Source organism: Micromonospora sp. NPDC023888 (assembly GCF_040639415.1).
Classification (GTDB): Bacteria; Actinomycetota; Actinomycetes; order Mycobacteriales; family Micromonosporaceae; genus Micromonospora.
In genome coordinates this window covers 1-56,687 of the sequence record NZ_JBEZZW010000011.1, presented here as the reverse complement: position 1 = coordinate 56,687, position 56,687 = coordinate 1, and the positions used below count along the sequence as shown (strand labels likewise).

The window sequence follows — 56,687 nt, the reverse complement described above, 5'->3', positions numbered from 1 at the left end:
GACCACCGGCAGGGCGGTCAGGCCGAGCAACACCGCGACCAGCGCGGCGACCCCGCCCACGCCCATCCCCAGCGCGGGAAAGAGCAGCACCACGGTGGGCAGCAGGATGACCACACCGACGGCCGCGGCGGCGGTCACCGCCACCACCGGCCACGGCCCGGTCTGCCGGGTCCGCAGCGCGACCAGCCCGCCGAGGGCGCCGGCCAGCGCCGGCAGTGTGGTGAGGTACGCCCCACCGGGCACTGCCACGGCGAGCAGCACCCCGAGCAGGGCCAGCCAGGCCAACCCGCCCACGGCGAGCGCGGCCGGACCGATCCGGCGGCGCAGCAGCGCGTACCAGGCGAACACGACGGCGGCGGCCAGCGCCACGACTGCCAACCGGTACCAGATCGGGCGGTACGGGTCGAGCAGCTCCGCGTACCCCGGTCGGATCGTGGTGATGGCCAGCCAGAGCAGTTGCGCGGCGGCCGGCGCGACAACGATCGGCACCAGGGCCAGCCCGAAGCCGGCGGCCAGCCGGCCGGTGCTGGCCCGGCCGCGCCGACGGACCAGCCAGCCCAGCGCGGCCACCGCCGCGACCGCGAGCAGCGCCAGCGGCAGGGTGAGCGTGCCCGGGTAGCGGACCAGGCCGCCGGGGACCGGGAAGTACGTCGTGTCGTGCCCGGAGCGCAGGTCGGTCAGGTCGGTGCGGCCGAACTCCCGGGCCAGGCCCAGCGCGTTGTCCCCGTGCTGCTGGAGGCTGCCCCGGTCCATGGCCGCCGGCGTGTCCAGCGGTGTGTGGTAGATCGCGCCGCCGTCGATGTACGCCGAGTTCAACCCGACGAACTTCTGGTCCAGGAACGCGGTGAAGTCGGTGTCGTTGGGCAGCGCCCGGTAGATCTCCACAGCGAACGAGGTGCCCACCGGGTGCGGCGCAGCCCGGCCGAAGACGTCCACCAGCTTCGCGTTGTTCCGGGACGTCTCGAACATGATCACCGGGCCGGTGGAGCCCCGCGCCTCCAGGTTGAGCACCACCCCGCCGTCCGCGGCCAGCGGGTGGCTGGCGGCGAACGCGGACGCGCCGCAGAGGCACGCCTCCTCCGCGTCGGTCAACACGAAGACGATGTCGTTGCGGGGCCGTGGGCCGGTGGTGAGCGCGCGGGCCACCTCCAGGATGGCCGAGGTGCCGGCCGCGTCATCGTTGCCACCCGGACCGGTCTGCACCGAGTCGTAGTGGGCGACCAGGAAGACCCGGCCGGTCGAGTCGGTGCCGGGCAGTCGGGCCACCACGTTGCGGACCCGGGCCACTGTCGCCCCGCCCGCCGCGCCGCTGAGCTGCCCGGCCTCCGGGGCCACAGTGTCCTGCACCTCGGTCTCCAGGCCCAGCCCGCGCAACTGCTGCTCGACGTGCGCGCGGACCTGGTCGTTGGCCGGGCTGCCGGCGACGTGCGACCGGGCGGCGATCACCTGGACGTCCTCGTACGCCCGGCCGGCGCTGAACTCGCCCACCGGCGCGTCCGCCGGCTTCGGCGACGGCGTGCGCAGGTCGAGCAGGCTGCCGGCGCCGACGGCGGCAAGGGCAACCAGCGCCGCCGCGGCGGCCACGAGCCGCCGGTGCGGCCGGGTCAGCGCACGATCCGCAGGGGGTACGCCCGGAGTCGGACGGGCCGGCGTGCCCGTCGTGGCCGGGGTGGGGGGTGCGCCCACGGAAACTCCTCGGGGGGTGGTGGGGCCTGGGGTGGCACCATCCTGCACCGGGGACGTCCCGGATGGCATGGCCGGTACGGCCCCGCACCGATCACCCGCGTGGTTTGTCCCTCGGCGGGCAGTGATGCGGCCCATCCGAGCCCGTGCCGTGGGCATCGTGTTGTGTGCGACCGTTGTCTAATACAGGATCAGCAGGGCACTCGGAAGGAGCCCGACATCACCAGCGAACTCCCGCGTCTCGCGGCGGTGACCCGGCCGCACCGGGGGTCCGGCTCGGCCGGGTCCCCAGTCGTGCCGTACCCGCACGGTGGCCTGGCGCGGCACGCCAACCTGCCGCCGGGTGAACGGTTGCGGGTTCTGCTGGTGGAGGACGACGAGGGCGACGCCTTCCTGGTCGGTGAGCTGCTCGCCGAGACCAACTCGATGATCGACCTGCTGGTCGCCACCAGCCTGCGGGAGGCGCGGCAGCGGATCAACGACGTCGACTGCGTCCTGCTCGACCTGGGCCTGCCCGACGCGCAGGGCCTGGACGGGCTGCGTCAGGTGCTGGAGATGTCCAGCGGCGCCGCGGTCTGCGTGCTCACCGGCCGCTCGGACGAGCACCTGGGTGTCGTGGCGGTCGCCGAGGGCGCCCAGGACTACCTGGTCAAGGGTCAGGTCGACGGGGTGCTGCTGACCCGGGCGCTGCGCTACGCGGTGGAGCGCAAGCGCGCCGACGAGAACGCCCGCCGGCTGCGCGAGGTCGAGCTGCGGCAGGCCGAGTCCGCCCGCCTCGAACGTGGTCTGCTGCCCCAACCCCTGATGACGACCGACCAGGTGGCGGTGCACACCTTCTACCGCCCCGGTCGGCACGCCGCGCTGATCGGCGGGGACTTCTTCGACGTGGTGCAGACCCGTCCGGACCGTCTCGACCTGATCGTCGGCGACGTCTGCGGGCACGGGGTGGACGAGGCCGCGCTCGGCGTCGAGCTGCGGGTGGCCTGGCGGGCCCTGGTGCTCGCCGGCGTGCCTGACGACGAGGTGCTGCCCGCTCTGGAGCAGGTGCTGATGAGTGAGCGCCGCCTTCAGGAGATCTTCGCGACGGTGGCCACCGCCAGGCTGGACCTGGACGCCAACCGGGCCACCGTCCGACTCGCCGGGCACCCGCCGCCGCTGCTGCTCGCCGGCGGTCGGGTCGCCCCGGTGCCCGCGCCCGGCGGCCGACTGCTGGGCGTACGACCCCGCCGGCCGATCGCCTACGACCTGGAGTTCGACACCGATGACTGGTCCCTGCTGATGTACACCGACGGCCTCATCGAGGGGCGGGTGGGAGAGGGCAACGATCGCCTCGACGTGCCGGGGTTGAGCGGGCTGCTCGACGAGCCGGAAAACCGTTCGGTGTCGCTGCCCGAGCTGCCGGCCTGGCTGGTCGGCCGGGCCGAACGCCTCAACGGTGGTCCGCTCTCCGACGACGTGGCCATGCTGCTGGTGACCCGGGGTGGTGGCCGGTGAAGCCGGTGGTCGGCGGCTGGAGTCTGCGCCGCCGGGTCATCACGCTGCTCACCGTCGTGGGGGTGCTGCTGATCGCCCTGGCCGGCGCGGAGGCGGCGATGGCCGCCCGCAACCGCACCCAGATCGACGCCGTCCTGAACGAGACCGGGCCACTGCGGGTGCAGTCCCAGGAGCTGCTCAACGCGCTGCTCGACCAGGAGACGGCGATCCGCGGGTACGCGGTGAGCGGTGACCCGGACGACCTGAACCCCTACCGGGAGGGGCTGGCCCAGGAGAAGAGCGTCACCGTCTCGATGCGGGCACTGCTCGACGACTATCCGCAGATCAGCCAGGAGCTGCGGATCGTCGAGGAGCGCATCACGGCGTGGCGGCAGTCGGTGGCCGAGCCGGTGATCACCACCACCGAGCAGAGCGGCACCAGCGCGGGCCAGGCACTTGTCACCGAACAGGCCCGGCAGCAGTTCGACGGGGTACGCACCGCTGTGAACGACCTCCAGGGGGAGGTCCTGGCCGCCCGGGAGCAGACCGCCGACAACGTACGCACCAGCAGCAACGTGCTTGTCGTGCTGCTGATCGTCGCCGCCCTGGTGGTGGTCGTGGCCGGCGCGGTGCTGCTGCTCTCGCTGGACCGGATGGTGGTCCGGCCGCTGACCGGCCTGGCCACCCAGGTCCGCGAGGTCGCCGAAGGTGACTACCAGCACCGCATCGCCACCACCGGCCCGCCGGAGTTCATCCAGCTCGGTGACGACGTGGACGCGATGCGCCAGAAGATCGCCGCCGACCTGGCCGAGGTGCGGGCTGCCCGCGAGCGGATCGAGTGGGTCAACAGCCAGCTCCAGAAGCAGGCCGAGGAGTTGACCCGCTCCAACCGTGACCTGGAGCAGTTCGCGTACGTGGCGTCGCACGACCTGCAGGAGCCGCTGCGCAAGGTGGCGAGTTTCTGCCAGTTGCTCCAGCGCCGCTACGCCGGGCAGCTCGACGAGCGGGCCGATCAGTACATCGCCTTCGCGGTGGACGGCGCACAGCGCATGCAGCGCCTGATCAACGATTTGCTCGCGTTCTCCCGGATCGGCCGGCTCACCACCGGCTTCGTCGAGGTCGACCTGAACAAGGTGATGGGTGACGTGGCCGGCCAGACCGAGGCCGCGCGGCAGTACGCCGACGCCGAGCTGACCTGGACCGATCTGCCGGTGATCTCCGGTGAGGAACCGCTGCTCACCAACCTGCTGGCCAACCTGGTCAGCAACTCGATCAAGTTCCGCCGGGCGGACGTGCCGCCCAAGGTGCACGTCTCGGCCCGGTTGGTGGACGGCGAGTGGGAGATCACCTGCCAGGACAACGGCATCGGGATCGAGCCGGAGTTCGCCGACAAGATCTTCGTGATCTTCCAACGGTTGCACTCGAAGGACGCGTACCCGGGCACCGGCATCGGGTTGGCCATCGTCAAGAAGATCGTCGAATATCACGGCGGTCGGGTCTGGGTGGACACCGACGTGCCGGAGGGCACGGCGATCCGGTTCACCCTGCCGGCGCTTCCAGCGGACCTGGAGGCGGCTGCCGCCGCCGACTCGTCGGAGCAACCGGAGGCCCTGTCGGCGGGCGACGCCACGCCCTCGAACGAGACTCCGGCAGCGCCGGCCGAGCAGTCCGGCGGCCCGGACCAGCCGGACCGGGCCGACGAGTCGCCGGAAAGCGGTAGAACGGGTGACATGAGGGAGACGGTGGGATGACCGCGCCGGCGGATGGCAAGAGCCCGATCGAGGTTCTGCTTGTCGAGGACGATCCGGGTGACGTGCTGATGACCCAGGAGGCGTTCGAGGAGCACAAGCTGCGCAACCGGCTGACCGTCGTCTCCGACGGCGCCGAGGCGCTCGCCTACCTGCGCCGGGAGGGCCAGTACGCGGACGCGGTGGCGCCCGACCTGATCCTGCTCGACCTCAACCTGCCGAGGCGCGACGGCCGGGAGGTGCTGGAAGAGATCAAGAACGACCCGGAACTACGTCGGATCCCGGTGGTGGTGCTCACCACCTCGCAGGCCGACGAGGACATCCTGCGCAGCTACCAGTTGCACGCCAACGCCTACGTGACCAAGCCGGTGGACTTCGAGCGCTTCATCTCGGTGGTCCGCCAGATCGACGAGTTCTTCGTCAGCGTGGTCAAGCTGCCGCCGCGTGGCTGACACCCTGCTCGACGACGTTGGCGACCTGCTGCGGGAGGCCGCCGACCAGGTCGTGCTGCCGTTGTTCCGCAAGCTCGACGACGCCGACGTGTCGGAGAAGGCGCCCGGTGAGGTGGTCACCGTCGCCGACCGCCGGGCCGAGGAGCTGCTCTCGGCGGGGTTGCGCCGGCTGCGGCCCGGTTCGAAGGTGGTCGGTGAGGAGGGTGTCGCCGACGACCCGGAGTTGCTGCGGCACCTGCGCGACGCCGGTGACGTCTGGCTTGTCGACCCGGTCGACGGCACCGCCAACTTCGCTGCCGGTCGCCGGCCGTTCGCCCTGATGGTGTCGTTGCTGACCGACGGGCAACCGGTCGCCGGCTGGATCCTCGACCCGCTGGCCGATACCCTCGCCGCGGGCTGGGTGGACGAGGGCACCCTGCTCAACGGCCGGCCGGTGGCCGGCACCATCTCGGTGCCGCCGCGCGGCGAGCTGCGCGGCGCGGCGATGACCCGGTTCCTGCCACCGGAGACCCGCGACCGGGTCCGCGCCGGTGGTCGGCAGCTCGGTGAGCTGCTGCCCGGTCAGCACTGCGCCGGCCGGGAGTATCTGGACATCCTCACCGGCGAGCAGCAGTTCGTCCTCTTCTGGCGCACCCTGCCCTGGGATCACGCCCCAGGCACCGTGCTGGTCCGCGCGGCCGGTGGTGTCGCCCGCCGGTTCGACGGCGTCGACTACCACCCCGCCGACGACGGCCGCGGTCTGCTCGTCGCCGTGAACGAGCAGGTCTGGACCGAGGTGCGCGACGCCCTTCTCGCCCCCTGATCCGCGCACTGCGCGACGGTGCCGGAACACTGCGTCGACATCGGGGCGTCCCGGGCGTCAGGGGGCTGGTCACCGGCCCACAGTCCGGTATCGTGACCGGCGTTCTCCGCCAGCAGGCCGCCGACCGGCGCCGGCGGGGACGCCGCCCCGCAGTTGTTCACCGGGGGCCGGCGGTCGACGGAAGGACGCTTTCGTGCCCAGGACCAGGCTCGACCCGCGGCTCGGTCGCCGCACCCTGCTCACTCTGCTCGCCGCCGTCGCGCTGGTGCTCGGCGGTGCCGCCGTCTCCGCGTACGCCGAGCCCGGTGAGGGTGGCAGCAAGAAGCTGCAGGACGCGTTGGAGCTGACCGCCAAGGGGCACATCGAGGCCAAGGCCAAGCTGGACAACTCCAAGCGCCGCCAGACGGCTTTGACAGGCGAGTTGACGGCGATCGAGGGTCGCATGGGTGGGCTGACGGCCCAGGTGGGCGAGGTCGCCGCACAGTCCTACCGGATCGGCCGGCTCGGCCCGGCGTCGATGCTGCTCAACACCGCCACCCCGCAGGCGTTCCTGGAACGGGCCAGCGACCTCGACCTGATGGCCCAGCGGGACAGCAAGCGGCTGCGTGATCTCGTCGAAGCCCGGCAGCAGGCGCAACAGGCCAAGGTCGCCATCGACGCCGAGGTCCGCGAGCAGCAGAAGCAGCTCGCCGTGATGGCGAAGAAGAAGAAGGAGGCCGAGGCGGCGCTCGCCGAGGTCAGCTCGGGCAGCAGCAACGGTTTCAGCGGGGGCAGTTCCGCCTCGGCGAAGCCCGCCCCGCGTAACTCCGACGGGTCCTGGCCGTCGGAGTCCTGCTCCGTGAAGGACCCGACCACCTCCGGCTGCATCACCCCGCGCACCCTCAACGCGCTGAAGCAGACCCAGGCGGCCGGCTACAAGCGGCACGTCTCCTGTAAGCGCGAGGGTGGCGGCGGCGAACACCCGAAGGGTCGGGCCTGCGACTTCGCCGCCGCGACGAACGGCTTCGAGGATCGCAACGCGACAGGCGGCGACAAGGCGTACGGCGACAGCCTGGCCGCCTGGCATGTGCGCAACGCCGACCGACTGGGTGTGCTCTACGTGATCTGGTACCGGCAGATCTGGCATCCCGGCACCGGGTGGCGGTCGTACAGCGGCAGCGGCAGTCCTGCCGCATCCCACACGAACCATGTTCATCTCTCGATGTACTGACCCGAAGCACCGGCTTCGCTGCGTACCATCGCGACGATGAGTTCCCCACCGTCCGACGTAGCGGCCCCGCCGGCCTCCCCGGCCCCGCCCGTGCCGGTCACCGGCCGGGCGTTGCCCAACGGCCTGGCCGCCTTCCTGGTCTTCTTCTCCAGCGGCGCCGTGCTGGTGCTGGAGACCGTCGCGCTGCGCCTGGTCGGCCCCTACGTCGGGGTGACCCTCCAGGTGACCAGCTCGGTCATCGGCATCGCGCTGGCCGCCATCGCCTACGGGGCGTGGACCGGCGGCTGGCTGGCCGACCGGCGCAACCCGCGTGCCCTGCTGGCACCGGCGTTGGTGCTGGCCGGCATCGCCACCGCGATCACCCTGCCCATCGTCCGGTACGCAGGTGAGGTGCTGCGCGGTGGCGCGGCGAGCGCGATCCTGCTGCTGGTGGCACTTGCCGTGTTCGTCCCGGCCGCGCTGCTTGCCGCGGTCACCCCGTTGGTCGTGAAGCTCCAGTTGGCCGACCTGCGCCGTACCGGCCAGGTGGTCGGTCGACTCTCCGGGATCGGCACCCTGGGCGGCATCACCGCCACCCTGCTCACCGGCTTCGTGCTGGTCGCCGCGCTGCGCAGCACTGTCATCCTGCTCACCCTCGCGGTGGCACTCGGGCTGGTCGGCATCGGCCTGGGCTGGTATCTGCGCCGGCAGGAGCCCACCGAACTGCCCGGTCCGGCCCGGACCCGGGCCGCGCTGGCCGTGCTCGGCCTGGTCGGGGCCGGCCTCAGCACCGTGGCACCGAACCCGTGCGACATCGAAACGGCGTACCACTGCGCCCGGGTCACCACCGACCCGTCCCGGCCCACCGGCCGGACGCTGCTGCTCAACTCGGCCCAGCACTCGTATGTGGACCTCGCCGACCCGAAACACCTGGAGTACGCGTACACGAAGTGGATCGGCGCGGTCGCCGACGTCGCCGCGCCGGCCGGTCAACGGCTGGACGCGCTGCACCTGGGCGGCGGCGGATTCACAGTGCCGCGCTACCTGACCGCCACCCGGCCGGGCACCGACAACGTGGTGTTCGAGATCGACGGCGGGCTTGTCGAGTTGGGCGAGCAGGAGCTTGGCGTACGGACCGGGCCGGAGCTGCGGGCGGTGGTGGGCGACGCCCGGATGCTTGTCGGCGGCGAGCCGACGGACAGCCGCGACCTGGTGGTCGGTGACGCGTTCGGTCACCTGGTGGTGCCCTGGCACCTGTCCACCCGGGAGATGGCGGCCGAGATCCGCCGGGTGACCCGCCCCGGCGGGGTGTACGTGCAGAACGTCATCGACTACCCGCCGCTGCGGTTCATCCGCGCCGAACTGGCCACGGTGGCCGCCGAGTTCCGGCACGTCGCGTTGATCGCGCCGCCGGAGGCGCTCGCCGAGGAGCAGGGTTCCAACTTCCTCATCGTCGGCTCCGACGCGCCACTGCCGCTGGACGCCGTCCGCACCCGGCTGAGCGAAGTTGATCCCAAGGTCAGCCTGCTGTCCGGCGCAGCGCTCACCGATTTCGTCGGCGCGGCCCTGGTGTTGACCGACGACTACGCCCCGGTGGACCAACTGCTGGCGACCGCCTGAACGGGTGACAACTCTGACCGATTCCGATACTCCAGGTGTAGGCCGGTTGATCCTGGGCAACAACGGTCACCATGGGTGGTGGGGATCGAAACGGCGCGCAGCTCCTCGATGAGCGGTACCGACTGATCGAGCAGCTCGGCGCGGGCGGCATGTCTGTGGTGTGGCGCGGCTACGACGAGGTGCTCGGCCGTCAGGTCGCGGTGAAGGTGCTGGCCTCCCGGCTGGCCAGCGACCGGGCGTTCCGCCACCGGATCCGGATCGAGGCGCAGGCCGCGGCCCGCCTCTGCCACCCCAACATCACCAACGTGTACGACTACGGCGAGTCCGAGCAGGTCGGTCTGACCGTGCCGTACGTGGTGATGGAGCTGGTCGACGGCACCTCGCTCGCCGGTCGGCTGGGCCGACAGAGCCAGTTGCCCTGGCGGGAGGCGGTCACGATCGGCGCGGAGGTCAGCTCGGCGCTGACCACCGCGCACGCCCGCGGCGTGGTGCACCGCGACGTCACCCCGGGCAACGTCATGCTCACGTCGACCGGGGTCAAGGTCGTCGACTTCGGCATCTCCGCGCTGGTGGGGGAGAGCGAGAAGGGGCCGGACGGCGCGCTGCTCGGCACTCCCGCGTACCTCGCCCCGGAACGGCTGGACAACGGCCAGGTGTCCCCGGCCACCGACGTGTACGCCGTCGGGCTGCTGCTCTACCGGATGCTCACCGGCCGGCTGCCGTGGCGCGCCACCACGACCACCCAGATGTTGCGCGCGCACATGTACAACGACCCGGAGCCGATGCCCGCCGTCGAGGGGCTGCCCGACGAGGTGACCGACCTGGTGGGACGCTGCCTGGCGAAGCGGCCCGCCGACCGACCGGCCACCGCCGAGGTGGCCCGGATCCTCGCCGACGCGGCAGGCATGCTCGCGGCGGTGCCCGTCTCCCCGGCCGGTGGACCCCTGGACCCGGCCCTGCTGGGCAGTGTGGGTACCACGATCCTGCCCTGGTCGGCGGCGACCGACGCGTTGCCGCTGTCGCGTACCCGGGACCGGGACCGGCGAGCCCGGCAGCGGGTGACCCGGCGTCGACGGGTGGAGGCCGGGGTGGCCGCCGTCGGGCTGATCGCGGTCACCGGGGCGATGTGGGGGTTCACCTCACGCAGCCCCGCCAGCGGCGAGGGCCGGCCGACGACCGAGGCCCGGATGGGTCTGCCGGCGAAGGTGCCGTGCGAGGTGGCGTACGCGCTGCGCGCGGACTCCGGCACCGACTTCGCCGCGGACCTGACCCTCACCAACACCGGTGACCAGGAGTTGCGGGACTGGGCGATGAGCTTCAGCTTCCCCGGTCAGCAGACGGTGACGAAGTCCGAACCCGCGCCGGTGTACCAGCAGGGGAGCACCGTGGTGATCCGGCCGGCTGACCAGCGCAACACGCTGGCACCAGGTGCCGCCGAGAAGCTCACCCTCAGCGGGACGTACAACGGGGCGAACCCGCTGCCCGTGGAGTTCCGGCTCGGCGACGTGGCCTGTGGCGTGCGCGTCTCCGGGGTCGCCGGCAGTACGCCGTCCACGGCGCCGGCGACCACGGCGGTGACCCCGCCCAAGGCCCCGCCGAAGAAGGCGACGGCACCCAGCGGCTCCGGCGGTGGCGCGCCGAAGGTGAAGCCCCCGAAGGGGCCTGCGAAGCCTGTCCACGGCAAGGGGCCGGGTGGTCCGGGAAAAGGGTGAAAGCCCCGCAGGGGCACCACGGCGGGCCGAATAAGTGACGGTCAGCGTCGTCCCGCGAACCGTTGCACCTGGTCGATGCCACCCTCCACCACCAGCAGCCCACCCTGGGCCAGCGCGGTGTCGTCCGAGGCGTACCGGAAACGCTCACCGGGCACCTTCGCGCCGATCACCCGGACCCCGGACCGCTCCTCCGGACGCAGGTCGAGCAGGGTGCGCCCGACGAGCGACTCCGGCACCCGGACGGTGGCGATCGCGAAGTCGTCGTCGAACTCGATGAAGTCGAGCAGCCGGCTGACGATCAGGTGCGCCACCCGGTCGCCGGTCTCCGCCTCCGGGAAGATCACGTGATGTGCGCCCACCGACGACAGGATCTTGGCGTGTTTCTGCGAGGTGGCACGTGCCCAGATCTGCGGCACACCCAGCTCGACCAACGCCAGCACGGTGAGGACGCTCGCCTCCACCGACGCCCCGATGGCCACCACCGCCCGGTCGAAGCCGGTGACGCCGAGCTGCCGCAGCGCACCCTCCTCGGTCGCGTCGGCCTGGACCACCCGGTCGAGCTCGTCCGAGAAGCGTTGCACCTGATCCGGGTTGCGGTCGACGGCCAGCACCTCGCGGTCCATCCGGGTGAGCGACGCCGCGAGATGGCAGCCGAAACGACCCAACCCGATCACCACGATGCCGCCGCCGTCCGATCGTCTCGCCGACACCTCGACCTCCTCAACTAGCCGACAATTGGTTGTTCCTGGGGGTAGCGGTAGAGCTTGCGCCGGGTGTTCAGGGCGATCGCCGACCCGAGGGTGAGCGGCCCGACCCGGCCGATGAACATCAGCACGGTCAGCACCAGTTGACCGCTGGCCGGCAGTTCGCTGGCGAGACCGACGGTCAGCCCGGTGGTGCTGAACGCGGAGGTGACCTCGAACAGGGCCGCGACGAACCGCACGCCCTCGGTGAGCAGCAGCAGGAGCATGGTCCCGGCCGTGACCAGCGCGACGCTGAGCAGGGCCACCGTCACCGCCTGCCGCTGGCTCGCCGTGGCCACCCGGCGGTGCCCGACCGTCACGTCGGGCTCGCCGCGCAACTCCGCCCAGATGGTGAACGCGAGCAGGAAGAACGTGGACACCTTGATGCCCCCGGCCGTGCTGGCGCTGCCGCCGCCGATGAACATCAGCACGATCAGCAGCGGGTAGCTCTCCTCCTGAAGTTCGGCGATGTTCAGCACGTTGAAACCGCCGGTGCGGCTCAACGCGATCTGTGTGAACGACGCGAGCACCTTGCCTGCGGCGTCGTACGAGCCGATGGTGCTGGCGTTTGTCCACTCGGCGGCGAGCAGGCCGACGAAGCCGAGCAGCAGCAGGGCGACGCTGCCCCAGATGGTCAGTTTGGTGGCCACACCCCATCCCGCCGGCCTGCGCCATTCCCGGACGGCCTCGAACAGGGCGGGAAACCCGAGGCCGCCGACGATGGCCCCGAACGCCAGCGGCAGCGACACCCACGGATCGTGGTCGAAGGCCAGCAGGCCGTCGGTGTAGAGCGCGAAGCCTCCGTTGTTGAACGCCTGGACGGCGTGGAACACACCCGACCAGAGGGCCCGCCCGGGTGGGTAGTCGTACGCCCACCAGAGCCGGCCGGCGACCAGGGCGGTCATCACGGCCTCGCAGGCGAAGACGGTGATCGCGATCCGGCGCAGCAGCCGGCCCACGTCACCGATGCCGAACTCCGCCGTCTCGGCCTGCACCAGCAGCCGATTGCGCAGGCCGAGTTGGCGCGAGACCACCAGGATGACAAGCGCCGCGGCGGTGAGGATGCCGAGCCCTCCGAGCTGGGTCAGCAGGGTGATCACCAGCAGTCCCCAACCGGACCAGTAGTTGGGGGTGTCGGTGATCGCCATGCCGGTGACCGACACCGCCGAGGTGGCCGTGAAGAGCGCCGTGACCAGCGGCGGGCGCTGGTGATCGGTGGTCGCCCACCGTGCCATGAGCAGCCCGGCACCGAGCAGGATCGGCACCAGGAAGGCGAACGGCACCAGCCGCACGGGGTTGCGGAAGAACCGGCGCACCAGACAATCTTCCTTTTCCGCCCATCACCAGGCGGGGGAACGCCCATTCCGGAGGTTCACCTCCCGGCCAGCCATCGACCAACTGCCGGTCAACCCGGGGCGGTCTGCTGAAGCGGCTTTCCCCCGACGACAGGAGACGGCGATGCGACGCACCCTTCCGACCCTCGGCCTGGCCGGCGTGCTGCTCGCCGCCGCCGTGGCCGTGCCCACCATGGCCGAAGCCGGCCCGACGACCGACGGGGACCGCTCCCGGGCGCACGACCAGCCCATCGTGATCGCTCACCGGGGCGCCAGCGGCTACCGGCCGGAGCACACGTTGGAGGCGTACCGGTTGGCGATCCGGATGGGCGCCGACTACATCGAGCCGGACCTCGTCGCGACCTCCGACGGGGTGCTTGTCGCCCGGCACGAGAACGAGATCTCCGGCACCACCGACGTGTCCGCGCACCCGGAGTTCGCGGCCCGCAAGGCGACGAAGACAATCGACGGCGTCGCGGTGACCGGTTGGTTCACCGAGGACTTCACCCTGGCCGAGTTGAAGACGCTGCGGGCCAAGGAGCGACTGCCGCAGGTCCGGGTGGCGAACGCCGCCTTCGACGGCCGCTTCGAGGTGCCCACCCTCCAGGAGGTCATCGACCTGGCCCGAGCCGAGGGACGGGCACGGGGCCGCACCATCGGCATCTACCCGGAGACCAAGCACCCGACCTACTTCGCGTCGATCGGCCTGCCGCTGGAGGAACCGCTGCTGCGGGTGCTGCGGCAGAACAAGCTGGACCGGAAGAACTCACCGGTCTTCATCCAGTCGTTCGAGACGGCCAACCTGCGCCGGCTGAGCAGGCTGACCGACGTCAAGCTGGTCCAACTGCTCGACGCCACCGGCCGCCCCTACGACTTCACCGTCGCCGGCGACACCCGCAGCTACCAGGACCTGACCACGCCGACCGGGCTGAAGTGGATCGCCGGGTACGCCGACGGCATCGGGGCGAACAAGAACCTCATCGTGCCCCGGGACGCCGCCGGCGCCCTGCTCACCCCCACAAACGTGGTACGCGACGCGCACCGCGAGCGGCTGCTGGTGCACTCCTGGACGTTCCGCGCGGAGAACCAGTTCCTCCCCGTGGACTTCCGGATCGGCGCCGACCCGAACGCGCGCGGCGACATCACCGCCGAGTACGAACTCTTCCTCGGCCTGGGCCTGGACGGCGTCTTCAGCGACCACCCGGACACCGCCGTCGCCGCCCGCGCCGGCCTCTGATCCGGCCTCGCCGGCGCCTGTCCCTACCGAATCTCGGCCCGGAGCTGATCCGCTCCGAGCCGACCGCCGGGCCGATCACGCCCGGCCCACCCGCTGGCCCGTCGTCCGCCACCCGGACGGCGGGCCAGCGACACGTCCGGTCGACCAGGCGCCCGCCGAGGTGCCGCCCACTTGCCGGCACGGGCGCGGGCATCACCTCGCGGACGCTATGGAGCTGATGCCGTAAACGAATCGCCCCGCCTACGCCCGCCTACGCCCGCTGAGCACGATCTTGAACGGATCGGCGCACTCCGGCGGCAACTTCACCGATGTTGCTGTCTCGCCGCCGCTTGAGGCAGCAACATCGGGGAAGTTGCGCAGATCTTGACCGCTGGGAGTCCCGGGACGCGCTCCGGTGGAGGGCTACCGGCCGGGCTGCTCGGCGACGTAGGTGCCGCGGCCGGGCTGACCGGTGATCAGCTCACGGTCGTGGAGCAGTGAGAGCGCCCGCGAGGCGGTGTTCATGTGCACGGCGTAGCTCTCGGCGAGTTCCCGAGTGGACGGCAGCTTGTCGCCCGGCTTCAGCTCACCGCTCTTGATCTTCGCGGCGATCTCGTTGGCGATGCGACGATATGGGGCTTCTGCGGTGGGCATGGTGAGGACTCCGGTCGGTTCGGCGTCTTCGATCATGCCGGCCTACACCAGTTACTGCAACAGGCTGTGGTGCCACTGCTTCGCATCGTCGACCTACACAAGTATTTGGTGTAGGTTGCTGATGTCCGGCTCCGGTTGGTTCGGCAAACCTCGGGGTGTGGGCGTGAGATGGGTTCCGCGTTCGTACCGCCGACGAGGGCTGCGGGCGTGGAGCCGGGCGGTCCGGTGGCGTCCCCTACCCGCACACCGGACCGCCCACCAGGCCAACGAAAAACCGACGAGCAGGCCGACGAGACGAGGGTGGTGGTCGTGGGCATGGAGCGGGAACGGTTCGTGGTGCATCTGCCGGTGGTCGCGGAGGACCTTCCGGGCGCGCTGCGGTTCGCTCGGGCTGTCACCCGGGCTCTGGGTTTCCTCGCCGACGTGGACCGGGCCGAGACGACGGTGTCCGAGGAGGACGCGCAGGGCGTACGACATCGGGTTTTCTGTGACGGCCTGCTCGGCGGCCGTCGGCGGTGCCCGCGCCCGGCGGCCCACGACGGACCCTGCGGTTGACCGAGCGGCGCGGGTGGCGCGGGGCGACACACCGGTCGGGTGGTCCGTGGGGGTTTGGGCCATCGGGCGCGGAGGGCTCCCGGGTGGTGGTGCGGCCCGCTGTAACCCCCGGCCACCTCATTCCCGTTACTTGTGTGTTTCCGCCACATAGCTCGTGGGTGACGTCACTTCTAGCGTGAGCCGACAACACAGCATCCTGTCCTCACCCTGGAGTCGCGATGACGGTCCGGCACACGCGGCGGGCGTTCCTCTCCGCCGCCACGATGATGGCTGCGGCACTGGCCGCCACGGCCTGTGGTAGCCCGCAGGACACCGCCACCGGCGGCGGCGACAACGCCGCGCCGGTCAAGGTCGGTCTGGTGTACTCCCAGTCGGGAGCCCTGGCCAGCTACGGAAAGCAGTACGTCGAGGGGTTCAAGGCGGGGCTGGACTTCGCCACCAAGGGCACCGGCAAGGTCGGTGACCGCAAGATCGAGCTGACCGAGGTCGACGACGCGGGTGACCCGGCCAAGGCGGTCTCCGCCGCGAAGGACCTGATCGGCAAGGGCACGAAGATCATCGCCGGTTCCACCGCCTCCGGGGTGGCGCTTCAGGTCGCGCCGATCGCGGCGCAGAACAAGGTCCTGTTCATCTCCGGACCGGCCGCCACCGACGCGGTGACCGGCGCGAACAAGTACACGTTCCGGTCTGGTCGGCAGTCCTACCAGGACGTGGTGACCGCCAAGTCGTTCATCGGCGACCCGGCCGGCAAGAAGGTCGTGGTCTTCGCCCAGGACGGTGCGTTCGGCGACGCCAACGAGGCGGCCGTGAAGGCCGTCATCGGCGGCGCGGGTGCCACCGTGAGCAGCGTCCGGGCCCCGGCCAGCGCCACCGAGTTCACCCCGTTCGCCAGCCAGATTAAGGCAGCCAAGCCGGACCTGCTCTTCGTGGCCTGGGCCGGCACCACCGCCCCGGCGATGTGGCAGAGCCTCGACCAGCAGGGCGTGCTCTCGTCCACCACTGTCGTCACCGGCCTGGACATCCGCTCGTCCTGGCCCACCTTCGGCGCGGCCGGCTCGAAGATCTCCTTCCTGTCGCACTACTTCGACGGTGCCAGCGACACCGAGGCCAGCAAGGCGCTGAAGGCCAAGGTCAGCACCATCGACCTGTTCCACCCGGACGGCTTCGCCGCCGCCCAGATGGTGGTCCGTGCGGTGCAGGAGGGTGGCGACGACGTCGACAAGATGGTCACCGCCCTGGAGGGCTGGAGCTTCGACGGGGTCAAGGGCAAGATGACCATCCGGGCCGCCGACCACGCGCTGCTCCAGCCGATGTTCCAGGCCAAGCTGACCGGCAGCGGCACCGCGTTCACGGCCACCGCGCAGAAGAGCCTCACCGGTGACGAGACCGCGCCACCGGCCGTGGCCATGAAGGGCTGAGCCATGCTCGCCACCCGCGGTCTGACCTGGCGGATCGGTGAGGTCGCCATCGTCGACAGCGTCTACCTCGACCTCGCGCCCGGGGAGTTCCTGGGCGTGATCGGGCCGAACGGTGCCGGCAAGACCTCACTGTTCAACCTGATCACCGGCCTGCGCCGGGCCACGGAGGGCCGGATCGTCCTGGACGGGCAGGACATCGGTGGGCTCGCGCCGCACCGGCGGGCCCGCCTCGGGTTGGGCCGTACCTTCCAGGCGTCGTCGGTCTTCGGCTCGCTCAGCGTGCGGGAGAACGTCCGGCTCGCCGTGCAGGCGCACCGCGGGGGCTCGATGGCACTGTGGCGGCGGGCGGCGGCCGACCGGGAGGTCGCCGCCGCCGCAGACACGGCGCTCGACCGGGTCGGCCTCGCCCACCGGGGTACGGCACTCGCCGGCACCCTGGCCCACGGCGAGAAGCGCAAGTTGGAGATCGCCCTGCTGCTCGCCGGTGAACCGCGGGTGATGCTGCTTGACGAACCGATGGCCGGGGTCAGCGCCGAGGACATCCCCGAGCTGGTGGCCGTCATCAAGTCGCTCACCGGTGACAGCGGCCGGGCGGTGCTGATGGTCGAGCACCACATGGACGTCATCCTGGAACTGGCCGACCGGATCGCCGTCATGCACCACGGCGCGCTGCTGGCCTGCGACACCCCGGAGACGGTGATGGCCAACCCCACGGTGCAAGAGGCCTACCTGGGGGAGTCGCTCTGATGGAACCGATCCTCACGGTGGAGGACCTGTCGGTCCGGATCTCCGGGCTGCACATCCTCCAGGGAGTGTCCTTCGCGGTCGCCCCGACCGGCGTGACAGTCCTGCTCGGCCGCAACGGTGTCGGCAAGACCACCACACTGCGCGCGATCGTCGGCCTCACCCCGCCCGCCGGCGAGGTGCGCGGCACCATCCGGATGGGCGCGCAGAGCCTGCTGGCCCAGCCCACGCACCGGCTGGTCCGCGGTGGGCTCGGCTACGTGCCCGAGGACCGCTGCGTCTTCGCCGGCCTCACCGTCGCCGAGAACCTGCGGCTCGCCGAACGGCGCGGCACCAGCCCGGCGTACGACAAGGTTTTCGCGCTCTTCCCGGAGCTGGACCGGCGCGGACGGCAACGGGCCGGCTCGCTCTCCGGCGGGCAGCAGCAGATGCTCGCCATCGGGCGGGTGCTGCTCAACGACAACCGGCTGCTGCTGATCGACGAGCCGACCAAGGGGTTGGCACCGAAGGTGGTGACCGAGGTGGCCGAGGTGCTGGAACGGGTCGCGGAGTCGGTGCCGGTGCTGCTCGTCGAGCAGAACCTGGCAGTGGTACGCCGGCTGGCCCGCGACGCGGTGGTGCTGGCCGCCGGCAGGGTGGCCTGGACCGGCGACGCCGGTGAGCTGCTGCTGGAGACGGCGCTTACCAAGTCGTTGCTTGGTGTCGGCTCGGCGGAGGTGAACCACTGATGGGCACCGTGATCCTGTTGACGTTGACCGGGCTCGGCCTGGCGGCGCTGTACTTCCTGGTCGCGTCCGGCCTGTCCCTGGTCTTCGGCCTGGCCGACGTGCTCAACTTCGCGCACGGGCTGTTCCTCGGCGTCGGCGCGTACGGCACCTGGTGGGCGGCGGGCAACCTGCCGGGCGCGGGCTCCGACGGGTTCGGCTTCGTGCTCGCGGTCGCCTTCGGGGTGGCCGCCGGCACGCTTGTCGCCGTCCTGGTCGAGCTGGTGCTGATCCGCCCGCTCTACTCCCGCACCATCGAGCAGGTGCTCGTCACCGTCGGCCTGTCCCTGGCCGGGGTGGCGTTGTTGCAGGCCACCTGGGGTGCCGACGCCCGGCCGTTTCCGCGTCCGGACTGGACCCGGCAGGTGACCGGCATCCTGGGCGCGCAGGTGCCAAACGGCGGCCTGCTGCTGATCATCGCGGCGGTGCTGGTGCTCGGCGCGATCCTGGCGTTCCTGCGCTGGACCCGCTACGGCCTGGTGATCCGGGCCGGGGTGGAGAACCGGGAGATGGTGACCGCGCTCGGCATCGACGTGCGCAAGGCGTTCACGCTCGTCTTCGCCATCGGTGGGGCGGCCGCCGCGCTCGCCGGGGCGCTCGGCGGGGTCTACTTCGGCACCGTCTCGCCCGGCCAGGGCAGCTCACTGCTGATCTTCGCGTTCATCGTGGTGGTGATCGGCGGGATGGGCTCGGTGGTCGGCTCCGCGTACGCGGCGGTCGTGGTCGGGCTGGTGCAGCAGTTCGTCAACTACTACGGCACGTCCGGGCTCGGCGACATCTGCGTGGTCGGGCTGCTGGCCGTGGTGCTGCTGCTGCGCCCGCAGGGCATCGCCGGAAAGGTGGCAACGGCATGACGCTCATCGAGGCAGCACCGGCACCGGCACCCACCTCACCGCGACCGGGGCGGGGGCACCGGGTGCGCCCGTTCCTGCCGCTGGTAGCGGTGGTCGTGCTGGCGATCCTGCCGTACTCGACGATCTCCCTGCCGGGGATCTTCGAGGGGCCGCTCAACTCGCCCGGCACCCTGCAACTGCTCGCCATCTGCCTGATCTTCGGCGGGCTGGCCGCCGGGTACGACCTGCTCTTCGGCCGGACCGGCATGCTCTCCTTCGGGCACGCGCTGTACTTCGCCGCCGGCGTGTACGGCACCGACATCCTCGTCACCCGGGCCGGGCTGCCGCTGTGGCAGGCGGCGCTGCTGACCGTCACCGGCGGCACGATCCTCGCCGCGCTGCTCGGCGCGGTGGCGCTGCGGACCGTGGGCATCGCGTTCGCCATGGTCACCCTCGCGTTCGCCCAGGTCGGGGCGATCCTGGTGGCCCGGGACTTCGGCGGGCTCACCGGCGGCGAGGAGGGCCTCCCGCTGGACGTGTCCGGGCTGCCCGCCGGCCTGGTGGGGGTGACCAACACCGTCAACCTGTACTGGCTGGCGCTCGCGTACCTGACGCTCGTGGTCTTCGTGGTGCACCGGGTGAGCGGGTCACCTACCGGTCGGGTGCTCGCCGGGCTCCGCGACGACGAGCGGCGGATCGGCGTGCTCGGGCTGGACCCGTACCGCTACAAGCTTGTGGCGTTCACCCTGGCCGGCGGGCTCGCGTCGGCGGGTGGGGTGGTCTACGTCCTGATCGTCGGCGGCGCGTCGCCGCACATCACGTCCTCCGAGCTGACCCTGTCGCTGCTGGTCATGGTGGTGCTCGGTGGGCCGGGCACCCGGTGGGGGCCGGTGCTCGGCGGTGTCCTCTACATGTACCTGGACCACCGGCTCACGGCGTTCGGCACGAGCGACGCGGTGGACAACCTGCCGGCCGTGCTGAGCCACCCGCTGAGCCAGCCCCTGTTCGTCCTGGGCACGGTCTTCATCCTGGCCGTCTACTTCTTCCCCGGCGGCCTGACCAGCCTCGCCCCTCGCCTGGCCCACCTGACCCGCTCCCTCCGCCCCCCACGCTGACCGCACCGCACCGCACCGCACCGCACCGCACCGCACCGCACCGCACCGACCCGCCCTCACCCCGTCGATCATGAGGTTGTCTGCCACGACACGCCGTGGCAGATGGCGTTAACCTCATGATCGACGGGGTTTCTGCGGGCGGCCGGACGTGGCAGGGTGGCGGCCCCCCGTGCGGCCGCCACCTCTCCTGTCGCCGGTGTCTCGGCCTTGGACTTGTGATCGACTCGGTTTTCATGACGTCGCGGTGTCCGGGACGGTTTGTTGCACCGATTTTCAGGAATCCGAGTCGATCACGGCCGGAGCGCGTCGGTCAGCCGTTCAGGATCTCGTACGCCATCTTCGGCGCGCTCGTCGCGGCGGCGCCGGTCGGCACGCTGATCTTCGGCGTGGTGCCGTAGTCGGCGTAGTTGACGACGTAGTCGTACGCCTTCGCCTTGCCGGCCGCCGGGATCTTCAGCGTCAGCGAGGTCAGGTGCTTGTCCGCCCCGACGACCGCGGTGAACGGCACCGCCTTGCCAGCCTCGCCAAGCGCCGCCGCCTCACCGTCCTCCAGTGCCTCTGCCGCGTTACCGGCGCTGACGTCGATGACCCCGGCGTACCGCCCGGGGCTCTGCTCCCGCACCGAGGTGGCCGCCTGGATGAGCGGACCCGCGTTGCCCTGGTCCGCACCGTCGTAGGTGGGGATGCCGGCGCTGTCGGAAAGCTTGGTGCGGTCCAGCTTCATCCACTTGTCCGGGAACTTCGGCAGACCCGCCTGGCCCGTCAACTTCGCCTTCATCCACAGCTCGTCGCCGATGATCAGCATCGACATCTTGACGGTGATGCCGTCCGAGCCGGGCGCGATGGTGGTGTTCAGTTCGACGCCCTTCGCGTCCGGGTCGACCCGCCCGCTGAGCGTGCTTGACGAGTCCTTGCCAGCGAACCGGAACGTCCCCTCGGTGCCGTCCGGAACGGCGTCGAGGAGCACCTGCTTCGGGTCGGCCGTCGGGCTGGCGCTCGGGCTGCTCTGTGGTGCCGAGGCCGGTTCGCTCGTGGGCCCGCACGCCCCGAGCAGGGTGGTCGTGGCCAGCATGGCGGCGATCACGCCGGCCGTGCGTCGGGTGGTGCTCGCGCTGCCCGTTGCCTGTGTCATCACATTTCTCTTTCTCGCTTCGTGGCTTGTGCCGATGACCATGTTGTCGGCGGGCACGGCGGTTCGGCTGCCGATATGCTGCCGTCCGGCTGCCGGGCACTGCCGTCTGGCGCTGCCGCAGGTGTCAGGAGCGGGAATTCGCATGTCAGCAACGCTGCGTTTCGAGATCCTCGGGCCTCAGCGGGCCTGGTACGGCGACCGCGAGATCGACCTCGGTCCCGGCAAACAGCGCGCTGTGCTGACCGTGCTGCTGCTCTCCGCGGGCCGTCCGGTGTCCACCGGGCAGATCGTCGAGGCGGTCTGGCCGGACGATCCACCCGCGAACGGCCCCAACGTGGTGCAGAAGTACGTCGCCGGGCTGCGCCGGGTGCTGGAGCCGGACCGGTCGCCGCGTACGCCGGGGCAGGTGTTGAGCCTCACCGATGCCGGATATCTGCTCCGCGTCGATCCGGACGCGCTCGACGCGGTCCGTTTCCAGCGGGGAATCCATCGCGCCCGGCAGCGACGGGCCGAGGGCCGTACCGGTGAGGCGCTGACCGAGTTGGCCGCCGCCCTGGCGCTCTGGCAGGGAGAACCGTTCACCGGCTTCACCGGGCCGTTCCTGGAGGCGGCCCGGCAACGGTTGGTCGAGCTGCGGGCCGTGGCGTTGGAGACCCGGGCCGATCTGATGCTGGACCTCGGCCGGCACCGGGAGACGGTCGGGGAGCTGGTGGAGCTGGTGGCCGAGTTCCCGGTCCGGGAACGGCTGCGGCACCAGCTCATGGTGGCGCTCCATCGCAGTGGGCGGCAGGCCGAGGCGCTCGCGGCCTACCGGGAGTTCGGCGACCTGCTCCGGGAGGAGTACGGCATCGAGCCGGGCGAGGCGCTCCAGGAACTGCACAGGCGCATCCTCTGCTCCGACCCGACGCTCGCGGTGGCGAAGCCGTCGATAGAGCCGGAACCGGCGCACCCCACGCCGGCTCCCAGCCCCCGCGTACCGCCCGGCCCACCAGCGCCGCTCAGCGCACCAGCGCCGCCCGGCCCACAAGCGCCGACCGGACCGCCGCCACCGCCGACCGGCCCGCCACCGCCGACCGGCCCGCCACCGCCGCCTGCGCCGAGCGGCCCGCCCGGCGTGGCGGTCACCCCGCCGCCCGTCCCGTTTCCGGCCTGGGTGCCCCCGGACGGGCGTCCGTCCCGGGAGACCCGGGCGCACCCGATGCCGCGCTGGCTGAGTGTCAGCGCGACAGTCGTCGGCACGCTGACCGCCGTGTTCTCCTTCGGTCTGCTCACCTGGCTGGTGGTGCTGCTCTACGCCAGTTGGCGACGAAGCTGGCGCAACGGGCTCATCGCCGTGGGCTATCTGTCGCTGTCCGTCACGTTCATCGCGGTACTCGGTCGCGGCGACACGGAGGAGGTGAGCGACGCCGAAGGTGTGCTGATCGTGGCCTGGCTGCTCGGCTGGATGCTCGGCGTCCTGCACACGATCCTGCTCAACGGCGCGATCTGGTCGGCACTCACCAACCGGATCTCCGGGTCGTCCGGGCCGATGGTCGACGACCGACGGGTTCGCCGTGAACAGGCCCGCTACCTGCTGTATCACTACCCGGCAGCGCGGCAGGAGCTGCACATCGGCCGGCCCGACCTGCCGCGCACCTTCGACGACGGTGGCCTGGTCGACGTCAACGCGGTCCAGGAGCGGACGATCGCCGAGCTGCCCGGGATCACCGCCGGGCAGGCGCGGCAGGTGGCGATGGACCGGTGGCTGCGTGGCCCGTTCGGCTCGATGGAGGACCTGGCCGCCCGGTGCCTCCTCCCGCCGGTGCTCACGGATTCCCTGCGCGAGCTGCTCATCTTCCTCCCCCCGCCGGCCGTGCCTGCCGCACCCACTGCCGCACCCGGCCGGGTCGAGTGAGGGGACCCGCACAGGGCGCGACGGGGAGGAACGTCTCCCGTTGCTGGTAGAAATGCCGGATGGGCGAAGAGCGGGCGGCGGTACGGGAGCGGGCCGAGGCGGTGCTGCGTCGGCTGGCCGGCGACCACGCCCGGCTGCGCGAGGATCAGTGGCGGGCCATCGAAGCCCTGGTCGTCGACCGGCGGCGGGCGCTCTGTGTGCAGCGCACCGGTTGGGGCAAGTCGGCCGTCTACTTCGTGGCCACCGCCCTGCTGCGGGAGGGCGGCGAGCACGGCCCGACGGTCATCGTGTCTCCGCTGCTGGCGTTGATGCGCAACCAGGTCGAGGCGGCCGCCCGGGCCGGCATCCGGGCTCGCACGATCAACTCGGCGAACCTCGACGAGTGGGACGAGATCACCACCGAGATCCAGACCGGTGCGGTGGACGTGCTGCTGATCAGCCCGGAGCGGCTCAACAACCCGGACTTCCGCGACGGTGTGCTGCCGAAGCTGGCCGCGACCACCGGGCTGCTGGTGGTCGACGAGGCGCACTGCGTCTCCGACTGGGGGCACGACTTCCGGCCCGACTACCGGCGGTTGCGCACCTTCCTCGCCGAGCTGCCCGAGCGCACGCCGGTGCTGGCCACCACCGCCACCGCCAACACCCGGGTCACCCAGGACGTGGCGGAGCAGTTGGGTGACGCCCTCGTCCTGCGCGGCACCCTGGACCGCGAGTCGCTGCGCCTCGGCGTGCTCGACCTGCCCAGCCCGGCGCACCGGCTGGCCTGGCTCGCCGATCACCTCGACCAGCTCCCCGGCTCGGGCATCGTCTACACGCTCACCGTGGCGGCGGCGGGGGAGACGGCCGAGTTCCTGCGCTCCCGCGGCTACCCGGTCGCCTCGTACACGGGGCAGGTCGAGGACGCCGACCGGCGGGCCGCCGAGCAGGACCTGCTCGACAACAAGATCAAGGCGCTCGTCGCCACCAGCGCGCTCGGCATGGGCTTCGACAAGCCCGACCTGGGCTTCGTCGTCCACCTCGGCGCACCTCCCTCGCCCATCGCGTACTACCAGCAGGTCGGCCGCGCCGGCCGCGCCGTGGAGCACGCCGAGGTGCTGCTGCTGCCCGGCGTCGAGGACGCCGCGATCTGGCGCTACTTCGCCTCGCTGGCGTTCCCACCGGAGCAGCAGGTGCGCGCCGTGCTGGCCGCCCTGCACACCGACCGTCCGCTCAGCACCCAGGCCCTCGAACCCCTCGTCGACCTGCGCCGGGCCCGGTTGGAGCTGATGCTCAAGGTGCTCGACGTGGACGGCGCGGTCCGCCGGGTGCGCGGTGGTTGGCTCGCCACCGGCGAGCCCTGGGTCTACGACGAGGCCCGGTTGCGGCGCGTCGCCGAGGCACGCACCGTCGAGCAACAGGCCATGCGGGAGTACGCGACAACGCCCGACTGCCGGATGCGGTACCTACGGGAACGCCTCGACGACACCGGGGCGGCCGACTGTGGGCGGTGCGACAGGTGCGCCGACCCGATCTTCGCCGCGGACGTGTCGACGGCCGCGCTCGCCGCCGCGCAGACGTTCCTGGGCCGACCCGGCACGGAGATCGCCCCCAAGAAGCTCTGGCCGACCGGTCTGGACGCGGTGGGCGTACCCCTCAAGGGCCGGATCGCCCCCGCGGAGCAGGCGCTGGCGGGCCGGGCCGTGGGGCGCCTCTCCGACCTGGGCTGGGGTGGCCGGCTTCGTGATCTCGTCGGCCCGGAGGCGCCGGACGCGCCGCTGCCCGACGACGTCGCGAGCGCGGTGGTGGAGGTGTTGAAGGCGTGGGCGCACGGCGACGACCCGTGGCCGCGCCGGCCGGTGGGGGTGGTCGCGGTGGGTTCCCGGCGACGGCCCCGGCTGGTCGGCTCGTTGGCCGAGCGGATCGCCGCCGTGGGCCGGCTGCCGCTGCTCGGCGAGGTCACCCCGGCCGGTCCGGGCGGCCCGGCCGGACCACGCGGCAACAGCGCCCAACGGGTACGCGCGCTGCACGACACGTTCACCGTGCCGGCCGACCTGGCCGCCGCCGTGGCCGGCCTGGACGGCCCGGTGCTGCTCGTCGACGACCTGGTCGACTCGGGCTGGACGATGACCCTCGTGGCTCGGGCACTGCGCCGGGCGGGCGCACCCGACGTGCTCCCGCTCGCCCTCGCCGTGGCCGGTTGACCCGCTGGACCGGTTCGCGCACGTCCGGGGGCGGGAAAGTTCCCGGGCCGTGGCGAATGCGACAGTCGCCACGCCGTCCGGGCGTCCGGCTGGGGTGGTCCGCCACGGCGGTACGGTGGGCGGCATGACCGACCAGCACCCCGCCGCCGTGCCGGTGGTGTCTGACCAGGTCCCCGACGCGGTGGTGGCGCGGTCCGACGAGGTCCCGGACGCGGTGGTGGCGCGGTCCGACGAGGTCCCCGACGCGGCGGTGGCGCCCGGTCCGGTCTCCGCCGCGCCGGACTGCAGCACCCTCCGGCTGGCGCTGGTGGTCGGCGGGCTGGTGTTGGCGGTGCTGCTCGGCTTCGGCCTCGGCCGGGTCAACGCCACCGGGACCACCACCGGCAGCCCGTCCCTGGCGGCCGAGCACACCGACCCCCCGGGCGTCGGGCCGCACAACCACGGCGCCGCCACGAGCACCGATCAGGGCGCGACCACCGAGCCGGGCGGGCTGGCGGTCAGCTCCGCCGGGTTCACCCTGGCTCCCCTTGGCACCGAGTTCGCGGCCGGTCGCCCCGGTCAGCTCCGCTTCCAGGTGCGCGACGCGCAGCACCGGCCGGTGACCCGCTTCGCGGTCGTACACGACAAGCCGATGCACCTCATCGTCGTCCGCCGCGACCTGACCGGCTACCAGCACCTGCACCCGACGATGACGGCGGACGGCACCTGGTCGGTGCCGTTGACCCTCGCCCAGCCCGGCGTCTGGCGCGCGTACGCCGACTTCACGGTGGTCGCCGACAACGGCGCGCAGACCGCGGTGACCCTCGGCGCGGACCTGGTCGTGCCCGGCGACTACCAGCCTCGGTCGCTGCCCGCCGCGGCCACCTCGACGACTGTGGACGGGTTCACCGTCGGCTACCAGGGCACTCCGCAGGCCGGGGCGACCGTGCCGTTGACCTTCCGGGTCGACACGGCCGGCGGTGCCGCCCCGCTGGAGCGCTACCTCGGCGCGTACGGGCACCTGGTGGCGTTGCGCGAGGGCGACCTCGGTTACCTGCACGTGCACCCGGAGCCGGAGTTGGTGGACGGCCAGGTCAGGTTCTGGTTGACCACCCCCGGCCCGGGCCGTTACCGCCTCTACCTCGACTTCCAGGTGGGAGCCGACGTCCACACCGCCGAATTCACAGTCACCGTCGGCTAGGACGAGGCCCCGTGGGCTAGCCGGCGCGGCGGATGGGGCGGCGGGCCAGGTAGCGGAGCAGGTCGCGGATGTGGTGCTTCTCCTCGGCGGGGACCGTCGGGTCGGCCAGCCGGTCGAGGATGGCCCGGACGTCAGCCTCGACGGGACCGTCGTCGTGGCGTCGGCGAGGTGTGGGGCCGGCGTCGGGGAGGCCGAGCGCGCGGAACGCGGCGGCGACCGGCAGATCAAGTGCGGCGCAGAAGCCGCGCACCTTGGCCAGTTCGGGATAGTCCTGCCAGTCACCGGCCAGCCAGCGGAACACGGTGGAGCGGCCCACACCTGTGTGCGCGGCAAGATCGGTCACGGTCCAGCCACGTTCGTCGCGAGCGTCGTCGATGGCGCGCCGGACGAAGCGGGCGAAGGCCATCTGCGGTGTTGCGTCGGCTGATCCCATCCCTGCGTGTCTTTCCCCCTGCCGGTGCATCGGGACAATGCGCCTTCCGAGGGTAGTACGCCGAGGGCCCTAAACAATTGACTGAGCGCACAAACTGTCCCGTGGGCGAGACTTTCCTCTGGAAGCGTGTGTGCAGAACGAAAATTGCACCGAGCGATCATCATCGTTCTTCTACTAGGCTCGGTGCCCGTCCCGGCATGGCGTCTGAACGCCGGCCGTGTCCGACCGGACCACCGCCGAGGAGCACCATGGCCGATTCGAGCCGCCCCCAGCCGTACCAGCCCGGTGCGGTAAGCCTCTTCTTCGTCGCCAAGGCTGGCGTCTTCGCCGCCGGGTTCTGGATCTGGTTGCTGGTCCTGGTGCTCCGCACCGACTCCGCGACCGGCCAACACGTGCTGGCGGCCACCGGCGCGATCACCACCACGCTCGTCGGCGTGGTGCTGGGCGCCCGGATGGCGTTGCAGCACAACGCCGCCGTCCGGCACGCCGAGATGAAGAAGCTGCTCGTCGACATCTCCTGGAACGCCTTCGCGGCCGCCGGCAACGCCGAGAGCGCGGGCAAGGTGGTGCCGTTCCCCACCGCCCCGGCCGACGGCGGATGGGCCGGCCAGCGCAGTGGTGCCGAGCGGGTGACGGTCCTCGACCGTGGTGCCGGCGAACGCAACAGTGGCCGGGATCGCGGCGGCAACGGTGAACGGCGTCGTTAGTCGTCGCCCCGGTGCCGACTAGTTCGCCGGCTGCCGGTCGGTCGGCTTGCCGTCGGCGGCCAGCAGGGTCTCCAGCCGGGGCGTGACCTGCCACTGGTCCACCAGCTCGCGGTACTCCTCGCGCTGCGCCCCGGTCGCCTCCGCGCCGGTGCGGCGGGCGCGGATCAGCAGGTTGCGGGGGGTGTGCTGGGAGTCCACGAACTCCACCACCTCGGCCCGGTAGCCGTGCACCCGCAGCAACCCGGCCCGCAGCGCGTCGGTGAGCACGTCGGCGAAGCGCTCGCGCAGGATGCCCTGCCGGGTCAGCAGCTCGTACGGGGCCGGGGCGGGATGGGCGCGGAGCTGCCTGGCCAGGTCGTGGTGGCAGCATGGCGCGGCCAGCACCCAGCGGGCCTCCCAGCGCACCGCACGGGCCAGCGCCTCGTCGGTGGCGGTGTCGCAGGCGTGCAGCGCCAGCACCAGGTCGGGGGCGGGGTCGACGGCGGCGTCGGCGATCGTTCCGGCCACGAAGCTGATCCGGTCGGCCCAGCCCAGCCGCTGCGCCAGCTCGGTGTTGCGCCGCCGCTGGTCCTCCCGGACGTCCACGCCGACCAACTGGACGTCGAGCCCACGGCTCGTCAGGTAGCGGTACGCGGCGAACGTCAGGTAGGCGTTGCCGCAGCCCAGGTCGACCACGCGGAGCGGGCCGGTCAGCTCGTCGGGCAGGGTCGCGGCCAGCGCGCGCAGGAACGCGTCCACCTGGCGGCGTTTCGCCGCCGAGCCGCCGATCTCGGCAAAGATCGGGTCACCGGGGTCGAGCAGATACTCCTTCGCCCGGTCATTCCCGGCGGGTGTCGCCGCCGGACGGGCGGTCACGGCCCGGTGCACCTGCGCCTCACCGGACTTGGTCACCCGTAGTTGCAGCGTCGCGGCGGTCGTCTCGACGTGCCAGTTGCCGAACGGTTCGGCCAGCAGTTCGTCGACAGCCGCAGCGGCTTCGGGACCGGAGGCGATGTTGCGGGTGTACGGGCGGGCGCCGTCGGACGTGGTGATCTGCATTCGGGGGCCGGCCTTGAGCGTCACCGGTCGCAGTTCGGCCCGCTCGACCGTGGGGCGGCGTCCGCGGCGGCGTCCGGCGGCAACCGCCCGGGTCAGCGCGGGGTCGAGCAGCAACGCTCGGACCTCGGTCAGGGCGGCTTCCAGTGATTCCGGCATCGTTCCATCTTCGGCAGGTGGGGTGGGAGAAGGGAACATCCCCCGTACCGCGCGAGGCGGTGCGGGGGATGTCAGGTGACGCTTGTGGTCAGTCGGCTGTCGCTTCGGCAGGCGTACCCGCATCGGAACCGCCACCACGGCGGCGGCGACGGCGGCGCGGCTTCGACGGTTCGCCGTCGGACGCGGCGGCCGGCTCGGTGGGGCCGGCGTCAGCGGAGATCACCGCGGTCGGCTCGCCCACGACCGCCTCACCGGCCCGGCGGCGACGCCGGCGGCGGGGGGTACGGGTGCCTTCCTCGGCCGCGTCGGCGGCGGGCGCCTCGGCGACGGCCGGCGTGCCGGAGTCGGACCGGTCCCGGCGACCGTCACCCCGCCCACGGCGCTCGCCTCGACCCTCGCTGCGGCTCTCCCCGCGTCGGCCGCCCCGGCCGCCGCTGTCGCCCCGACGGGAGCGGGTCGTGCCACCCAGATCCTCTTCGATCTCGGCGGACAGCCCGGCCCGGGTGCGCTCGGCGGTGGGCAGCGTGCCGCTGACCTCGGTGGAGATGTGCAGGTCGGTGTAGAGGTGCGGCGACGTGTGGTACGTCTCCGGCGGCTCCGGCATCTCCAGACCCAGGGTCTTGTCGATGATCCGCCAGCGCGGCATGTCGTCCCAGTCGACGAAGGTCACCGCGACGCCCGTCGCGCCGGCCCGGCCGGTACGACCGATCCGGTGGGTGTAGGTGTCCTGGTCTTCCGGACAGTCGTAGTTGATGACGTGGGTGACGCCCGTGACGTCCAGCCCTCGGGCCGCCACGTCGGTGGCGACCAGAATGTCGATCTTGCCGGCCCGGAAGGCCCGCAGCGCCCGCTCGCGGGCACCCTGGCCGAGGTCACCGTGCACCGCGGCGACCGCGAACCCGCGGAAGTCGAGGTCCTCGGCGACGCGGTCGGCGGCCCGCTTGGTACGCGTGAAGATCATGGTCAGCCCGCGCCCCTCCGCCTGGAGGATGCGCGCCACCACCTCGACCTTGTTCATCGAGTGGGTGCGGTAGACCAACTGCTGGGTCTGCGGCGACGGACCGGTCTCGGCGGTGTGCCCGGCGTGGATCGTCATCGGCTGGCGCAGGAAACGCCGCGACAGGGTGACGATCGGGTCCGGCATGGTGGCCGAGAAGAGCATCGTCTGGCGGTCTTCCGGGAGCATCGCCAGGATCTTCTCGACGTCGTCGAGGAAGCCCAGGTCGAGCATCCGGTCGGCCTCGTCGAGGACGAGCGCGTGCACCCGGTCCAGTCGGAGGTGCTTCTGCTTCTGCAGGTCCATCAGGCGGCCGGGGGTGCCGACCAGGATCTCCACGCCCTTGCGGAGCGCGTCGATCTGCGGCTCGTACGCCACGCCGCCGTAGATCGGCAGCACCCGGACGCCACGCGTCCGGCCGGCGGCGGCCAGGTCCTTGGCGACCTGGATGCCCAGCTCGCGGGTGGGGACCACGACAAGCGCCTGGGGGACGCCGTCGCTGCCCTCGCCGGGCGCGAAGACCCGGTCCAGCAGCGGAACGCCGAAGCCGAGGGTCTTGCCGGTGCCGGTGGGCGCCTGACCGATCAGGTCGACGCCGCGCAGCGCGATCGGGATCGCGTACTCCTGGATGGCGAACGCGCGGGTGATGCCCGCCGCGGCCAGGGCCTCGACGGTTTCGGCGCGGGCGCCGAGTGCGGCGAACGTGGGGGCCTCCGGTCGAACCGGGGCGGTGGGGGCCAGTTCCTGGCCGTCCATCAAATCTTGAGTCATCTCGCTCATGTGGATGTGGGGGTGCCCTCTCGTGGGTGCGCCCGTCATGTCCTCAGGGCGCGATCGGTATGACGCGGGCCACACGGTCGGCGGCAGACTGCCGAGCCGGACCGGGCCGCACGCGCGCCGCGGGCTGAGCTTCGATCAGATCGGCGCCCACGGCAACTGCTCCATGCTACCTGAACAGGCATGGCCTCGTCCCGATTCCCGGTCGGCCAGGCGACACGCGGGGGCGACGAATGTGACCTGCGTCACACCTGCGGTGGTGGGGGCGTACCCCGCGTGAGTCAGCGACGGGCCGGCCAGGGGCCGCGCCGGGCTGGGGTCGGGACGAGGTGCGACGTCATCCGAGAGATGCGCGCAAGGGCCCGAACCGCGCGGGCCGCGCCAGGCGATGTGCCGGCTGTCCGCAGGCGCAGCGCCGCGCGGGCGCCGGCCGGAACCCTCAGGCACCCGGTGCCGGCCCGCGGCAGGTGGCCCAACGCCTACCTGCCGCGATGGCCGGACCGCTCAGCGGACGGTGAAGCCGACCGCCCGGGGCGACGCCTCGGCGATCTCGACGTAGGCGACCTTCTCGACCGGAACGATGACCCGCCGGCCCTTCTCGTCGGTCAGGGAGAGCGTGCCGCCGTTACCGGCGAAGGCGTCGGTCACGATCTGCTCGATCTCGGCCGGCGACTGCGCGCTGTCCACTACAAGCTCGCGCGGCGCGTACTGCACGCCGATCTTGACCTCCACTGTGCCTCCTCAACTGGGGCGAAAGAACCGCCCTGGGAAGGCTATCCGATCACGGGGTCAGCGGTCAGGCTGACTCACCTTGCAGCGGGAAGCTCGCGATGCCCCGCCAGGACAGCGCGGCCACCAGTGCCTCGGCCTCGGCCTTCGGCACCTGACGGCCACCGGCAAGCCAGAACTGCGCGGCCGTCTCCGCCGCCCCGACCAGCCCCGAGGCGAGCAACTCGGCATGGGCCCGGCTCACCCCGGTGTCCGAGATGATGGTGTCGGTGATCGCCGCGATGCAGCCCTGCTCGACCCGCTCCACCCGTTGCCGCACCGCCGGGTCGTTACGCAGATCCGACTCGAAGACGAGCCGGAACGCCTCGCTCTCGTGGTCGACGAAGTCGAAGTACGCCCGCACCGACGCGCCGACGCGCTCCTTGTTGTCGCTGGTGCCGCGCATCGCATCCTGCACCTGAGCGACGATGGCGTCACAGTGCGTGTCCAACAACGCCAGGTAGAGATCCATCTTTCCGGGAAAGTGTTGGTAGAGCACCGGCTTGGAGACCCCCGCCCGCTCGGCGATGTCGTCCATCGCGGCGGCGTGGTAGCCCTGCGCCACGAACACCTCCTGCGCCGCAGCGAGAAGCTGCTTACGGCGCGCGGAGCGGGGCAGACGGGTGGGCCGGCCAGCGGTCTGTGCGCCGTTCCCCGCAGCGGTCATGGGATCCTCCGAGTTCTCCGTACGAGCCGGCATTTTCCCCCCAGACCGGGCGAAGCCCGTGACCCCCGTCGTGGAAATGGCCCGCCGCTGTAACTTATCGCCACTCTCGGCACACGGTAGCCTCAGCGGGGGCGACCAAGGAGCGCGCGGTGAGTGAAACAGGGCAACCCGGAGCCGCCACCCCGGGAGAACACGGTGACGGAGCGGGTCAGCACGACGACCCGGGCCGTTCCGTCAGCGGGTGGGCGCCCCCGGCGGGTGGGTGGCCCCGAGCCGCCGATCGCGAGGATGCCCGGGACGAGGCGCCGCGCTGGCAACCCGACCCCGCGGCTGGCTGGCGCACCTCGTCAAGCCGACACGGCGACCTGCCGGCGCCCCTGGCCGGGCTGCCGGGTGACCTCGATCCGCCGACCCGTGCCAACGGCCACCACACAAATGGCGTGCACCACCCGGACGACGCCAACGGCGTCCGCCATCCCGGTCTCGAACCACCAGTGGGCCGCCCCACGCCGGTGAGCGCACCGCCGGGGCTGCCCGCCGAGGGTCGCCCCGAGGCGACAGGCGACCGACTGGTGGTGCCCGCCCAACGCCCGGTCCCTCCGCTGGAGCAGGGCGCGGGCGAGCCCGACAAGGGCCCCGCCACCCGCTCCACCGTCGATCCGGCCGCCGCGCACCGCGCTCGCTGGGCCGAGCCCGGCCTGCCCACCTCCGCGCCGCCGGCCGTCCAGGTGCCACCCGTCGGCACCGCCGCGTCGGGTTTCGAGGTCCCGCCCGGCTTCCGTGCGCCCACCAGCGAGCGGCTGGCCGCCGACGAACCGGCCGCGCCACGTGACTGGCGGGACCCGCTCGCGCCCGAGCAGCCCGCAGCACCGGGCCGCCCACCGGGGCCGACCGGACCGGCCGACGCGGCCGAGCCGGGTCGCGCCGCGGACGCCCCCCGACCAGGCGAGGCGCACCGTGCCGGTGAGTCGCCGGCCATCGAACCGGACTGGTCGGGGCCGAACTGGAACCGCCCCAGCTCCGGCGGCGGGTGGGCTCCACCCTGGTCCCGTCCGGACGACGAGCCGGCTGCTCCCCAGGCCCGGGACGAGCCCGCGCCCGGTTGGGTCGCCGAGCCCCACCAGCCGTACGAGCCGGTGCGCGCCGAGTCGCCCCGCCCGTACGAGCCGGTGCGTGCCGATCCGCCCCGCGGGTACGACGCCACCCGCGGTGAGTCCGGGTCCGAAGCCGCGCCGGTGCGCCCCACCGAGCAGGTCAGCGCGCCGCCGTCCGATCGCCCGTCCTGGGCCGGCGGTCCCACGCCGACAAGCGGCCCACCGGCCGATCGCCCCTCGTGGGCCGGGTCCGGCGCACCCCGGACCGACCGCCCGTCCTGGGCTGGCGGGTCCGACCCCGGGCCCACCAGCCCGGCGCCGGCGCGGCCGTCCTGGGCCGCAGAGGCCGATCCGACGCCGACAAGTGCACCGCCGGTACGACCGTCCTGGGCTGGAGGGTCCGAGACGGCGACAAGCGTCCCGCCGGTACGGCCGTCCTGGGCCGGCGGGTCCGAGGCGGCGACCCCGGCGCGGCCGTCCTGGGCGGGCGGGTCCGCTCCCGAGCCCACCAGCCCCACGCCGGCGCGGCCGTCCTGGGCCGGCGCCTCCGACCCGACACCGACAAGCGCCCCGCCGACGCGGCCCTCCTGGGTCTCCGGAGCCGCGCCGACCGACGCGCCACCTCCGGCACCAGCCGGGTCACCTCCCGCACTTGCCGACGCGCCCCCGGCCCCGGCAGGCCCGCCCCTGGTGGCGGAGCGACCCTCGTGGGCCGGCGGTTCGCCGTCGGCGAGCAGCTCCCCGGCCGAGCGGCCGGACTGGTCCGAGGGCCGGATCCCCGCCGCCCCCGCCGAGCGCCCGTCCTGGCCGGCCAGCCAGTCGACAGGCGCGGCCGGCGGCGGCGATGCGGGCGAGGCGTCCGGCCTGCCCCGGCCCGAGATCAGGCCGACCGCACCATTCCGGCTCCGGCCGGCGACACCCGAACCGCCCGGGCCCGTCGAGTCACCCCGGACGACAGCCCCGTCGGCCGCCGACACCACGTCGTCCTCCACCGGAGCGGTTCCGCCCCCCGCCACGAGCGGGCCCGGCCGCCGTGACCGGTCCGCAGCCGCTTCCACCTCGCAATACGCGGCTCGCCGATCCGCCCCCGACCCGACGTCGTCGACCGAGCCGGCCGACGACGGCCGGCAACCAGACCCGAGGGCGGCGGTGCTGCCGCAGCGCGTCCCCGCGGAACCGGACGTGCCCGTCGTGCCGGAGCCGCCAGCCGTGGAGCCACCCGCCGAAACCCCGGAGCTCGCCCGCATCGCCACCCACCTTCGCCGTGACGACGAACCAGCCCCACTGCGGGAGCGCCCCGAGGGGTTCGACGTCAACGCCATCCTGGACGCCGTTCGGGAGGTCGCCGGTGTCCGCGACGCGGCACTGCGCCGTACCCCGGCGGGGGCGCACAGCCTGCGCCTGGACCTGGCCGACGGCGCCGACCCGGCCGAGGTGAGCCGACAGGTGGCCCGGCTGCTGCAGGAACGGATGGGGCTGGCCGCCGCCCCGCAGAACGTGCCCGGCCTGCCCAGCACGCCACCTCCGCCGGTTCGCCGACGCCTGGCCGAACCCCGAGCTGCCGAGCGGCGTACTGCGGAGCCGCCCGGCACGGCCCCGCGCGACGGCGGTCCGGATTCCCGTACCGCTGAGGTCCGGGCAGCCGAGCCGACCGCGCTGGGACGTCCGTCGGGCGCGCCGGTGGAGGCCACACCTGCGGGTTCGGAGCAGTGGACCGGCACGGACACCTCGCGCCGTCGTCGGCCGAACGCGCCGCACCGGGGTCGCGCCACTGTCGAGGAGCCGGGATCGGTCTCGGCCGCGCCGGCCGGTGCCGCGACCGGCAGCCCGGCCACGCTCGGCACGTCGTACTCGGGTGGTCAGGTGACCACCACGGAGTCGGCGCCGTCCCGACCGCTGGACACCGGGGGAGTGCCGGGGCCGCGCGTGGTGATCGACCACGTGCAGGTGAGCACGTTCGGCCTGGACGCGAACGTGGAGGTCCGGCTGCTGGCCGAGGGTGACAGCGCCTCCGGGTACGCCACCGGGCCGGCGGTGGACGGCTACGTGCTGCGGCTCTGCGCGGTGGCGGCGGCCGCCGCGGTGGACGAGTTGCTGCGGGGCACCGACAACGCCGAGCGGGGGCGCTGTTTCGTCGAGCACGCGGCGGTGGTGCCGTTCGGTAACTGCGAGGTGGCGACCGTGGTGGTGCTGCTCGTCTGCGCGGGCTGGGTCGAGCAGCTCGCCGGCTCGGCCCTGGTCGCCGGTGATCCGCGGCAGGCGGTGGTCCGGGCGACGCTGGCGGCGGTGAACCGTCGGCTGGAGGCGCTGCTGTCCTGAGTGGAACGGGGCAGACTGGAACAATGAAGCGCGCCACTCTCTGGCCCGACCACCTGCTCCCCGATCACCGGGTTCCGCCGCCCTGGCCGGGCCGGGAGGTCCGCCTCGACGGCCGGGTCACGTACGTGCGGGACACCCCGGCCACCGCCGCCGGTGCGGAACCGGCGCTGTACGTGCACGGGTTGGGCGGGTCGTCACAGAACTGGACCGACCTGGCCGGGCTGCTCGCCGACCGGCTGGACGGTCAGGCCATCGACCTGCCGGGCTTCGGTCGCAGTGAGCCGGGTCCCCGCTACACCATCCCGGCCTTCGCGGAGCTGGTCGTCCGCTGGATCGAGCACTCCGGTCGGGGTCCGGTGCACCTGTTCGGCAACTCGCTGGGCGGCGCGGTCGCGGTGCAGGTCGCCGGGCTCCGACCGGACCTGGTCCGTACCCTCACCCTGATCTCCCCGGCCCTGCCGTTTCTCGACTTCCGCCGCTCGTTGCAGGGGCGGATGCTGCCGGTGCTCGCCATCCCGCGCGGTGAGCGGCTGGTCGCCCGGCACCTCACCCAGCTCGCTCCCGAGGTGATGGCCCAGCAGGTGCTGGAGGCGTGCGTCGCCGACCTGAGCCGGATCTGCGACCAGCGTCGGGCCGAGGCGCTCGAGGAGATCCGGGTGCGGTACGAGGCGGAGCACTACGCCGCCGCGTACGTCCGGACGTTCCGTGGGCTGGTCTCCAGCTTCCTGCGGGCGTACCTGCCGGGGTCGGGTTCGCTGTGGCGGCTCGCCGGGGCGGTACGCGCACCGACGCTGGTGGTGGGTGGCCGTCAGGATCGCCTGGTCGACGTGCGGGTCGCTCCGCAGACCGCCCGGGCGATCCGGGACAGCCGATTGATGATGCTCGACGGCGTCGGTCATGTGGCGCAGTTGGAGGTGCCCCGCCTGGTTGCCCGGGCGGTGGTCGGCTTGCTCGCCGAAACGGAGGAGCCCGCACGGCGGTCTGATCTGGCAGGCTGACCTGGATGCCCAGCTCAGCCCACCTCCCTGGTCGCCGTCGGCGACGCCTGGCGCTGTTCGCCCAACTGGTGGCGGTGGTGTTGGCGGTCGGCGCGGCGGTGACCGTGATCGCCGAAGGGCCGGGTGGGCATCCCGGCGCCGAGCGGTTGGCCGCCGACGAGGTCGTCACGGTGCCGCCGCTGGTGGCCGCGCCGCTGCCGCCGTCTGTCGACCCGTCGCCCTCCGCCGCTGTCGCGTCCAGCCCGTCCCCGGTGCTGCGGGCGCCCGGCGCGGTTCCGAGCGCCGGCACCGGGCGGTTCGGCTACGACGCCCGTTCCGGCCCGGTGCTGGGTCGTGCTGGTGAGTTGCGGCGGTACCGGGTCGCGGTGGAGTCGGGTAGCAACGAGGCCGCCGCGGACTTCGCGCAGGCGGTCGAGGTGGCGCTTGCCGGGCCGGGTAGCTGGGTCGACAGCGGCAGGCTACGGCTGCGGCAGGTGCCGGGGGACGCTCCTCGCGATTTCACCGTCTACCTGGCTACCGCCCGTACGGCGGGTCGGATGTGTGCCGACGGTGGGGTGGACATCCGGATCGGGGGTCGGCCGTACACCTCCTGCCGCTCGCCCGGCAAGGTGATCATCAATCTGGACCGGTGGCGGCTGTCCGTGCCGCACTTCGTCTCGGCTCGCGTGCCGCTTGACGTCTACCGGACGTACGTGGTCAACCACGAGGTGGGTCACCAGCTCGGGCACCGGCACGAGCGCTGCCCGGGTGCGGGCCGACCAGCGCCGGTGATGATGCAGCAGACGCTCTTCCTCAACGGGTGCCGGGTCAACCCGTGGCCGTACCTGGAGGGGCGCCGCTACGCCGGCCCGGCCCTCTGAGCGGCAGACGCCCCGCCCACCATCAGGCGTCATACCTCAATAGCGGCAAAAACGGAGAAATGCCCGAATAATCTGGCAGGCTCGACGTCATGACGCCGTCGTCCCCTTACGGCCCGCCCTCGCCGCCCGACCGGTTCGGCCGGCCGGCGTACGAAGGCGCGCGTCCCATGCTCGCCCGGATGCACCGGCGACGTCGCCGTACCCTGCTGCTCGGCGCGCTCGTGCTCGTGCTCGCCGCCGGCATCGGCGTGACGCTCAACCGGGGCGGCGAGCCGCCAGTCGGCGCTCCCGCCCCCACCCAGGGCGAGATGGGCCACGGAGGTGGGGCACCCGCGCACCCGGTACCCACCAGCTACCCCTCGGTCGGAGCCGGACGCTTCACGGCGGCCGACGGCGAGACGCCCGTGCACGGCACGGACGGGCCGCTGCGCCGTTACCGGGTAGTGGTCGAACGCGGCACCGGCCAGGACGCCGCCGCGTTCGCCGCCAAGGTGGACGAGGTGCTGACCGACGAGCGCAGTTGGATCGCCTCCGACGAGTTGCGGGTGCAACGGGTGGCCGACGCCGGAGCGGCGGACTTCACCATCTACCTGGCGACCCCTGTCACGTCCGAGCGGATGTGCGCCGAGGGTGGATTGACCACCGAGCGCTACACCTCCTGCCGCATGCCCGGCCAGGTCGTCATCAACCTGGCGCGCTGGATGGAGGCGGTGCCCGACTACGGTGCCCCGCTGGACACCTACCGCACCTACGTGATCAACCACGAGGTGGGCCACGAGTTCGGCGAGGAGCACGAGGCGTGCCCCGGCCCGGGGGAGCCCGCCCCGGTGATGCAGCAGCAGACGTACGGCCTGCAGGGCTGCGTCGCGAACGCCTGGCCCTACCTCGACGGCCGTCGCTACGCCGGGGACATCGTTCCCTGATCGGCCGTGTCGTCGGTTATTCCCGCTCCCGCATCGCGGACCAGTGTCGTCCCTCATGGCCGAGCGGGGCTCCCGCGAGCGACAATGGCGCGGTTCACACCGCCGATCCCGGGGAGTCCACCGTGTCGTTGCCCCCGCTCGTCGAGCCCGCCGCCGAGCTGACAGTTGACGAGATCCGCCGCTACTCACGCCATCTGATCATCCCGGATGTCGGAGTGACCGGGCAGAAGCGGCTGAAGAACGCCCGGGTGCTCTGTGTTGGCGCTGGTGGCCTCGGGTCGCCCGCCCTCATGTACCTTGCCGCGGCCGGGGTCGGCACGCTCGGCATCATCGACTTCGACACCGTCGACGAGTCCAACCTCCAGCGCCAGATCATCCACGGCGTCTCCGACATCGGCCGGTCCAAGGCCGAGTCCGCCGCCGCGTCGATCCGCGAGATCAACCCCCTGGTCCAGGTGGAGATCCACAACACCGCGCTGGACCGCGAGAACGTCCGGGAGATCTTCGCCCAGTACGACCTGATCGTCGACGGCACCGACAACTTCGCCACCCGCTACATGGTCAACGACGCGGCGGTGCTGCTCGGCAAGCCGTACGTCTGGGGCTCGATCTACCGCTTCGACGGCCAGGCCTCGGTGTTCTGGGCCGAGCACGGCCCCTGCTACCGCTGCCTCTACCCGGAGCCGCCGCCGCCCGGCATGGTCCCCTCCTGCGCCGAGGGCGGCGTGCTCGGTGTGCTCTGCGCGTCGATCGGGTCCATCCAGGTGAACGAGGCGATCAAGCTGCTGACCGGCATCGGTGAGCCGCTTGTCGGCCGCCTGATGGTCTACGACGCCCTGGAAATGGAATACCGCAAGATCAAGGTCCGGAAGGACCCGAACTGCGCGCTCTGCGGCGACAACCCGACGGTCACCGACCTGCTCGAAGACTACGAGGACTTCTGCGGCGCGGTCTCCGAGGAGGCCCAGGAGGCGACTGTCGACTCGACAATCACCGCCCTGGAGCTCAAGGAGTGGCAGGACGCCGGCAAGGACATCTTCCTGGTCGACGTCCGGGAGCCCGCCGAGTACGAGATCGTCCGCATCCCGGGCGCCACCCTGATCCCCAAGGGCGACATCATCTCCGGCGAGGCGCTGGCGAAGCTCCCGCAGGACAGGCAGATCGTGCTGCACTGCAAGTCCGGCGTCCGCTCGGCGGAGGCGCTCGCCGCGCTCAAGGCGGCCGGTTTCCGCGACGCCGTGCACGTGCAGGGCGGCGTGCTCTCCTGGATCAAGCAGATCGACCCGTCGCTGCCCGCGTACTGACCGACCGTCCCCGGGGTGACGCCCAGCCGCCGCCCCGGGGGTGACCCGGCCCGCCGGCAATCGACGCAGGTGACGCCGAGCAGCCCGCCGGCCGGAGCGAGGCAGCCACCGCGGGCTGGCCGATTCTCCGAGGCGGCATGGCGTCTGCGCAGGTAGCGTCTCCGTCGTGGTCGACTTGGAAGCCGCGATCGGGTTCGTCGTGGCGCATGGGGATGCGGTGGAGCGCGCCCGTCTCTCCTGGCTCCGCAACGGCACAGCGGTTCCCGTCGGGCTGCTGGAGATCGCCGAGGTCGGCCAGTCGCCCGACGGTGGTTGGCCGGCCACCTGGGGCGGCGGGACCGCCTCGATCGACGCCACCTGCTTCCGGCTCGCCGAGCTGGACGACCTGGGCGCGCTCAGCCGTCCGGCCGCCCGCCGCGCACTTGACTGGTTGGCGTCCCGGCAACAGGCCGACGGCGGTTGGGACGAGGACGCCTCGTTGGCCGACTCAGCTCCGGAGTGGGCCCGGCCCGGCGATCCGGAGGCTCAGTTCCTGCTGTCGGCAAACGCCGGTTTCTGGCTCACCGTCGCCGGTCGGGACGCCCGCGCCTCGGGCCCGCTCGACCATCGGGTCGGTGGGGCGTACGCCGGGGTGGTGCAGGCGGCGGCCCACTCGCTCGTCACGCGGCTGCGGCCGGACGGCACCTGGCCGTCGTTCCTCGCCGCCGGGTGGTTGAGCGCGGCGGTGCTGCACCGGCAGGAGATGTTCCAGGAGTCCGCGCGGATCCAGGTCGTGCTCGCCGAACGGATGCCGAAGATGTCCCCGGGTGACGTGGCCTGGCTGGCGGCCACGCTGCGCCGTGCCGGCATCGACCCACAAGACTGGATCATGGTGCGGGCGTTGCGCCGGCTGACCGAGACCCAGCGCAGCGACGGCGGTTGGGAAAGCGACGACGGCCACCAGTTCGACGTGCACACCACGCTGTCCGCGATCCGCGCCGCCCGACCCGCGCCGCCCGGCTGAGCGGGCCAGCCGGCGCGGCCACGCCGACCTAGCGCAGGTGCCCGTCCCCGGTGACGACGTACTTGGTGCTGGTCAGCTCGGGCAGGCCCATCGGACCACGCGCGTGCAGCTTCTGCGTGGAGATGCCGATCTCCGCGCCGAACCCGAACTCGCCACCGTCGGTGAAACGGGTCGACGCGTTCACCATCACCGCGGCCGAGTCCACCCGCGCGACGAACTCCCGGGCCGCGCTCGCCGAGTCGGTGAGGATCGCCTCGGTGTGCCCGGTGCCGTAGCGCCGGATGTGCCCGACGGCCGCGTCCAGCGAGTCGACCACCGCGACCGAGATGTCGGCGGACAGGTATTCGGTGGCGAAGTCCTCCTCGGTGGCCGGGACCACGGCGGCGGAGTACGCGGCCACCTCGGGGGAGCCGTGCACTGTCACCCCGGCTTCGGCGAAAGCGGCAAGCATCGGCGGCAGGAACGCGTCGGCGACGCCTGCGTGCACCAGCAGCGACTCGGCGGTGTTGCAGGTGGACAGGCGCTGCGTCTTGGCGTTCAACGTCACCGCGACGGCCCGCGACACGTCGGCGGCGGCGTCCACGTAGACGTGGCAGTTACCCACCCCGGTCTCGATCACCGGCACCGTCGACTCCTCGACCACGGCGCGGATCAGGGAAGCGCCACCACGGGGGATGAGCACGTCGACAAGCCCTCGGGCCCGCATCAGCTCCTTGACCGAGTCGCGGGAGCTGGCGTCGAGCAACTGCACCGCGTCGGCGGGCAGCCCGGCGCCGGCGACCGCGTCGCGCAGCACCGCGACCAGCGCCGCGTTGGAGTGCGCGGCCGAGGACGACCCGCGCAGCAGGGCCGCGTTGCCGGACTTCAGGCAGATCCCGGCGGCGTCCACTGTCACGTTCGGGCGCGCCTCGTAGATGATGCCGACCACCCCGAACGGCACCCGGATCTGGCGCAGCTCCAGCCCGTTGGGCAGGGTGGAACCGCGCACCACCTCGCCGACCGGGTCGGGCAGCGCGGCCAGCTCGCGCAGCGCGTCGGCGATGCCGGCCACCCGGCCCGCGTCGAGGGCCAGCCGGTCCAGCACGGCCGCGCTCAGCCCAGCCTCCCGGCCGGCCGCCAGGTCCGTCTCGTTCGCGGCCAGGATCTCCGGGGTACGCGCCACCAGCGCGTCGGCCATCGCCGCCAGCGCGGCGTCCTTGACCAGACGCGTGGTCACGGCCAACTCCGCGGCGGCGTCCCGCGCCCGACGGGCCTGCTCGACGACACTCATGCCAGCACTCCTCACAGCAGGACGAGATCGTCGCGGTGGACGACCTCCCGTTCGTACGCCGGGCCCAGCGCCGCGGCGAGTTCGGACGTGGAACGGCCGAGCAGCCCCGGCAGCTCCACCGCGTCGTAGTTGACCAACCCACGGGCGACCGACGCGCCTGCGGTGTCCACCAGGTCCACCGGGTCGCCAGCCGTGAAGGTGCCGTCCACAGCCGTGATGCCGGCGGGTAGCAGCGACTTGCGCCGCCCGACGACGGCCGCCACCGCGCCCGGGTCGAGGTGCAGCCGCCCCCGGGGCGACGTGGCGTGGGCCAGCCAGAACAGCCGGGCCGTCGGGCGTTGCCGTTGCGGATGGAACAGGGTGCCGACCGGTTCGCCGGCCAGGGCCGGCGCGGCCAGGCCGGCGGCGGTGAGCACCACCGGGATGCCGAAGCCGGTGGCGATCCGGGCGGCCTCGACCTTTGTCACCATGCCGCCGGTGCCGACGCCGGAGCGGCCGGCCCCGCCGATGGTGATCCCGGCGAGGTCCGCGTCGTCACGGACCTCGGCGATCCGGGTCGAGTGCGGATTGGTGGGGTCGCCGGTCCAGAGCGCGTCCACGTCGGAGAGGAGCACCAGCAGGTCGGCGTGCACCAGCGCGGCGACCAGGGCGGCGAGCCGGTCGTTGTCGCCGAACCGGATCTCCTGGGTGGCGACCGTGTCGTTCTCGTTGACGATCGGCACCGCCCCCAGGTCGAGCAGTTTGCGCAGCGTCCGGTACGCGTTGCGGTAGTGCGCCCGTCGGGTCACGTCGTCGACGGTGAGCAGCACCTGCCCGACGGTGCGGCCGTGCCGGGCGAAGCTGGCCGCGTACCTGCCGATCAGGAGGCCCTGCCCGACGCTGGCGGCGGCCTGCTGGGTGGCCAGGTCGCGCGGGCGTCGGGGCAGCCCGAGCGGGGCGAGGCCGGCGGCGATCGCGCCGGAGGAGACCAGCACCACCTCGCGGCCCTCGCTCGTCAGCCGGCCGAGGGTGTCGACGAGCGTGTCGACGCGCTCGTCGGCCAGCCCGCCGGTCGCGGTGGTCAACGAGGATGATCCGATCTTGACGACGACCCGCCGGGCCGCCGTGACTGCGTCGCGCACCCGACCATTCTGCGTGGTCACGGCCGCACCGCCCGGCGGCGTTCCCATATGGTGGCGGATTGTGACTCCTGACGAATACGTCGAGGCGGTGCTCGACCTGGTCGAGCGGATCCCGGAGGGCCGGGTGATGTCGTACGGCGGGGTCGCCGACGCCCTGGCCGAGCGCTCGGGCCGTGCCTCGGCGCGGCTGGTGGGCAACATCATGGCCCGCCACGGCGGTTCGGTGCCCTGGCACCGGGTGGTGACCTCCGCCGGCCGGTTGCCGCCGGGGCACGAGCGGGAGGCGCGGTCCCGGCTGCGCGCCGAGGGTGTGCCGCTGCGTGGCGAGGGCGTGGACATGGCGGCGGCCGGGTGGTCTCCGGACGGGGAGGGCTGACCGGCTCGGCACGCTCGGTGGCCGCCGACGCCCCGGCAGGGCGGTGCCCCGTCCCGGCCGGGGAGGGGGCACCGCGAGGTCGTTCAGAAGCGGATCGGGGAGGTCACCTGGTTGTCGTCCTTCTTCAGGTCGGGCCACCAGCGGTCCTGGGCGTCGCAGTGGAAGACGGAGAACCGCTGGGTCTGCGCGTTGGGTTTGGGCTTGTCCGGCACCAGATGGACGAACGTGTAACGGCGTGACTCGCCGACCGGCACCCCGGGCAACAGGCATGTCGGGTTGTCCGCCTGGAGCGAGGGGTCCGGATCGCACCGGGACCAGTCTCCGCCCGCCCGCTCGCCAACCTCGATGCCGTGGAACGCGACCTGGGGCGCGTCGACCGGCCCGGCGTTGGTGACCGTGAAGACGGTGGTGAGTTTGCGTCGGGTGTCCGCACCGGGGACGTCGACCAGCTCGTGGGTCATGCTCATCCGCAGGTCGGTGAGCCGGGGATCCTTGCCGAACGCCGTGGGACCGTCGGTCTGGCCGAACCGCTCGCCGTTCCACCGGTACGTCCGCACCTGCTCCCGGCGCAGGTAGCCCGGTGTGCCGCAGCAGGGCTGGATGTCGGCCACCCGCACCTCGACCGACCCGTTCCGGTTGACCTCCGTCGCGCGGATGTCGTCGAAACCGTCACCGGTCCGGACCACTCTGCCAAGCGTCACGATCCGGCCGTCCCGGTCCCGGTCGAAGGCCACCACCTGCTTCGCCGACGCCTCGCCGTACCGGCAGGAGACGACGGCGACGGTCTCGACCGCGCCGTCGCCGTCGAGGTCGCCGTACCCGAACGGAGCCTCCGCCAGCTCCGCCACGTAGGTGTCGTCCGTGTCGACCCGGAGCCGAACCTCGGCGGTGGCGCAGCCACCCTCCATCTCGCCCGGCTGCCAGTTCGGCAGGTCGACCCGTGCGGCGAGCAGTTGCGCCCTACTGATCCGCCCGTCCGGGGCGGTGGAGGTGACGCTCGGCGACGGTGACCCGGTCGACGGCGACGGCGTCGGTGGTGCCCACGGGGGCGAGGGCGTCGGTGTGACGGACTCCGCCGGCACCGGCGGAGTCTGGTCGTCGTCGTTCAGCGCGGCGTTGGCGACGACGGGGGCCACCACCAGCACGACGGCCGCCGCGGCCACGGCCGCCGCCGCCATCCGCCGTCGCCGGCGCAGCAGCCGCCGGGCCTGGTCGGGACCGGGACCGGCGACGCGGCTGATGACGTCGTTGCGGTACGCGCCGAGCCGCTGGCGCAGTCGCGGGTCGAGGTCAGACATCGCACACCCCCTCGGTGTTCTCGTCGAGCAGCCCGGCCAGGGCTGTCCGGCCGCGGTGCAACCAGGACTTCACGGTGCCCTCGGCCACCCCTTCCTGGGCGGCGATCTGGCTGACCGACAGGTCGGCCAGGTAGTGCAGGATCACCGCGCGCCGGTGGTTGGGGGGCAGTTGGGCAAGCGCCGCGTCGATGGCGACCCGGTCGGGTGTCGGGCCGGCCACCTCGGCCTCGCTGCGCCGTTGCCGCAGCAGGTGGTTGCGGGCGGTACGCAGGCGTCGCCAGCGGCTTCGGGCCAGGTTCCAGGCGACCCGGCGGACCCAGGCCACCGGGTCGTCGTAGCGGACCAGGCGGTCCCAGCGGGCCAGCGCCCGGTAGAACGCCTCCTGGGCCAGGTCCTGGGCATGGCCCAGATCTCCGGTGTACGCGCACAGTTGGGCGGTCACGCTGCCGAAGTGCGCGTGGTAGAAGTCGTCGAAGGTGATCGTCTCCTCGACCACCGCACCGGCCGTCCGTGCCGCCGGTGGCTCGTTGGCGCGGGCTCCCATCGTTGACGTCACTGTCCCTCCCCCGTGACCGCCAGGCTGATCTGCCCTCGGCGGTGGTAACACTCCAAGACTGCGGACGTGGTTGCGGGCTTCACTGCCGGCAACCTGACTAGTTAGATGTCCGCCACGAGCCGGCAGGTTCATGACCGCAGGAGGGGATGTGACCCACGACGCAACGTGAGTAATATTCGGCCCCATGAAAACGCCGCCGGGCGCCGGCTCGCTGCCTCGACGGGTACACGCCGGCTACGCGCTCGGCTCCCTGGCGACCGGTGCGTTCGGCACCGTGCCCGGTCTGCTGCTGCTGCCGTACCTGACCGACACGCTGGGTGTGGCCGCCGGCCTGGCCGCCCTGCTGGTGCTGCTGCCGAAGGCATGGGACGTGCTCGTCAACCCGGTCGCCGGCCGGATCTCCGACCGCACCCGGTCGCAGTGGGGCGCTCGCCGGCCCTACCTGCTCGTCGGCGGCCTCGCGCTCGCCGTCCTGTTCGCGTCGATCTTCGCGGCGCCGTTCGGCAACGGCCCGGCCGCCGCCGGGTACGTGGCGTTCGCCTTCCTCGCCACCGCCACCGCGTTCGCCTTCTTCCAGGTGCCGTACGTGGCGATGCCGGCGGAGCTGACCGACGACTATGCCGAGCGCACCCGGTTGATGACCTGGCGGATCGCGGTGCTGGCGCTTGCCATCCTGGTCTCCGGCGCGATCGCCCCGCTCGTGGTGACCGCCGGCGGGGACGGCGTGGCCGGGCACCGGTGGATGGGCCTGTTCGTGGCGGTGCTGATCGCCCTCGGTGCCCTCGGCGCGTTCCTCGGCACCCGCTCCGCGCCCACCGGCACGGTGGGCGGCAGCGAGCCCACGCTGCGCGCCCAGCTCGCCGTGGCCGGCGCCAACCGCCCCTTCCGGGCGCTGCTGATCTGCTTCGTGGTGCAGTCCGCCGGGGTGGCGACGATCCTGGCCGGCGTCAACTACTTCGCGGCCCAGATCCTGCGCGACGAGCAGAGCGGGCCGACCCTGCTCTTCGTCTGCTTCGTCGGGCCGGCGCTGCTGGTGATGCCCCTCTGGACCCGGGTCGGTGCCCGGCTCGGCAAGCGGACCGCGCTTGTCGTCGGCTCACTGATCCTCGCCGCCGGGGCGCTCATCCTGGTCGCCGCGCCGGTGCTGCCGCCGGTCGCGGTCTACCTGGTGGTAGCGGTCATCGGCGTGGGGTACGCCGGACAGCAGGTCTTCGCGCTGGCGATGCTGCCGGACTGCATCGCGTACGACACGGCGCGCACCGGTCGACGGCAGGCGGGTGTCTTCACCGGCCTGTGGACCGCCGGGGAGACCTTCGGCCTGGCGCTCGGCCCGGGCATCTACGGACTGGTGCTCCAACTCGCCGGCTACGTGTCCTCCGACACCGGCTCGGCGGCTGACCAGTCCGACACGGCCCGGCTGGGCGTGCTGCTCGGCTTCACGATCATCCCGGCCCTGCTGGTGGCCCCGCCCGTCCTCCTCCTACGCCGCTACACAGTGACCCCCGCCGTCCTGGCCGCCGCCACCCGTGATCGGCGTGTCGACCAGGAGGTCGCGGTGGGGGACCGCCACGAGAAGGGCACCATTACCTCATGATCGACGAGAGCAGGGTGGGGGCTGGGGCACTCCAGACCGCCGGGGTTCCCGCGGAACGGGTGTTGGCGGAGATCCGTCAACTGCGCGCCGCCGATCGACCGACGCACGGGGGGCAACTGTTCGCCTACGTCTACGACCCGGCGGTGCCGGGGCTGGACGAACTGGCTGCCGCCGCGCACCGGGAGAGCGCGCACGTCAACGGGCTGGACCCGACCGCCTTCCCCTCGCTGCTGGCCATGGAGAACGCACTTGTCGGTGCCGCCGGCCGCGTGCTCGGCGCCGGTCCCGGCACCACCGCCCCGGACGTCGTCGGCAGCGTCACCAGCGGAGGCACCGAGTCGCTGATCCTCGCCGTCAAGACGGCCCGGGACGCGCACCCGGAGATCGCCGAGCCCCGGATCGTGGTGCCGTCCACCGCGCACGCCGCGTTCGCCAAGGCGGCGCACTACCTGCGGGTGGCGCTTGACGTGGTGCCGGTGTCCCCGGACACGCTGCGCCCCGATCCGGCCGCGGTGGCCACCGCGATCCGCCCGGAGACGGTGCTTGTCGCCTGCTCCGCGCCGTCGTACGCGCACGGTGTGGTGGACCCGGTCGCCGAGATCGCCGCCGCGGCCGCCGACGCCGGGGTGCGCTGCCACGTGGACGCCTGCTTCGGCGGCTGGACCCTGCCCTACCTGCGCCGCCTCGGCGAGCCGGTGCCGGCGTTCGACTTCGCGGTCCCCGGGGTCACCTCCATCTCGGTGGACCTGCACAAGTACGCGTACGCGCCGAAGGGCGTGTCGGTGCTGCTGCACCGTGCGGCCCGGCTGCGTGCCCCGCAGTACTTCGCGTACGCGGACTGGCCCGGCTACACGATGATCAACCCGGTGATCGCGTCCACCCGTTCGGGCGGGCCGATCGCCGCCGCGTACGCGACTCTGCGGCACCTCGGCGACGACGGCTACCTGCGGCTGGCGGAAGTCACCAGGGACGCGGTCGCCGGCCTGGCCGACGCGGTCCGCGCCGTCGACGGGCTGCGGCTGCTGGCCGAACCCGAGTCCACAGTGGTCTGCTTCACCGCCACGGAGGGTGGCCCCGACCTGTTCGTGCTTGTCGACGAGTTGACCGCGCTCGGCTGGCACACCCAACCCCAGCTTTCGTACGCCGGACTGCCGGCGAGCGTGCACCTCACGGTGACCGCCTCGGTCGCGCCCCGGGTCGGCGACTTCGGCCCGGACCTGGCCGACGCGGTGAGCGCCGCCCGGGCGGCCGGTCCGGTCCGCCTGCCCGCGGAGTTGACGGCGCTTGCCGGTTCCCTCACCCCGGACGCGCTGACCCCGGAGCTGGTGGCGGGGCTGGCCGCCGGGCTGGGCCTGGGCGGCGAGCCGGATGGCGCCCCGCTGCCGGGGCGGATGGCGGTGGTGAACACACTGCTCGACGCCGCGCCGCCGGCGCTGCGGGAACGGTTGCTCGTCGAGTTCGTCGGGCTGCTGCAACGTCCCACCTGGTGACCCGGATGGTCAGCGGTACGCCATCCAGTCCACGTTGTCGGCGTCGTTGATCTCCACCATGAACTCGGCTCCGCTGTCCCTCGGCCGGACCTGCACCTCGGCCTCCCCGGGGCTCAGCGCGACCCCCTTCGCGACCCGGAAGCTGAGGTCCAGCCGCTTCTCCGCCCCCGCCGCCAGCTCACCAAGGTTGCAGGTCACCGGCTCGCTGGTGTGCTGGGGTTCGCCCGCACACGGTCTCCACCCGTCGACGTCCGGGCGCACCGGTTCGGGCACCCCCAGCCGCAACTCCACGCCGTGGACCGGTCTGGTGCCCCGGTTGCGTACCCGCACGGTGGTGGTACCCGTTCGGGAGCCGTCGTCCGCCGTGGTCAGCACCAGGTCGGTGGCGGTGACCGCGACGTCCGCCGAGTGCGGGTTCTGAGCGAAGGTCGTCGGCCCGGAGACCTGGGCGAAAGCGCCGCCCTTCCAGCGGTAGCCCCGCCACTGCCGCTGTGTCCACTCGGCGCGGAAGCCGCCGCCGGGGGCGATGTCGCCTACCTGCACGCGGACCGTGCCGTCAGCCACCACATCAAGCGCGAACATCCACTGCGGACTCTCCCTGACGCTGGCGACCACCCGGCCGAGCGCGATGACCCTTCCGTCCCGGTCGCGGCGGAGGGCGACCACCTGAAGCGGCCCGCCACTGCCGAGTACGCACTGCACCAGCGCCACCGTCTCCTCCGCGCCGTCCCCGTCGACGTCGCCGTGGTCGAGCGCCAGGAGCCAGTTCTCGCCCTCCCAGTCGGTGGCGGTGAGCGGCTTCGGCGACTTCGGGCAGTCCGCGCCGGCCTGCCACGACGGCAGGGTCACCGGCTCCGCGAGCAGTTGGGCCCGGCTGATCCGGCCCCCCGGCGCGGACGCGTTCGGGCTGGCGCTGGTCCCGGAAGGGCTGGGCGTCGGCGTCGGGGTGGGCGACACCGAGACGCTCGGCGTCGGCTCGACCGGACCCGGCCGGTGGTCCGGCCCGTCCATCGTCGCGTAGCCGAGGGCCGATCCGCCGAACAGCGCGAGCACCGCGGTGGCGGTGGTCACCAGCCGACGTCGGCCGCGGCCTCGCACCGTCCGTCGAACGGCTGCGGGCCCGGGCACCTCGATCTCGTCCAGCAGGGTACGGCGGTAGCGGGTGAACTCTTCGGCGAGGCCGATGGTCTCCTCAGACATCCCGCACCTCCTCGTTCGTGTCGCGTAGCTGGGCGGCGAGTGTGGCGCGGCCCCGGTGCAGCCAGGACTTGACAGTCCCCTCGGCGACCTGCTCCTGCGCCGCGATCTCCGCGACCGTCAGGTCGGCGAGGTAGTGCAGCACGACCGCCCGCCGCTGCTTCGGCGGCAACGTCGCCAACGCGGCGGTGAGGGCCACCCGGTCCGGGCTGGGCTCCGGGACGTGGGTCTCCCGCTGCCGCAGCAGCCACGTCTGGGCGGTCCGCAGCCGCCGCCAGCGGTTGTGGCCGAGGTTCCAGGCGACCTTGCGGACCCAGGCCACGGGGTCCTCGTAGCCGGCGATTCGGTCCCAACGCGCGTACGCCCGGCAGAACGCCTCCTGGACCAGGTCCTGCGCCTGCCCGCGGTCACCCGTGTACGCGGTCAACTGCACCACCAGCCCCCGGAAGTGCGCGTGGTAGAAGTCGTCAAAGACCAGTTCGGCGGCCTCCGGTGCGGACTTGCCCGGCGGGTCAGGTGGACGTCCGCCCACCCGTACTCCTCTTGTCACAAGCACTCGTCCTCCCCGTGGTGGCCGCGGGCGGCGTGGTCGCCAGCACCGGTCACACACCTGGGCGCGTCGGCAGGTTGCGGGTTAGTCGTTCGGGGTTCCTGTCATGTCCGGGACAGCGCGCCGCGAGGCACAGATCGGTCAATTGAACATCAGTCATCAATATTAATATGTATAACTATATGTAGGTTTCATAGCATTCGCCGGTTCCGTACGGTCAAGTCATCAAGCACCAAACGAGACGGGGAGAGAAAATGACGATGCGTCAGATCCTGATCAGCGGAGTGACGGCGGTGGCCGGACTCGCCTTCGGCCTGGGAGGCGCGGCGGCAGCCGTCACGGCGATCGGCCCCGGCCCGGGTGCGCCGGGCGAGATCGGTCCTGGCCCGGGCGTGTCCCTCGCCATCGGCCCCGGTCCGGGTGCGCCGGGTGAGATCGGCCCCGGCCCGGGTGCTCCCGGTGAGATCGGTCCCGGTCCGGGCGTGATCCTTGCCATCGGTCCGGGCCCGGGTGCGCCGGGTGAGATCGGTCCTGGTCCGGGCGTGATCCTTGCCATCGGTCCGGGCCCGGGTGCGCCGGGTGAGATCGGTCCTGGTCCGGGCGTGATCCTTGCCATCGGTCCCGGCCCGGGTGCGCCTGGGAAGATCGGTCCCGGTCCGGGCGTCGCGGAGTTGACCGCGCCCGGCGCCACGGTGTCAGCCTGAGCACTGCGTGACAGGCCCGGTCAGCGCTGCTGGCCGGGCCCGCCCGGCAGGTCGACCCCTGCCTGACGTGAGCCTTCACGATGACCCTGTTCGTCGGGGTGACGTGCGTAGCCCGGAGAAGCCACGAACGAGGCTCGGAGCTGCTGTGGTTGACTATCCGGTGGGGGACGGAAGGGGGCGGTCGTGCAGCTACCAGCAGTGGTGGGTGAGCCGATCCGGTTCGTGCTGAACTGGGGCCGCCGCTACTCGCTCTGGGTGTTCAACTTCGGTCTGGCCTGCTGCGCGATCGAGTTCATCGCCACCAGCATGGGTCGGCACGACTTCATCCGGCTCGGCGTGATCCCGTTCGCCCACGGCCCCCGACAGGCCGACCTGATGGTGGTGTCCGGCACGGTGACCGACAAGATGGCTCCGGCGATCAAGCGGCTCTACGACCAGATGCCCGAACCGAAGTACGTCATCTCGTTCGGCGCCTGCTCCAACTGCGGCGGCCCCTACTGGGATTCGTACTCGGTGACCAAGGGCGTCGACCAGCTCATCCCGGTCGACGTCTACGTGCCGGGCTGCCCGCCCCGGCCGGAGGCACTGCTGCACGGCATCCTGCGCCTACAGGAGAAGATCGCCGCCGAGCAGTCCGGCGTCGGCGGTGTGCCGCAGCGCGACGTGCTTGCCTCCCCGCTTGACGCGCCACCCCGCGAAGCCGCCGCCCCGCGCTCGGTCGACTCGCTCACCGCCGCGCCGGTACGCCCACCCGCCACGAACTGACGTACGGGTGGCCGGGCCGGACTAGCCTGCGCATCATGACCAGCTCCACAGACCAACGGTCCGCCCACATCGTCGACGTGCTCACCCAGGAGTTCGGCGCGTCGATGGCGATCGACCCGGCCGCCTTCCGCCGCAAGTTCCGGAAGATGGCCGCGTCGCCGTTCGCCTTCTACCGGGGCAGCGCCGCCCTGTTCTACGCCGACCAGCGCGGCGACTTCGCCGACGACCGGTTCCTCGACGAGCGGACCAGCCGGGTGTGGATCCACGGTGACCTGCACGCGGAGAACTTCGGCACCTACATGAACGCGTCCGGGCAACTCGTGTTCAACGTCAACGACTTCGACGAGGCGTACGTCGGGCCGTTCACCTGGGACCTGCGCCGGCTCGCTGCAAGCGTGGCGCTGCTCGGCTACGGCAAGGCGCTCTCCGACACGGCGATCGGCGATCTGGTCGCCGGCTTCGCCCGGTCGTACCTGACGGAGCTGCGGGCGATCGCCGCCGGCGGTGACGACGCGATCGGCTCGATCACCCTGGAGAACGCCGACGGGGTGCTGCGTCGGGTGCTCCAGCAGGCCCGACTCAACACCCGCGTGGACCTGCTCGCCACGCAGACCACCATCGACAACTACGAGCGGCGGTTCTCCGTCGGTGACGGGGTCTTCGAGGTCGACGACGCCACCCGGGACCGGGTGCGCGCCGCCTTCGAGGACTACCTGGGCACCCTGCCGACCGCCTCGACGCAGCTCCGGCCGGTGGCCGCCCGGATCAAGGACGTCGTGCTGCGCAAGGGCGTCGGCATCGGGTCCGCCGGGCTGCCGTCGTACAACCTGCTGCTGGAGGGGCACACCCAGGCCCTGGAGAACGACGTCGTCATCTACATGAAGCAGGCGCAGGTGCCGGCCGTGGCGCGGTACGTCAGCGACGAGTCGGTCCGCGGCTACTTCCAGCACCAGGGGCACCGGACCGCCGAGTCGCAGCGGGCGTTGCAGGCACACGCCGACCCGTGGCTGGGCTTCACCGAGCTGGACGGGGCCGGCCAGCTCGTCGCCGAGGTCTCCCCGTACGCCGCGGACCTGGACTGGTCGGACGTGAACGAGCCGGAGGAGTTGACCGGGGTGCTCGTCGACCTGGGCCGGGCGGTGGCCCGGATGCACTCGGTCGCCGACGACGAGTCCAGCCACGACCTGGTGGACTACTCCACCGAGGAGGCGATCGTGGCCGCGGTGGACGCCGACGAGTCGGGCTTCGTCACCCACCTGGTGGATTTCGCGCACGCGTACGGGGTGCGCGCCCGGCAGGACCACCAGCTCTTCGTCGACCTGTTCCGCAACGGCCGGCTGCCGGGCATCTGAGCGGGCGGGGCGGTGCTCAGGAGGCGAACTCCAACACCACCTTGATGTCGTCCGGCCCGGCGGTGTACGCGTCTGCGTACCTGTTCACCGGCACCCGGCGGGTGATCAGCGACTCCAACCAGATCTGGTCGGCGCGGGCCAGCGCCTGCGCGGCCATGTTCCAGTGCCGCCGGTTGGCGTTCACCGAGCCGAACACCACGTTGTTCTCCAGCACCAACGCCCGGTTGAGCGCACCGGCGTCGAAGTCGATGCTCCGACCGCCGCTGGACACCCCGGCCAGGCAGACGATCCCGGTCGGGCCCGCCTTGCACATGACGTCGAGGACCACAGTGGGCGCGCCGGTGCACTCGATCACCACGTCCGGTTCGAAGGGCAGGTCGTTGACCGGCACCGCGTGGTAGGTGGCGCCGAGCCCGGCGACCAGTTCCGGCTTCGGCCCGTCGGTGGCCCGGTCCAGCACGTGGACGGTGAGCCCACGCTGGGTGCCGAGCAGGGCGGCCAGCAGCCCGATCGGCCCGGCCCCGGTGACCAGGACGGTCTGCGGCTGCCACTCGGCCCGGTGCCCGATCCGCTCGATGTGGTCCCAGGCCTTCGCCACCACGCTCGTCGGTTCCAACAGCACGCCGACCTGGGCCAGTGCCGGGTCGAGCCCGACCGCGAACCGGGGCTCGATCCGCCAGCGGTCGCGGGCGAACCCGGGCAGCGCCTTGATGCCGTGTTCGGTGTACTGACCGTTGCGGCACATGTCCCACTCGCCGACCGCGCAGTTGAGGCAGGGGACGGGGTCGGGATGCCGGACGATCCCGGCCACCAGGTCACCGGGTTGCAGCGTGCCGCTGGCGTCCTCGATCACCCGGCCCAGCGACTCGTGCCCGATGACCAGGCGGTCCGCACCCGGCGGCGCCTCGCCGAACTCCCCGGCGATGATCTCGTGGTCCGTGCCGCAGATCCCGACCGCCAGGGCCTCGACGAGCATCGAGCCCTCCTCGGCAGCCGGCTCCGGCTGATCCTCGACGAGGCTCAGTGAGTTGGCGACTCCAGGTTTCACAGTCACAGCGCGCACGTCCTCATCCTTCCCTGCCGATGGCCGCGCCGCTCCCAAAGCCGGCAGATCACCGGGCCTCGGCGGCGGCCAGGCGCGGACCCGACCGGCACTAGGATCAGCGGCATGACTCCCGAAGCCCTCGGCGCTCGGCTGGTCGCGCTGCTCGCGCCGGTTGCGGCGACCCCGTCGGTCTCCGGCGGCCAACGGTTCGCCCGCGCCACCGTGGACGTCCCGCCGGACACCTGGCTCACCGCCGTTCGGGCCGCCCGCGACGACGACGAGTTGGCCTGCGACTTCTTCGACTGGCTCTCCGCCGTCGACGAGTTGACCGACGGCTTCGACGTGGTGGCGCACCTCTGGTCGACGCGGCTGCGGCACGGTGTGCTGCTGCGTACCCGGCTGCCGCGCGCCGCGCCCACTGTCGCCTCGGTGGTCGACGTCTACCCGGGCGCCGCCTGGCACGAGCGGGAGACGCACGAGATGTTCGGCATCGACTTCGCCGGCCACAAGGACCTGCTACCGCTGTTGCTGCCACCGGAGTTCGAGGGTCACCCACTGCGCAAGGAGTTCGTGCTCGCCTCCCGGGTGGCGAAGCCCTGGCCGGGCGCAAAGGAGCCGGGCGAGTCCGAGGCCGGTGGTGGACGCCGGCCGATCCGCCCGCCGGGCGTGCCCGCTCCGGGCGAGTGGGGGACCACGCCCACCCCGGCCGGCGCCGGTGGCGTGGGGGAGGGCCCGCGCGGCGGCACCCCGGCCCGCCCGGCCGGTGAGCGTCCGGCGCGGCCCGCGCCGGGGGCCCGTCCGGCGCGTACTCCCCGGTCCGCCGCGGGTGACGACGGCTCGGCCGCGCCCGCGCCCGCGCCCGATGCGGCCGCGCCCGCGCGGGACGCGTCTGCTGGCGGCCCGGCCGCGCCCGCTGACGACCCGCCCGCTGATGGCCCGGCCGCGTCCGTTGGCGGGCCGGGCTCAGACGACAAGCCGCTGTCGGGTCCGGTCGCGGACCCGCCGGCCCGCGACGGCCGCGCCGACGACGACGGGGGTACGACCTGATGCCGCTCTGGGTGGAGCTGGTGCTGCGGGTGGGTGGCGTGCTCGTCGCGTTCCTCACCCTGCCGTTGCTGGTCGGCCAGGCCGAGCACAAGGTGATGGCGCACATGCAGGGCCGGCTCGGCCCGATGTACGCGGGCGGCTTCCACGGTTGGGCCCAGTTGGTCGCGGACGGGGTCAAGTTCGTGCAGAAGGAGGACGTGACCCCGCGTGAGGCCGACCGGGCGGTGTTCCGGCTGGCCCCGGCGGTGGCCCTGGTGCCCTACCTGCTGGTGCTGCTGGTCATCCCGCTCGGCCCGAACGACCTGGTCGGGCAACCGTTGGACATCGGCTTGTTCTTCGTGTTGGCCGTGGTCGGTGTCGGCGTCGTGGCGGTGCTCATGTCGGCCTGGGCGTCGGCCAACAAGTACAGCCTGCTCGGTGGGCTGCGGGGGGCCGCCCAGTTGCTCGGTTACGAGCTGCCGCTGGTGCTGGCCGCCGCCTCGGTGGCGATGGCGGCGGGCACGCTCAGCCTCTCCGGCATCGTCGAGGCGTGGCAGCCGTGGTGGCTGCTCTGGCAGGCACCCGCGATGATCGTTTTCTTCGTCGCCGGGCTGGCCGAGATCCGCCGGCCACCGTTCGACATGCCGGTGGCGGATTCGGAGCTGGTGTTCGGCTACATGACCGAATACACGGGTCTGCGCTTCGCGTTCTTCCTACTCGCCGAGTACGTCGGCATCGTGGTGATCGCCGCGCTGACCACTGTGCTGTTCCTCGGCGGGTGGCAGGGCCCGTTCGCCGACGATCAGCTCGGCTGGCTCTGGACGCTGCTCAAGATCTTTGCCGTGTCCTTCGTGATCATCTGGCTTCGGGTGTCCTACCCCCGGCTACGTGAGGACCAGCTCCAGCGCCTCTGCTGGCTGGTGCTGGTGCCGGCATCGCTCGCGCAACTGGTCCTCACGGCAGCCGTCCGCGTCGCCCTGTAAACCCGCCCCGCGAGGGGCACGCGAGTTCAGCGCAGTGGGGTGTGCGCCGGGTCGACGGGCTCAGCCGGCGGCGGAGGCGGGGTGCCGTCGCCGAAGGGGCGGCCGCCCAGTGTTTCCCGGCCGTGCGGGGTGAGCCAGTTGGACAGGTCGGGGCCGAGCGGCACGATCCCGGTCGGGTTGATGTCGCGGTGCACCTCGTAGTAGTGGCGCTTGATGTGGTCGAAGTCGATGGTGTCGCCGAAGCCGGGGGTCTGGAACAGGTCCCGGGCGTAGGCCCACAGCACCGGCATCTCGCTGAGTTTCTGCCTGTTGCATTTGAAGTGGCCGTGGTAGACCGGGTCGAAGCGGACGAGTGTGGTGAACAGTCGCACGTCGGCTTCGGTGATGGTGTCGCCGACCAGGTAGCGCTGGTCGGTCAGCCGCTCGGTGAGCCAGTCCAGCCGGTCGAAGAGCCGGTGGTACGCCTTGTCGTACGCTTCCTGGCTGCCGGCGAAGCCGCACCGGTAGACGCCGTTGTTGACGTCCCGGAAGATCACGTCGTTGACCTCGTCGATCTGCGCGCGCAGGTGCTCGGGATAGAGCTGCGGGGCACCCGGACGGTGGTACGCCCGCCACTGGGTGGAGAGGTCGAGGCTCATCTGCGCGTAGTCGTTGGTCACCACCTGCCCGGTCGGTACGTCGACGATCGCCGGGACGGTGATGCCGCGCTCGTAGCCGGGGAAGCGCTTGAAGTAGGCCTCCTGGATGCGTTCGATGCCGAGCACCGGGTCCCGGCCGCCCGGGTCGAGGTCGAAGGTCCAGCTCCGGGCGTCGTGGGTCGGGCCGGCCACCGCCATCGAGATGGCGTCCTCCAGGCCGAGCAGCCGTCGCACGAT

The 56,687-nt window shown here is 72.4% G+C and carries 48 protein-coding genes and 2 pseudogenes (1 of these 50 running past the window's edge); 32 read left to right on the top strand and 18 right to left on the bottom strand.

From position 1 onward, the window contains the following. Window positions 1-1,584 carry the 5' portion of a M28 family peptidase gene (locus tag AB0F61_RS12510; protein ID WP_357808117.1) on the bottom strand. It extends 735 nt beyond the left edge of the window, so the window shows 1,584 of its 2,319 coding nt (coding positions 1-1,584); its start codon is at window positions 1,582-1,584; its stop codon lies off the left edge, out of view. 393 nt (window positions 1,585-1,977) lie between these two features. Between AB0F61_RS12510 and AB0F61_RS12505 the strand changes: the two genes are divergently transcribed. From AB0F61_RS12505 to AB0F61_RS12475, 7 genes are all read left to right on the top strand, one after another. Beyond that, window positions 1,978-3,177 carry a fused response regulator/phosphatase gene (locus tag AB0F61_RS12505; RefSeq protein WP_357807756.1) on the top strand — a complete coding sequence of 400 codons (1,200 nt, stop codon included), beginning with the start codon at window positions 1,978-1,980 and terminating at the stop codon, window positions 3,175-3,177. Beyond that, on the top strand, window positions 3,174-4,907 hold the full coding sequence (locus tag AB0F61_RS12500; protein ID WP_357807753.1) for an ATP-binding protein: 1,734 nt from the start codon (window positions 3,174-3,176) through the stop codon (window positions 4,905-4,907). Before AB0F61_RS12505 ends, AB0F61_RS12500 begins: the two co-directional genes overlap by 4 nt. After that, window positions 4,904-5,356: a response regulator gene (locus tag AB0F61_RS12495; protein WP_007465485.1), complete on the top strand. Its 453-nt coding sequence runs from the start codon at window positions 4,904-4,906 to the stop codon at window positions 5,354-5,356. The genes AB0F61_RS12500 and AB0F61_RS12495 overlap by 4 nt, the downstream gene beginning before the upstream one ends. Beyond that, on the top strand, window positions 5,349-6,158 hold the full coding sequence (locus AB0F61_RS12490; protein WP_357807748.1) for an inositol monophosphatase: 810 nt from the start codon (window positions 5,349-5,351) through the stop codon (window positions 6,156-6,158). Before AB0F61_RS12495 ends, AB0F61_RS12490 begins: the two co-directional genes overlap by 8 nt. 193 nt (window positions 6,159-6,351) lie before the next feature. Beyond that, window positions 6,352-7,368 (top strand): hypothetical protein, encoded by a 1,017-nt coding sequence (locus tag AB0F61_RS12485; protein ID WP_357807746.1) that lies wholly within the window; start codon window positions 6,352-6,354, stop codon window positions 7,366-7,368. Between the two features lie 36 nt (window positions 7,369-7,404). Continuing rightward, window positions 7,405-8,967: a fused MFS/spermidine synthase gene (locus AB0F61_RS12480; protein ID WP_357807743.1), complete on the top strand. Its 1,563-nt coding sequence runs from the start codon at window positions 7,405-7,407 to the stop codon at window positions 8,965-8,967. Window positions 8,968-9,038: 71 nt separating this feature from the next. Further along, complete coding sequence (locus AB0F61_RS12475) at window positions 9,039-10,679, top strand: serine/threonine-protein kinase (RefSeq protein WP_357807740.1); 1,641 nt, start codon at window positions 9,039-9,041, stop codon at window positions 10,677-10,679. A 41-nt stretch (window positions 10,680-10,720) separates the two neighbouring features. Here the strand turns inward: AB0F61_RS12475 and AB0F61_RS12470 are convergent, their stop codons facing one another. Next, window positions 10,721-11,389, bottom strand: a complete 669-nt coding sequence (locus AB0F61_RS12470) for a TrkA family potassium uptake protein (RefSeq protein WP_357807737.1) — start codon at window positions 11,387-11,389, stop codon at window positions 10,721-10,723. Window positions 11,390-11,403: 14 nt separating this feature from the next. After that, entirely contained in the window at window positions 11,404-12,738 is a 1,335-nt protein-coding gene (locus AB0F61_RS12465) for a potassium transporter TrkG (RefSeq protein ID WP_357807734.1), read from the bottom strand. Window positions 12,739-12,880: 142 nt separating this feature from the next. Here AB0F61_RS12465 and AB0F61_RS12460 point away from each other — a divergent pair, with 142 nt between their 5' ends. After that, window positions 12,881-13,993: a glycerophosphodiester phosphodiesterase gene (locus AB0F61_RS12460; protein WP_357807732.1), complete on the top strand. Its 1,113-nt coding sequence runs from the start codon at window positions 12,881-12,883 to the stop codon at window positions 13,991-13,993. 402 nt (window positions 13,994-14,395) lie between these two features. Here the strand turns inward: AB0F61_RS12460 and AB0F61_RS12455 are convergent, their stop codons facing one another. Then, window positions 14,396-14,626, bottom strand: coding sequence for a winged helix-turn-helix domain-containing protein (locus tag AB0F61_RS12455; protein WP_357808114.1), 231 nt, complete (start codon window positions 14,624-14,626; stop codon window positions 14,396-14,398). A 315-nt stretch (window positions 14,627-14,941) separates the two neighbouring features. On the opposite strand from AB0F61_RS12455, the gene AB0F61_RS12450 reads away from it, so the two are divergent. From AB0F61_RS12450 to AB0F61_RS12425, 6 genes are all read left to right on the top strand, one after another. Beyond that, complete coding sequence (locus AB0F61_RS12450; protein ID WP_357808111.1) at window positions 14,942-15,181, top strand: hypothetical protein; 240 nt, start codon at window positions 14,942-14,944, stop codon at window positions 15,179-15,181. Between the two features lie 218 nt (window positions 15,182-15,399). Then, entirely contained in the window at window positions 15,400-16,599 is a 1,200-nt protein-coding gene (locus AB0F61_RS12445; protein WP_357807729.1) for a substrate-binding domain-containing protein, read from the top strand. 3 nt (window positions 16,600-16,602) lie between these two features. Beyond that, window positions 16,603-17,346 (top strand): ABC transporter ATP-binding protein, encoded by a 744-nt coding sequence (locus AB0F61_RS12440; RefSeq protein ID WP_357807726.1) that lies wholly within the window; start codon window positions 16,603-16,605, stop codon window positions 17,344-17,346. Beyond that, window positions 17,346-18,071 carry an ABC transporter ATP-binding protein gene (locus AB0F61_RS12435; protein WP_357807723.1) on the top strand — a complete coding sequence of 242 codons (726 nt, stop codon included), beginning with the start codon at window positions 17,346-17,348 and terminating at the stop codon, window positions 18,069-18,071. The genes AB0F61_RS12440 and AB0F61_RS12435 overlap by 1 nt, the downstream gene beginning before the upstream one ends. Continuing rightward, window positions 18,071-18,961: a branched-chain amino acid ABC transporter permease gene (locus tag AB0F61_RS12430; protein ID WP_357807720.1), complete on the top strand. Its 891-nt coding sequence runs from the start codon at window positions 18,071-18,073 to the stop codon at window positions 18,959-18,961. The genes AB0F61_RS12435 and AB0F61_RS12430 overlap by 1 nt, the downstream gene beginning before the upstream one ends. Then, window positions 18,958-20,055 (top strand): branched-chain amino acid ABC transporter permease, encoded by a 1,098-nt coding sequence (locus AB0F61_RS12425; RefSeq protein ID WP_357807717.1) that lies wholly within the window; start codon window positions 18,958-18,960, stop codon window positions 20,053-20,055. The genes AB0F61_RS12430 and AB0F61_RS12425 overlap by 4 nt, the downstream gene beginning before the upstream one ends. A gap of 310 nt (window positions 20,056-20,365) precedes the next feature. Here AB0F61_RS12425 and AB0F61_RS12420 read toward each other — a convergent pair whose 3' ends face one another. Next, window positions 20,366-21,187: a hypothetical protein gene (locus tag AB0F61_RS12420; RefSeq protein ID WP_357807714.1), complete on the bottom strand. Its 822-nt coding sequence runs from the start codon at window positions 21,185-21,187 to the stop codon at window positions 20,366-20,368. Between the two features lie 142 nt (window positions 21,188-21,329). Between AB0F61_RS12420 and AB0F61_RS12415 the strand changes: the two genes are divergently transcribed. The 3 genes from AB0F61_RS12415 (at window position 21,330) to AB0F61_RS12405 (ending at window position 26,441) form a co-directional block, all read left to right on the top strand. Beyond that, the gene (locus AB0F61_RS12415; protein WP_357807711.1) at window positions 21,330-23,081 is read left to right on the top strand and encodes an AfsR/SARP family transcriptional regulator; all 1,752 of its coding nucleotides are present in this window, start codon (window positions 21,330-21,332) and stop codon (window positions 23,079-23,081) included. Window positions 23,082-23,140: 59 nt separating this feature from the next. Further along, window positions 23,141-25,261: a RecQ family ATP-dependent DNA helicase gene (locus AB0F61_RS12410; RefSeq protein WP_357807709.1), complete on the top strand. Its 2,121-nt coding sequence runs from the start codon at window positions 23,141-23,143 to the stop codon at window positions 25,259-25,261. A 124-nt stretch (window positions 25,262-25,385) separates the two neighbouring features. Continuing rightward, the gene (locus AB0F61_RS12405) at window positions 25,386-26,441 is read left to right on the top strand and encodes a hypothetical protein (RefSeq protein ID WP_357807706.1); all 1,056 of its coding nucleotides are present in this window, start codon (window positions 25,386-25,388) and stop codon (window positions 26,439-26,441) included. A 16-nt stretch (window positions 26,442-26,457) separates the two neighbouring features. Here the strand turns inward: AB0F61_RS12405 and AB0F61_RS12400 are convergent, their stop codons facing one another. After that, window positions 26,458-26,874 (bottom strand): helix-turn-helix domain-containing protein, encoded by a 417-nt coding sequence (locus tag AB0F61_RS12400; protein ID WP_357807702.1) that lies wholly within the window; start codon window positions 26,872-26,874, stop codon window positions 26,458-26,460. Window positions 26,875-27,122: 248 nt separating this feature from the next. Between AB0F61_RS12400 and AB0F61_RS12395 the strand changes: the two genes are divergently transcribed. Then, entirely contained in the window at window positions 27,123-27,581 is a 459-nt protein-coding gene (locus AB0F61_RS12395; RefSeq protein WP_357807700.1) for a hypothetical protein, read from the top strand. Between the two features lie 18 nt (window positions 27,582-27,599). On the opposite strand, the gene AB0F61_RS12390 is transcribed toward AB0F61_RS12395, so the two are convergent. The 4 genes from AB0F61_RS12390 to AB0F61_RS12375 form a co-directional block, all read right to left on the bottom strand. Then, window positions 27,600-28,775 carry an SAM-dependent methyltransferase gene (locus tag AB0F61_RS12390; RefSeq protein WP_357807697.1) on the bottom strand — a complete coding sequence of 392 codons (1,176 nt, stop codon included), beginning with the start codon at window positions 28,773-28,775 and terminating at the stop codon, window positions 27,600-27,602. Between the two features lie 88 nt (window positions 28,776-28,863). Further along, the gene (locus AB0F61_RS12385; protein WP_357807694.1) at window positions 28,864-30,552 is read right to left on the bottom strand and encodes a DEAD/DEAH box helicase; all 1,689 of its coding nucleotides are present in this window, start codon (window positions 30,550-30,552) and stop codon (window positions 28,864-28,866) included. 501 nt (window positions 30,553-31,053) lie between these two features. After that, entirely contained in the window at window positions 31,054-31,281 is a 228-nt protein-coding gene (locus AB0F61_RS12380) for a DUF3107 domain-containing protein (protein ID WP_179781071.1), read from the bottom strand. A gap of 64 nt (window positions 31,282-31,345) precedes the next feature. Beyond that, window positions 31,346-31,984 (bottom strand): TetR/AcrR family transcriptional regulator, encoded by a 639-nt coding sequence (locus tag AB0F61_RS12375; protein ID WP_110563158.1) that lies wholly within the window; start codon window positions 31,982-31,984, stop codon window positions 31,346-31,348. 1,235 nt (window positions 31,985-33,219) lie between these two features. On the opposite strand from AB0F61_RS12375, the gene AB0F61_RS12370 reads away from it, so the two are divergent. The 6 genes and pseudogenes from AB0F61_RS12370 (at window position 33,220) to AB0F61_RS12345 (ending at window position 40,485) form a co-directional block, all read left to right on the top strand. After that, window positions 33,220-35,397, top strand: coding sequence for a hypothetical protein (locus AB0F61_RS12370; protein WP_357808108.1), 2,178 nt, complete (start codon window positions 33,220-33,222; stop codon window positions 35,395-35,397). A gap of 23 nt (window positions 35,398-35,420) precedes the next feature. Next, window positions 35,421-36,395 carry an alpha/beta hydrolase gene (locus AB0F61_RS12365; protein WP_357807691.1) on the top strand — a complete coding sequence of 325 codons (975 nt, stop codon included), beginning with the start codon at window positions 35,421-35,423 and terminating at the stop codon, window positions 36,393-36,395. Between the two features lie 5 nt (window positions 36,396-36,400). Then, window positions 36,401-37,255, top strand: a complete 855-nt coding sequence (locus AB0F61_RS12360; RefSeq protein WP_357807689.1) for a DUF3152 domain-containing protein — start codon at window positions 36,401-36,403, stop codon at window positions 37,253-37,255. Window positions 37,256-37,434: 179 nt separating this feature from the next. Continuing rightward, window positions 37,435-38,178 (top strand): DUF3152 domain-containing protein, encoded by a 744-nt coding sequence (locus tag AB0F61_RS12355; RefSeq protein ID WP_357807686.1) that lies wholly within the window; start codon window positions 37,435-37,437, stop codon window positions 38,176-38,178. A gap of 55 nt (window positions 38,179-38,233) precedes the next feature. Further along, a pseudogene (gene moeZ / locus AB0F61_RS12350) lies at window positions 38,234-39,482 on the top strand (adenylyltransferase/sulfurtransferase MoeZ). Window positions 39,483-39,648: 166 nt separating this feature from the next. Next, a complete protein-coding gene (locus AB0F61_RS12345) occupies window positions 39,649-40,485 on the top strand; it encodes a prenyltransferase/squalene oxidase repeat-containing protein (protein WP_357807683.1) in 837 nt (278 codons plus the stop codon). A 28-nt stretch (window positions 40,486-40,513) separates the two neighbouring features. Here the strand turns inward: AB0F61_RS12345 and AB0F61_RS12340 are convergent, their stop codons facing one another. After that, window positions 40,514-41,755 carry a glutamate-5-semialdehyde dehydrogenase gene (locus tag AB0F61_RS12340; RefSeq protein WP_357807680.1) on the bottom strand — a complete coding sequence of 414 codons (1,242 nt, stop codon included), beginning with the start codon at window positions 41,753-41,755 and terminating at the stop codon, window positions 40,514-40,516. Window positions 41,756-41,766: 11 nt separating this feature from the next. Next, window positions 41,767-42,924 carry a glutamate 5-kinase gene (gene proB, locus AB0F61_RS12335; protein WP_357807678.1) on the bottom strand — a complete coding sequence of 386 codons (1,158 nt, stop codon included), beginning with the start codon at window positions 42,922-42,924 and terminating at the stop codon, window positions 41,767-41,769. A gap of 13 nt (window positions 42,925-42,937) precedes the next feature. On the opposite strand from proB, the gene AB0F61_RS12330 reads away from it, so the two are divergent. Continuing rightward, complete coding sequence (locus tag AB0F61_RS12330; protein ID WP_357807675.1) at window positions 42,938-43,252, top strand: MGMT family protein; 315 nt, start codon at window positions 42,938-42,940, stop codon at window positions 43,250-43,252. An 83-nt stretch (window positions 43,253-43,335) separates the two neighbouring features. Here the strand turns inward: AB0F61_RS12330 and AB0F61_RS12325 are convergent, their stop codons facing one another. Both AB0F61_RS12325 and AB0F61_RS12320 read right to left on the bottom strand, forming a co-directional pair. After that, window positions 43,336-44,550: a hypothetical protein gene (locus AB0F61_RS12325; protein WP_357807671.1), complete on the bottom strand. Its 1,215-nt coding sequence runs from the start codon at window positions 44,548-44,550 to the stop codon at window positions 43,336-43,338. Continuing rightward, window positions 44,543-45,106 carry a SigE family RNA polymerase sigma factor gene (locus AB0F61_RS12320; RefSeq protein ID WP_357807668.1) on the bottom strand — a complete coding sequence of 188 codons (564 nt, stop codon included), beginning with the start codon at window positions 45,104-45,106 and terminating at the stop codon, window positions 44,543-44,545. Before AB0F61_RS12320 ends, AB0F61_RS12325 begins: the two co-directional genes overlap by 8 nt. A gap of 184 nt (window positions 45,107-45,290) precedes the next feature. On the opposite strand from AB0F61_RS12320, the gene AB0F61_RS12315 reads away from it, so the two are divergent. Both AB0F61_RS12315 and AB0F61_RS12310 read left to right on the top strand, forming a co-directional pair. Next, complete coding sequence (locus AB0F61_RS12315) at window positions 45,291-46,700, top strand: MFS transporter (protein WP_357807666.1); 1,410 nt, start codon at window positions 45,291-45,293, stop codon at window positions 46,698-46,700. Continuing rightward, the gene (locus tag AB0F61_RS12310) at window positions 46,697-48,190 is read left to right on the top strand and encodes an aminotransferase class V-fold PLP-dependent enzyme (RefSeq protein ID WP_357807663.1); all 1,494 of its coding nucleotides are present in this window, start codon (window positions 46,697-46,699) and stop codon (window positions 48,188-48,190) included. The genes AB0F61_RS12315 and AB0F61_RS12310 overlap by 4 nt, the downstream gene beginning before the upstream one ends. 9 nt (window positions 48,191-48,199) lie before the next feature. Here AB0F61_RS12310 and AB0F61_RS12305 read toward each other — a convergent pair whose 3' ends face one another. Together AB0F61_RS12305 and AB0F61_RS12300 are read right to left on the bottom strand one after the other, a co-directional pair. Next, complete coding sequence (locus AB0F61_RS12305; RefSeq protein WP_357807661.1) at window positions 48,200-49,390, bottom strand: hypothetical protein; 1,191 nt, start codon at window positions 49,388-49,390, stop codon at window positions 48,200-48,202. After that, window positions 49,383-49,919, bottom strand: a complete 537-nt coding sequence (locus AB0F61_RS12300) for a SigE family RNA polymerase sigma factor (RefSeq protein WP_357807658.1) — start codon at window positions 49,917-49,919, stop codon at window positions 49,383-49,385. Before AB0F61_RS12300 ends, AB0F61_RS12305 begins: the two co-directional genes overlap by 8 nt. Before the next feature lie 272 nt (window positions 49,920-50,191). On the opposite strand from AB0F61_RS12300, the gene AB0F61_RS12295 reads away from it, so the two are divergent. The 3 genes from AB0F61_RS12295 to AB0F61_RS12285 all read left to right on the top strand — a co-directional run bounded on the left by AB0F61_RS12295 (window position 50,192) and on the right by AB0F61_RS12285 (window position 52,758). Beyond that, window positions 50,192-50,641, top strand: coding sequence for a hypothetical protein (locus AB0F61_RS12295; RefSeq protein WP_357807656.1), 450 nt, complete (start codon window positions 50,192-50,194; stop codon window positions 50,639-50,641). Window positions 50,642-50,824: 183 nt separating this feature from the next. Beyond that, window positions 50,825-51,406, top strand: a complete 582-nt coding sequence (locus AB0F61_RS12290) for an NADH-quinone oxidoreductase subunit B family protein (protein ID WP_357807653.1) — start codon at window positions 50,825-50,827, stop codon at window positions 51,404-51,406. A gap of 35 nt (window positions 51,407-51,441) precedes the next feature. Next, entirely contained in the window at window positions 51,442-52,758 is a 1,317-nt protein-coding gene (locus AB0F61_RS12285) for a DUF2252 domain-containing protein (RefSeq protein WP_357807649.1), read from the top strand. Window positions 52,759-52,774: 16 nt separating this feature from the next. Here AB0F61_RS12285 and AB0F61_RS12280 read toward each other — a convergent pair whose 3' ends face one another. Continuing rightward, complete coding sequence (locus AB0F61_RS12280; protein ID WP_357807647.1) at window positions 52,775-53,821, bottom strand: glucose 1-dehydrogenase; 1,047 nt, start codon at window positions 53,819-53,821, stop codon at window positions 52,775-52,777. A 105-nt stretch (window positions 53,822-53,926) separates the two neighbouring features. On the opposite strand from AB0F61_RS12280, the pseudogene AB0F61_RS12275 reads away from it, so the two are divergent. Beyond that, a pseudogene (locus AB0F61_RS12275) lies at window positions 53,927-54,493 on the top strand (NADH-quinone oxidoreductase subunit C); the annotation flags it as partial. Between the two features lie 356 nt (window positions 54,494-54,849). After that, a complete protein-coding gene (locus AB0F61_RS12270; protein ID WP_357807644.1) occupies window positions 54,850-55,812 on the top strand; it encodes a complex I subunit 1 family protein in 963 nt (320 codons plus the stop codon). A 26-nt stretch (window positions 55,813-55,838) separates the two neighbouring features. On the opposite strand, the gene AB0F61_RS12265 is transcribed toward AB0F61_RS12270, so the two are convergent. Beyond that, on the bottom strand, window positions 55,839-56,687 hold an 849-nt coding region (locus AB0F61_RS12265; RefSeq protein WP_357807641.1), incomplete at its 5' end, for a glutathione S-transferase C-terminal domain-containing protein.

Excerpts from the sequence above, each read along its gene's own strand:
- AB0F61_RS12495 (WP_007465485.1), top strand. The coding sequence starts at position 4,904 with ATGACCGCGCCGGCGGATGGCAAGAGCCCGATCGAGGTTCTGCTTGTC.
- AB0F61_RS12480 (WP_357807743.1), top strand. The coding sequence starts at position 7,405 with ATGAGTTCCCCACCGTCCGACGTAGCGGCCCCGCCGGCCTCCCCGGCC.
- AB0F61_RS12475 (WP_357807740.1), top strand. The coding sequence starts at position 9,039 with ATGGGTGGTGGGGATCGAAACGGCGCGCAGCTCCTCGATGAGCGGTAC.
- AB0F61_RS12460 (WP_357807732.1), top strand. The coding sequence starts at position 12,881 with ATGCGACGCACCCTTCCGACCCTCGGCCTGGCCGGCGTGCTGCTCGCC.
- AB0F61_RS12455 (WP_357808114.1), bottom strand. The coding sequence starts at position 14,626 with ATGCCCACCGCAGAAGCCCCATATCGTCGCATCGCCAACGAGATCGCC.
- AB0F61_RS12450 (WP_357808111.1), top strand. The coding sequence starts at position 14,942 with ATGGAGCGGGAACGGTTCGTGGTGCATCTGCCGGTGGTCGCGGAGGAC.
- AB0F61_RS12445 (WP_357807729.1), top strand. The coding sequence starts at position 15,400 with ATGACGGTCCGGCACACGCGGCGGGCGTTCCTCTCCGCCGCCACGATG.
- AB0F61_RS12440 (WP_357807726.1), top strand. The coding sequence starts at position 16,603 with ATGCTCGCCACCCGCGGTCTGACCTGGCGGATCGGTGAGGTCGCCATC.
- AB0F61_RS12435 (WP_357807723.1), top strand. The coding sequence starts at position 17,346 with ATGGAACCGATCCTCACGGTGGAGGACCTGTCGGTCCGGATCTCCGGG.
- AB0F61_RS12430 (WP_357807720.1), top strand. The coding sequence starts at position 18,071 with ATGGGCACCGTGATCCTGTTGACGTTGACCGGGCTCGGCCTGGCGGCG.
- AB0F61_RS12425 (WP_357807717.1), top strand. The coding sequence starts at position 18,958 with ATGACGCTCATCGAGGCAGCACCGGCACCGGCACCCACCTCACCGCGA.
- AB0F61_RS12420 (WP_357807714.1), bottom strand. The coding sequence starts at position 21,187 with ATGACACAGGCAACGGGCAGCGCGAGCACCACCCGACGCACGGCCGGC.
- AB0F61_RS12415 (WP_357807711.1), top strand. The coding sequence starts at position 21,330 with ATGTCAGCAACGCTGCGTTTCGAGATCCTCGGGCCTCAGCGGGCCTGG.
- AB0F61_RS12410 (WP_357807709.1), top strand. The coding sequence starts at position 23,141 with ATGGGCGAAGAGCGGGCGGCGGTACGGGAGCGGGCCGAGGCGGTGCTG.
- AB0F61_RS12405 (WP_357807706.1), top strand. The coding sequence starts at position 25,386 with ATGACCGACCAGCACCCCGCCGCCGTGCCGGTGGTGTCTGACCAGGTC.
- AB0F61_RS12400 (WP_357807702.1), bottom strand. The coding sequence starts at position 26,874 with ATGGGATCAGCCGACGCAACACCGCAGATGGCCTTCGCCCGCTTCGTC.
- AB0F61_RS12395 (WP_357807700.1), top strand. The coding sequence starts at position 27,123 with ATGGCCGATTCGAGCCGCCCCCAGCCGTACCAGCCCGGTGCGGTAAGC.
- AB0F61_RS12390 (WP_357807697.1), bottom strand. The coding sequence starts at position 28,775 with ATGCCGGAATCACTGGAAGCCGCCCTGACCGAGGTCCGAGCGTTGCTG.
- AB0F61_RS12385 (WP_357807694.1), bottom strand. The coding sequence starts at position 30,552 with ATGAGCGAGATGACTCAAGATTTGATGGACGGCCAGGAACTGGCCCCC.
- AB0F61_RS12375 (WP_110563158.1), bottom strand. The coding sequence starts at position 31,984 with ATGACCGCTGCGGGGAACGGCGCACAGACCGCTGGCCGGCCCACCCGT.
- AB0F61_RS12365 (WP_357807691.1), top strand. The coding sequence starts at position 35,421 with ATGAAGCGCGCCACTCTCTGGCCCGACCACCTGCTCCCCGATCACCGG.
- AB0F61_RS12360 (WP_357807689.1), top strand. The coding sequence starts at position 36,401 with ATGCCCAGCTCAGCCCACCTCCCTGGTCGCCGTCGGCGACGCCTGGCG.
- AB0F61_RS12355 (WP_357807686.1), top strand. The coding sequence starts at position 37,435 with ATGCACCGGCGACGTCGCCGTACCCTGCTGCTCGGCGCGCTCGTGCTC.
- AB0F61_RS12340 (WP_357807680.1), bottom strand. The coding sequence starts at position 41,755 with ATGAGTGTCGTCGAGCAGGCCCGTCGGGCGCGGGACGCCGCCGCGGAG.
- proB (WP_357807678.1), bottom strand. The coding sequence starts at position 42,924 with ATGGGAACGCCGCCGGGCGGTGCGGCCGTGACCACGCAGAATGGTCGG.
- AB0F61_RS12325 (WP_357807671.1), bottom strand. The coding sequence starts at position 44,550 with ATGTCTGACCTCGACCCGCGACTGCGCCAGCGGCTCGGCGCGTACCGC.
- AB0F61_RS12315 (WP_357807666.1), top strand. The coding sequence starts at position 45,291 with ATGAAAACGCCGCCGGGCGCCGGCTCGCTGCCTCGACGGGTACACGCC.
- AB0F61_RS12310 (WP_357807663.1), top strand. The coding sequence starts at position 46,697 with ATGATCGACGAGAGCAGGGTGGGGGCTGGGGCACTCCAGACCGCCGGG.
- AB0F61_RS12305 (WP_357807661.1), bottom strand. The coding sequence starts at position 49,390 with ATGTCTGAGGAGACCATCGGCCTCGCCGAAGAGTTCACCCGCTACCGC.
- AB0F61_RS12295 (WP_357807656.1), top strand. The coding sequence starts at position 50,192 with ATGACGATGCGTCAGATCCTGATCAGCGGAGTGACGGCGGTGGCCGGA.
- AB0F61_RS12285 (WP_357807649.1), top strand. The coding sequence starts at position 51,442 with ATGACCAGCTCCACAGACCAACGGTCCGCCCACATCGTCGACGTGCTC.
- AB0F61_RS12270 (WP_357807644.1), top strand. The coding sequence starts at position 54,850 with ATGCCGCTCTGGGTGGAGCTGGTGCTGCGGGTGGGTGGCGTGCTCGTC.